The 54,822-nt window shown below is 64.3% G+C and carries 58 protein-coding genes and 1 tRNA gene (1 of these 59 running past the window's edge); 22 read left to right on the forward strand and 37 right to left on the reverse strand.

Annotation, left to right across the window (positions count from 1 at the left end; genetic code table 11):
* The first annotated feature begins 281 nt into the window (after positions 1–281).
* On the forward strand, positions 282–1,238 hold the full coding sequence (locus tag Q3C01_RS03900) for a helix-turn-helix domain-containing protein (protein WP_458144104.1): 957 nt from the start codon (positions 282–284) through the stop codon (positions 1,236–1,238).
* A gap of 8 nt (positions 1,239–1,246) precedes the next feature.
* Here Q3C01_RS03900 and Q3C01_RS03905 read toward each other — a convergent pair whose 3' ends face one another.
* The 7 genes from Q3C01_RS03905 to Q3C01_RS03935 all read right to left on the reverse strand — a co-directional run bounded on the left by Q3C01_RS03905 (position 1,247) and on the right by Q3C01_RS03935 (position 9,873).
* Positions 1,247–2,506, reverse strand: coding sequence for an MFS transporter (locus Q3C01_RS03905; protein ID WP_458143984.1), 1,260 nt, complete (start codon positions 2,504–2,506; stop codon positions 1,247–1,249).
* Positions 2,507–2,571: 65 nt separating this feature from the next.
* Positions 2,572–3,540: an ABC transporter ATP-binding protein gene (locus Q3C01_RS03910; protein ID WP_458143985.1), complete on the reverse strand. Its 969-nt coding sequence runs from the start codon at positions 3,538–3,540 to the stop codon at positions 2,572–2,574.
* Positions 3,537–4,517 carry an ABC transporter ATP-binding protein gene (locus Q3C01_RS03915; RefSeq protein ID WP_458143987.1) on the reverse strand — a complete coding sequence of 327 codons (981 nt, stop codon included), beginning with the start codon at positions 4,515–4,517 and terminating at the stop codon, positions 3,537–3,539. The genes Q3C01_RS03910 and Q3C01_RS03915 overlap by 4 nt, the downstream gene beginning before the upstream one ends.
* The gene (locus Q3C01_RS03920; protein WP_458143989.1) at positions 4,517–5,446 is read right to left on the reverse strand and encodes an ABC transporter permease; all 930 of its coding nucleotides are present in this window, start codon (positions 5,444–5,446) and stop codon (positions 4,517–4,519) included. Before Q3C01_RS03920 ends, Q3C01_RS03915 begins: the two co-directional genes overlap by 1 nt.
* Positions 5,412–6,371, reverse strand: a complete 960-nt coding sequence (locus Q3C01_RS03925) for an ABC transporter permease (RefSeq protein ID WP_458143991.1) — start codon at positions 6,369–6,371, stop codon at positions 5,412–5,414. Before Q3C01_RS03925 ends, Q3C01_RS03920 begins: the two co-directional genes overlap by 35 nt.
* Before the next feature lie 29 nt (positions 6,372–6,400).
* The gene (locus tag Q3C01_RS03930) at positions 6,401–8,194 is read right to left on the reverse strand and encodes a peptide ABC transporter substrate-binding protein (RefSeq protein WP_458143993.1); all 1,794 of its coding nucleotides are present in this window, start codon (positions 8,192–8,194) and stop codon (positions 6,401–6,403) included.
* Between the two features lie 260 nt (positions 8,195–8,454).
* Complete coding sequence (locus Q3C01_RS03935) at positions 8,455–9,873, reverse strand: M20 family metallopeptidase (protein WP_458143995.1); 1,419 nt, start codon at positions 9,871–9,873, stop codon at positions 8,455–8,457.
* A gap of 267 nt (positions 9,874–10,140) precedes the next feature.
* Between Q3C01_RS03935 and Q3C01_RS03940 the strand changes: the two genes are divergently transcribed.
* From Q3C01_RS03940 to Q3C01_RS03950, 3 genes are all read left to right on the forward strand, one after another.
* A complete protein-coding gene (locus Q3C01_RS03940) occupies positions 10,141–11,112 on the forward strand; it encodes a S1C family serine protease (protein WP_458143997.1) in 972 nt (323 codons plus the stop codon).
* 37 nt (positions 11,113–11,149) lie between these two features.
* On the forward strand, positions 11,150–12,220 hold the full coding sequence (locus tag Q3C01_RS03945) for a phospholipase (protein WP_458143999.1): 1,071 nt from the start codon (positions 11,150–11,152) through the stop codon (positions 12,218–12,220).
* Between the two features lie 82 nt (positions 12,221–12,302).
* Positions 12,303–12,503 carry a hypothetical protein gene (locus tag Q3C01_RS03950; protein WP_027522122.1) on the forward strand — a complete coding sequence of 67 codons (201 nt, stop codon included), beginning with the start codon at positions 12,303–12,305 and terminating at the stop codon, positions 12,501–12,503.
* A gap of 76 nt (positions 12,504–12,579) precedes the next feature.
* On the opposite strand, the gene Q3C01_RS03955 is transcribed toward Q3C01_RS03950, so the two are convergent.
* From Q3C01_RS03955 to Q3C01_RS03965, 3 genes are all read right to left on the reverse strand, one after another.
* Positions 12,580–13,242 (reverse strand): DsbA family protein, encoded by a 663-nt coding sequence (locus tag Q3C01_RS03955; protein ID WP_458144001.1) that lies wholly within the window; start codon positions 13,240–13,242, stop codon positions 12,580–12,582.
* Between the two features lie 134 nt (positions 13,243–13,376).
* Positions 13,377–13,856: a PaaI family thioesterase gene (locus Q3C01_RS03960; protein WP_458144003.1), complete on the reverse strand. Its 480-nt coding sequence runs from the start codon at positions 13,854–13,856 to the stop codon at positions 13,377–13,379.
* A gap of 4 nt (positions 13,857–13,860) precedes the next feature.
* Complete coding sequence (locus Q3C01_RS03965) at positions 13,861–14,286, reverse strand: acyl-CoA thioesterase (RefSeq protein WP_458144005.1); 426 nt, start codon at positions 14,284–14,286, stop codon at positions 13,861–13,863.
* A 97-nt stretch (positions 14,287–14,383) separates the two neighbouring features.
* Between Q3C01_RS03965 and Q3C01_RS03970 the strand changes: the two genes are divergently transcribed.
* Positions 14,384–14,938, forward strand: a complete 555-nt coding sequence (locus tag Q3C01_RS03970) for a TetR/AcrR family transcriptional regulator (protein WP_458144007.1) — start codon at positions 14,384–14,386, stop codon at positions 14,936–14,938.
* A gap of 42 nt (positions 14,939–14,980) precedes the next feature.
* Here the strand turns inward: Q3C01_RS03970 and Q3C01_RS03975 are convergent, their stop codons facing one another.
* Entirely contained in the window at positions 14,981–15,475 is a 495-nt protein-coding gene (locus Q3C01_RS03975; protein WP_458144008.1) for a hypothetical protein, read from the reverse strand.
* Between the two features lie 203 nt (positions 15,476–15,678).
* Here Q3C01_RS03975 and Q3C01_RS03980 point away from each other — a divergent pair, with 203 nt between their 5' ends.
* Both Q3C01_RS03980 and Q3C01_RS03985 read left to right on the forward strand, forming a co-directional pair.
* Positions 15,679–15,948, forward strand: a complete 270-nt coding sequence (locus Q3C01_RS03980; RefSeq protein WP_449379342.1) for a PsiF family protein — start codon at positions 15,679–15,681, stop codon at positions 15,946–15,948.
* Positions 15,949–16,036: 88 nt separating this feature from the next.
* Positions 16,037–17,122, forward strand: coding sequence for an AbrB family transcriptional regulator (locus Q3C01_RS03985; protein ID WP_458144009.1), 1,086 nt, complete (start codon positions 16,037–16,039; stop codon positions 17,120–17,122).
* Between the two features lie 121 nt (positions 17,123–17,243).
* Here the strand turns inward: Q3C01_RS03985 and Q3C01_RS03990 are convergent, their stop codons facing one another.
* Positions 17,244–17,783: a disulfide bond formation protein B gene (locus Q3C01_RS03990; RefSeq protein ID WP_458144011.1), complete on the reverse strand. Its 540-nt coding sequence runs from the start codon at positions 17,781–17,783 to the stop codon at positions 17,244–17,246.
* Positions 17,784–17,937: 154 nt separating this feature from the next.
* Between Q3C01_RS03990 and Q3C01_RS03995 the strand changes: the two genes are divergently transcribed.
* Together Q3C01_RS03995 and Q3C01_RS04000 are read left to right on the forward strand one after the other, a co-directional pair.
* Positions 17,938–18,022: transfer RNA gene (locus Q3C01_RS03995), tRNA-Leu, on the forward strand.
* Positions 18,023–18,207: 185 nt separating this feature from the next.
* Positions 18,208–18,441 (forward strand): hypothetical protein, encoded by a 234-nt coding sequence (locus Q3C01_RS04000; protein ID WP_458144013.1) that lies wholly within the window; start codon positions 18,208–18,210, stop codon positions 18,439–18,441.
* 34 nt (positions 18,442–18,475) lie between these two features.
* Here Q3C01_RS04000 and Q3C01_RS04005 read toward each other — a convergent pair whose 3' ends face one another.
* Positions 18,476–19,402, reverse strand: coding sequence for a helix-turn-helix transcriptional regulator (locus Q3C01_RS04005; RefSeq protein ID WP_458144014.1), 927 nt, complete (start codon positions 19,400–19,402; stop codon positions 18,476–18,478).
* Between the two features lie 345 nt (positions 19,403–19,747).
* Between Q3C01_RS04005 and Q3C01_RS04010 the strand changes: the two genes are divergently transcribed.
* Positions 19,748–19,990 (forward strand): hypothetical protein, encoded by a 243-nt coding sequence (locus Q3C01_RS04010; RefSeq protein WP_458144016.1) that lies wholly within the window; start codon positions 19,748–19,750, stop codon positions 19,988–19,990.
* A gap of 22 nt (positions 19,991–20,012) precedes the next feature.
* Entirely contained in the window at positions 20,013–20,264 is a 252-nt protein-coding gene (locus Q3C01_RS04015; protein WP_458144018.1) for a GCG_CRPN prefix-to-repeats domain-containing protein, read from the forward strand.
* Between the two features lie 118 nt (positions 20,265–20,382).
* Here the strand turns inward: Q3C01_RS04015 and Q3C01_RS04020 are convergent, their stop codons facing one another.
* From Q3C01_RS04020 to Q3C01_RS04065, 10 genes are all read right to left on the reverse strand, one after another.
* Positions 20,383–21,042, reverse strand: coding sequence for a hypothetical protein (locus Q3C01_RS04020; RefSeq protein WP_458144020.1), 660 nt, complete (start codon positions 21,040–21,042; stop codon positions 20,383–20,385).
* Positions 21,043–21,162: 120 nt separating this feature from the next.
* On the reverse strand, positions 21,163–21,840 hold the full coding sequence (locus Q3C01_RS04025) for a hypothetical protein (protein ID WP_458144022.1): 678 nt from the start codon (positions 21,838–21,840) through the stop codon (positions 21,163–21,165).
* A 129-nt stretch (positions 21,841–21,969) separates the two neighbouring features.
* On the reverse strand, positions 21,970–22,218 hold the full coding sequence (locus Q3C01_RS04030; protein ID WP_458144105.1) for a hypothetical protein: 249 nt from the start codon (positions 22,216–22,218) through the stop codon (positions 21,970–21,972).
* Between the two features lie 242 nt (positions 22,219–22,460).
* A complete protein-coding gene (locus Q3C01_RS04035; RefSeq protein WP_458144024.1) occupies positions 22,461–23,234 on the reverse strand; it encodes a thioesterase family protein in 774 nt (257 codons plus the stop codon).
* An 11-nt stretch (positions 23,235–23,245) separates the two neighbouring features.
* Positions 23,246–24,214, reverse strand: coding sequence for an NAD(P)H-dependent flavin oxidoreductase (locus Q3C01_RS04040; protein WP_458144026.1), 969 nt, complete (start codon positions 24,212–24,214; stop codon positions 23,246–23,248).
* A gap of 154 nt (positions 24,215–24,368) precedes the next feature.
* Positions 24,369–25,769 (reverse strand): aspartate ammonia-lyase, encoded by a 1,401-nt coding sequence (locus Q3C01_RS04045; RefSeq protein ID WP_458144028.1) that lies wholly within the window; start codon positions 25,767–25,769, stop codon positions 24,369–24,371.
* A gap of 39 nt (positions 25,770–25,808) precedes the next feature.
* Positions 25,809–26,354 (reverse strand): hypothetical protein, encoded by a 546-nt coding sequence (locus Q3C01_RS04050; RefSeq protein WP_458144030.1) that lies wholly within the window; start codon positions 26,352–26,354, stop codon positions 25,809–25,811.
* Positions 26,355–26,418: 64 nt separating this feature from the next.
* Positions 26,419–27,021, reverse strand: coding sequence for a YqaA family protein (locus Q3C01_RS04055; protein WP_458144032.1), 603 nt, complete (start codon positions 27,019–27,021; stop codon positions 26,419–26,421).
* 45 nt (positions 27,022–27,066) lie between these two features.
* Positions 27,067–27,471 (reverse strand): phosphoribosyl-ATP diphosphatase, encoded by a 405-nt coding sequence (gene hisE / locus Q3C01_RS04060; protein WP_458144033.1) that lies wholly within the window; start codon positions 27,469–27,471, stop codon positions 27,067–27,069.
* A 105-nt stretch (positions 27,472–27,576) separates the two neighbouring features.
* Positions 27,577–27,939, reverse strand: a complete 363-nt coding sequence (locus Q3C01_RS04065; protein ID WP_458144034.1) for a hypothetical protein — start codon at positions 27,937–27,939, stop codon at positions 27,577–27,579.
* Between the two features lie 228 nt (positions 27,940–28,167).
* Between Q3C01_RS04065 and Q3C01_RS04070 the strand changes: the two genes are divergently transcribed.
* The 6 genes from Q3C01_RS04070 to Q3C01_RS04095 all read left to right on the forward strand — a co-directional run bounded on the left by Q3C01_RS04070 (position 28,168) and on the right by Q3C01_RS04095 (position 35,791).
* Complete coding sequence (locus tag Q3C01_RS04070; RefSeq protein WP_458144035.1) at positions 28,168–29,220, forward strand: ABC transporter substrate-binding protein; 1,053 nt, start codon at positions 28,168–28,170, stop codon at positions 29,218–29,220.
* Between the two features lie 92 nt (positions 29,221–29,312).
* Positions 29,313–31,109, forward strand: a complete 1,797-nt coding sequence (locus Q3C01_RS04075) for a glucan ABC transporter ATP-binding protein/ permease (protein ID WP_458144036.1) — start codon at positions 29,313–29,315, stop codon at positions 31,107–31,109.
* A 180-nt stretch (positions 31,110–31,289) separates the two neighbouring features.
* A complete protein-coding gene (locus Q3C01_RS04080) occupies positions 31,290–32,750 on the forward strand; it encodes a D-alanyl-D-alanine carboxypeptidase family protein (protein ID WP_458144037.1) in 1,461 nt (486 codons plus the stop codon).
* A 190-nt stretch (positions 32,751–32,940) separates the two neighbouring features.
* Positions 32,941–34,626, forward strand: a complete 1,686-nt coding sequence (locus Q3C01_RS04085; RefSeq protein ID WP_458144038.1) for a long-chain fatty acid--CoA ligase — start codon at positions 32,941–32,943, stop codon at positions 34,624–34,626.
* Between the two features lie 16 nt (positions 34,627–34,642).
* Positions 34,643–35,197, forward strand: a complete 555-nt coding sequence (locus Q3C01_RS04090; protein ID WP_458144039.1) for a DUF924 family protein — start codon at positions 34,643–34,645, stop codon at positions 35,195–35,197.
* 108 nt (positions 35,198–35,305) lie between these two features.
* Positions 35,306–35,791, forward strand: a complete 486-nt coding sequence (locus Q3C01_RS04095) for a peroxiredoxin (RefSeq protein ID WP_458144040.1) — start codon at positions 35,306–35,308, stop codon at positions 35,789–35,791.
* Between the two features lie 170 nt (positions 35,792–35,961).
* Here Q3C01_RS04095 and rnhA read toward each other — a convergent pair whose 3' ends face one another.
* Genes rnhA through ispH form a run of 3 tightly spaced genes read right to left on the reverse strand, consistent with a single transcriptional unit; the run spans position 35,962 to position 38,381 of the window.
* A complete protein-coding gene (gene rnhA, locus Q3C01_RS04100) occupies positions 35,962–36,426 on the reverse strand; it encodes a ribonuclease HI (RefSeq protein ID WP_458144041.1) in 465 nt (154 codons plus the stop codon).
* On the reverse strand, positions 36,423–37,406 hold the full coding sequence (locus Q3C01_RS04105) for a homoserine kinase (RefSeq protein WP_458144042.1): 984 nt from the start codon (positions 37,404–37,406) through the stop codon (positions 36,423–36,425). The genes rnhA and Q3C01_RS04105 overlap by 4 nt, the downstream gene beginning before the upstream one ends.
* Before the next feature lie 6 nt (positions 37,407–37,412).
* A complete protein-coding gene (gene ispH, locus Q3C01_RS04110) occupies positions 37,413–38,381 on the reverse strand; it encodes a 4-hydroxy-3-methylbut-2-enyl diphosphate reductase (RefSeq protein ID WP_458144043.1) in 969 nt (322 codons plus the stop codon).
* Positions 38,382–38,625: 244 nt separating this feature from the next.
* Here ispH and Q3C01_RS04115 point away from each other — a divergent pair, with 244 nt between their 5' ends.
* Positions 38,626–39,318 carry a DUF1013 domain-containing protein gene (locus tag Q3C01_RS04115; protein WP_458144044.1) on the forward strand — a complete coding sequence of 231 codons (693 nt, stop codon included), beginning with the start codon at positions 38,626–38,628 and terminating at the stop codon, positions 39,316–39,318.
* Positions 39,319–39,557: 239 nt separating this feature from the next.
* Here the strand turns inward: Q3C01_RS04115 and Q3C01_RS04120 are convergent, their stop codons facing one another.
* Positions 39,558–40,886, reverse strand: a complete 1,329-nt coding sequence (locus Q3C01_RS04120; RefSeq protein WP_458144045.1) for a dicarboxylate/amino acid:cation symporter — start codon at positions 40,884–40,886, stop codon at positions 39,558–39,560.
* A 210-nt stretch (positions 40,887–41,096) separates the two neighbouring features.
* On the opposite strand from Q3C01_RS04120, the gene Q3C01_RS04125 reads away from it, so the two are divergent.
* The gene (locus Q3C01_RS04125; protein ID WP_458144046.1) at positions 41,097–42,008 is read left to right on the forward strand and encodes a LysR family transcriptional regulator; all 912 of its coding nucleotides are present in this window, start codon (positions 41,097–41,099) and stop codon (positions 42,006–42,008) included.
* Positions 42,009–42,069: 61 nt separating this feature from the next.
* A complete protein-coding gene (gene cuyB / locus Q3C01_RS04130) occupies positions 42,070–42,792 on the forward strand; it encodes a cysteate racemase (RefSeq protein ID WP_458144047.1) in 723 nt (240 codons plus the stop codon).
* Between the two features lie 25 nt (positions 42,793–42,817).
* Here cuyB and Q3C01_RS04135 read toward each other — a convergent pair whose 3' ends face one another.
* The 4 genes from Q3C01_RS04135 to Q3C01_RS04150 form a co-directional block, all read right to left on the reverse strand.
* Positions 42,818–43,024, reverse strand: a complete 207-nt coding sequence (locus Q3C01_RS04135) for a DUF6494 family protein (RefSeq protein WP_458144048.1) — start codon at positions 43,022–43,024, stop codon at positions 42,818–42,820.
* 25 nt (positions 43,025–43,049) lie between these two features.
* Complete coding sequence (locus Q3C01_RS04140) at positions 43,050–43,319, reverse strand: hypothetical protein (protein WP_458144049.1); 270 nt, start codon at positions 43,317–43,319, stop codon at positions 43,050–43,052.
* Between the two features lie 218 nt (positions 43,320–43,537).
* Positions 43,538–45,460: a propionyl-CoA synthetase gene (locus Q3C01_RS04145; RefSeq protein WP_458144050.1), complete on the reverse strand. Its 1,923-nt coding sequence runs from the start codon at positions 45,458–45,460 to the stop codon at positions 43,538–43,540.
* 332 nt (positions 45,461–45,792) lie between these two features.
* Positions 45,793–46,521: a hypothetical protein gene (locus Q3C01_RS04150; protein ID WP_458144107.1), complete on the reverse strand. Its 729-nt coding sequence runs from the start codon at positions 46,519–46,521 to the stop codon at positions 45,793–45,795.
* Between the two features lie 247 nt (positions 46,522–46,768).
* Between Q3C01_RS04150 and Q3C01_RS04155 the strand changes: the two genes are divergently transcribed.
* Positions 46,769–48,313, forward strand: coding sequence for a cation:proton antiporter (locus Q3C01_RS04155; protein ID WP_458144051.1), 1,545 nt, complete (start codon positions 46,769–46,771; stop codon positions 48,311–48,313).
* 190 nt (positions 48,314–48,503) lie between these two features.
* Here the strand turns inward: Q3C01_RS04155 and Q3C01_RS04160 are convergent, their stop codons facing one another.
* The 5 genes from Q3C01_RS04160 to Q3C01_RS04180 form a co-directional block, all read right to left on the reverse strand.
* Positions 48,504–49,310, reverse strand: a complete 807-nt coding sequence (locus Q3C01_RS04160; protein WP_458144052.1) for an SDR family NAD(P)-dependent oxidoreductase — start codon at positions 49,308–49,310, stop codon at positions 48,504–48,506.
* Between the two features lie 88 nt (positions 49,311–49,398).
* Entirely contained in the window at positions 49,399–49,812 is a 414-nt protein-coding gene (locus Q3C01_RS04165; RefSeq protein WP_458144053.1) for a DUF1850 domain-containing protein, read from the reverse strand.
* Positions 49,773–51,884 carry a TRAP transporter permease gene (locus Q3C01_RS04170; RefSeq protein WP_458144054.1) on the reverse strand — a complete coding sequence of 704 codons (2,112 nt, stop codon included), beginning with the start codon at positions 51,882–51,884 and terminating at the stop codon, positions 49,773–49,775. The genes Q3C01_RS04165 and Q3C01_RS04170 overlap by 40 nt, the downstream gene beginning before the upstream one ends.
* 156 nt (positions 51,885–52,040) lie before the next feature.
* Positions 52,041–52,988: a TAXI family TRAP transporter solute-binding subunit gene (locus Q3C01_RS04175; RefSeq protein WP_458144055.1), complete on the reverse strand. Its 948-nt coding sequence runs from the start codon at positions 52,986–52,988 to the stop codon at positions 52,041–52,043.
* A gap of 223 nt (positions 52,989–53,211) precedes the next feature.
* Positions 53,212–53,688 (reverse strand): hypothetical protein, encoded by a 477-nt coding sequence (locus tag Q3C01_RS04180; RefSeq protein WP_458144056.1) that lies wholly within the window; start codon positions 53,686–53,688, stop codon positions 53,212–53,214.
* A gap of 256 nt (positions 53,689–53,944) precedes the next feature.
* On the opposite strand from Q3C01_RS04180, the gene Q3C01_RS04185 reads away from it, so the two are divergent.
* Positions 53,945–54,223, forward strand: a complete 279-nt coding sequence (locus Q3C01_RS04185; RefSeq protein WP_458144057.1) for a hypothetical protein — start codon at positions 53,945–53,947, stop codon at positions 54,221–54,223.
* 164 nt (positions 54,224–54,387) lie between these two features.
* On the opposite strand, the gene Q3C01_RS04190 is transcribed toward Q3C01_RS04185, so the two are convergent.
* Positions 54,388–54,822: the end of a hypothetical protein gene (locus Q3C01_RS04190; RefSeq protein WP_458144058.1), read on the reverse strand. Its footprint extends 756 nt past the window's final position; 435 of the gene's 1,191 nt are visible here — the last part of the coding sequence; its start codon lies beyond the right edge, outside the window; it ends in the stop codon at positions 54,388–54,390.

A 54,822-nucleotide genomic window follows, 5' to 3' on the forward strand; every position in this document is an offset into this window, starting at 1 on the left:
GCCGATGTGCCCAGAGTCTCAGCCGCCAATTCCCACCGGTACTGATGCAATCGCATCACAACTTCCGCGCACGCCTTGCCAATTCCACACGATTGCTCGAAGCTGGCCGGGTCATTTAGATACGGCGTTTGGATGTCTGTGCTCCGGATGGTCTTCGTCCGTGCGGCTTGGCTTGGTCGGGGGACGGGATGGACGGAGCGTCAGCGAACGCGGGCACGCGATCGAGCGACGGCACACATGAGGGCTTACGCGGCCCGGAGGCGGTGAAACAGCTTCGCGTCATGCTCGCAGATCTCTGCGACCTGATCCCGCTCACCGCCGAAGCAGATTTCCATTTCACCTCGCGGACAAAAATGATCGGCAATGCCCTGCTGGTGGAGTCGCTGGTCAGCGATCTGGAATATGACCGGACGCCGGCACACATCGCCCGGGGAGGGCTCGATCACTATAACATCGCCCTGTGCGTCGAAGGTGAGATGTGGTTCGGCTCCGGCCGGCGCGAAGTGACGTTGAGGCCCGGCGACATCTGCCTGCTCGACATGGGCCAGCCGAACCGCACGGTGCAACGCGGCGGCGGCGGTCGAACCCGGATCATCGCGATCATTCTGCAACGCGCGATGCTGGTCCCACGCCTTGCGCATCCTGACTCGGCGACGGCGATCTTGCTGCCGTCGGACCACCCCCATGCACGTCTGCTCGGGAAACACTTCGCGGCGCTGATGCTGGCTCCGGCCCCCGAGGCCGGCAGCGCCGAGGCCACGATCGAGGCGATCGCGGAGATCGTCGCGGCGGTTGCCGGCGGCGCGGCCGACATTGCCGAGGGCGTTGAGCGGGCCGAGCGGCATCTTTATCTCACGATGATCAAGCGCCACATCGCCGGCCATCTCACCGACACGCTCACTGCCGGCGAGCTCTGCCGCCAATTCCAGATTTCGCGCGCGAGCCTCTACCGGCTGTTCGAAGCCGACGGGGGCCTGGCGCATTACATCAGGGAGCAGCGGCTCAACCACGCCCTGCGACTCCTGATATCTCCGGCCGCGCAGGACACACGCCTGATCGATCTCGCCGTTGAATTGCACTTCAGCAGCGACTCCACTTTCATCCGGGCCTTCCGCCGAAAGTTCGGCCTGACGCCGGGCGAACTCAGGGAGATGTACGATACGTGGCTGCGCGAGACCGGCGCGGTGCCGGCCGTCGACACGGTGCTGCATCAACTGGCCCGTCGGCGCGCGCCGTAGACGTCTGATCAGGCGAGCTCCACGCCGCGGCGCTCGGGGATCAGCGCGAGCAGCGCCACGATGTCGAGGATGTAGAGCAGCGCGAGCCCGGCGATCGCGGTCGGGAAGCCATAGGCCGCGCTGACGATGCCGACCACCAGTGGACCGAAACCGGCGACCGCGCGACCGACATTGAAGAACACGTTCTGCGCGGTGGCGCGCGCCGCGGTCGGATAGAGCTCGCTCATCAGCGCGCCGTAACCGCCGAGCATACCGTTGACGAAGAAGCCCATCACGGCGCCGCCGACCAGCAGCGCCGTCGCGGCTGTCAGCTGCGAATAGACCACCACCATGATGGCCGCGCCCAGCATGTAGGTCAGGAATGCAGGACGGCGGCCTAAGCGATCGGCAGCGTGGCCGAACAGGAAGATGCCGAGCGCCATGCCGGCGATGGTGACCGATGTCCAGACCGCCGATTGCGTCAGACCATAGCCGAACCGCGTGGAGAGATAGTTAGGCAACCAGATCATGATGCCGTAGTAGCCGAAATTCTGCACCGAGCAGAGGATGATCAGCCCGAGGCTGATTTTGGTCGTCTCTCTATCGGCCACGAGCGCGCGAAGCGAAGAGGCCGCATCCGTCGCTTTCGCCTTGTGCGCCATGAAGACATCGGGCTCGTGAAGTTTCCGCCGGATCACATAGGCGACCAGCGCCGGAAACACGCCGAGTGCGAACATCCCGCGCCAGCCGATGAGGGGCAGCAGGATCGGCGTCACCAGCGCCGCGATGAGCACGCCGAACTGCCAGCCGAGACCGACATAGGATGTGGCCCGCGCGCGTTTCTCAGCGGGCCAGGCCTCCGCCACCAGCGCCATGCCGATGCCGAACTCGCCACCGAGACCAATGCCGGCGATGGCCCGGTAGGTCAGGAGATCCCAGTACCCCTGCGCGAATGCGCAGAGGCCAGTGAAGATCGCAAACAGCACGATGCTCCAGGTCAGGACTCGGACCCGGCCAAGCCGGTCCGACAGCATGCCGAAGACGAAGCCACCGAGCACTGCGCCGACCAGCGTCCCCGTCACCAGCGAGGCAGCCTGGGGTTGCGTGAGATGGAGGTCCTTCGAAATCGCGCTCAGCATGAAGCCGAGGATGAGAAGGTCGAACCCATCCATGGCGTAGCCCAGCGCCGAGCCCCACAGCGCCCGGCGTGCCAGGGCGTCGACATCCCCTGCACGGGATGCGAGCGGTGCTTCGGCTCCAGTGAGACTAACGCCCGGCATCTGGCTCATTGCTCCCCCGCTCCCAGACCGACACCGGCGAGATCGCGTCCCCCATTACGGCCGCACCCTACACCTCAGACCAGATGACACGCCACGGCGTGACCGCTCGCCCCCTCCTTCAGCTCCGGCGCGCTCTCCGAGCAGCGCGGCTGGGCAATCGGGCAGCGGGTGTGGAAGTGGCATCCCTTTGGCGGATTCATCGGGCTCGGCACGTCGCCCTTCAGGCGGATGCGGTTGCGCTTGAGCTTGGGGTCGGGCACCGGCACCGCGGAGAGCAGCGCCTGCGTATAGGGATGCTGCGGATGGCGGTAGAGATCGCTCGCTTTCGCCAGCTCGACGATGCGGCCGAGATACATCACGGCGACGCGGTCGGAGATGTGCTCGACCACCGAGAGGTCGTGCGCGACGAAGAGATAGGTGAGGTTCAGCTCGGCCTGGAGGTCCTCCAAGAGATTGATCACCTGCGCCTGGATCGAGACGTCAAGCGCGGAGACCGGCTCGTCGCAGACGATCAGCTTCGGCTCGACCGCGAGCGCGCGCGCGATGACGATGCGCTGGCGCTGGCCGCCGGAGAATTCATGCGGGTAGCGGCGCATGTGCTCAGCCTTCAGCCCGACCTTCACCAGGAGGCCCGCGACGCGCTCCTCGCGTTCCTTGGCCGATGAGGCAAGGTTATGGATGGTGAAGGCTTCGCCGAGGATCGCGCCGACCGTCATGCGCGGATTGAGCGAGGCGAACGGATCCTGGAACACGAGCTGCATGTTCCGCCGCATCGCGCGCAGATCATTGCCACTGAGCTTGCGCACGTCCTGGCCGTCGAAGGTGACCTCGCCTTCGGTCGGCTCGATCAGGCGCAGCACGCAGCGGCCCGTCGTGGACTTGCCGCAGCCGGATTCACCGACGAGACCGAGTGTCTCGCCGCGATTGAGCGAGAACGACACGCCGTCGACCGCATAGACGCTGGCGACCTGACGCGACAACAGGCCGCCGAGCACGGGAAAATGCTTCTTGAGCCCGGAGACGCGCAGCAAGGGTTCGCTCATGACGCGTCTCCCAGATGACAGGCCATGCGGTGGCCGGGCGCGATTTCGCGCAAGCGCGGCTCCTTCTCGGTGCAGATGCTCATGGCGTGGCGGCAGCGCGGCGCAAAGCGGCAGCCGACCGGTGGGTTGATCAGGATCGGCACCGAACCGCCAATCGCCTCGAGGCGCGTCTTGTGCTCGCTGGCGAGATCGATGCGCGGGATCGAGCGGATCAAGCCTTGCGTATAGGGATGACGGGGATCGCCGAACAGGTCGTCGACGAGCGCCTCCTCGACCACCTTTCCGGCATACATCACGACGACGCGCTGCGCAGTCTCGGCGACGACGCCCATGGCATGGGTGATCAACATCACCGCCATGCCGAAGCGCTCCTTCATGTCCTGGAGCAGGTCGAGGATCTGCGCCTGGATGGTGACGTCGAGCGCTGTGGTGGGCTCATCCGCGATGACGAGCTTGGGCTTGCAGGCGAGCGCCATCGCGATCATCACGCGCTGGCGCATGCCGCCGGAGAACTGATGCGGATAGTGATGCACGCGGCCTTCGGCATTCGGGATCTGCACCAGCTTGAGCATCTCGATGGTGCGCTCGAGCGCCTGCTTCCTGGTCACCGCCTCATGGCGGCGCAGGCTCTCGGCGATCTGCTCGCCGACGGTCAGAACCGGATTGAGCGAGGTCATCGGCTCCTGGAAGATGAAGCCAATCTGCTTGGCTCTGATATCATCGAGCTGCTGGCTCGTCAGCGGCACGAGATCGCGGCCCTCAAAGATGATCTCGCCGGCCGCGATGCGGCCGGGCGGCATCGCGATCAGCTTCAGGATCGACATCGCGGTCACGGTCTTGCCGCAGCCGGATTCGCCGACGACGCAGAGCGTCTCGCCCTTGTTGATCGAGATGTCGACGCCGTCGACGGCCTGCAAAATGCCGTCGTCTGTCGAAAAGTGGGTCTTGAGACCTTTGATTTCGAGCAGCGGCGCCATCAGATCACCCGTCGCGCATCGAGCGCGTCGCGCAGGCCGTCGCCAATGAAGTTGATGGCCACCACGGCGATGAAGATCGCGCCGCCCGGAAACAGCGCCCAGTGCGGGCCGATGTCGAGAAAATCCTTGGCATCATAGAGCAGCCGTCCCCAGGTCGGGGTATCCGGCGGAAAGCCGAGGCCGAGGAAGGACAGCGTCGATTCCGCGATGATCGCGGCCGCAACATCGATGGTGCCGGCGATGATCACGGGACCCACGGCATTGGGCAGGATGTGCCGCACCACCTGCCGCACCGGGCTTGCCCCGAGCGCGCGCGCCGCTTCGACGAACTCCTTCTCGCGGATCGACAGGAACTGCGCGCGCACCAGACGCGCGACAGGCATCCAGCGCAGGCCGCCGATGACAAGCACGATCAGAATGAAGATGCCGCCTTCGGGACCGAACATCGCCTTCAGCCCATCGCGGAAGAGATAGATGAGCAGCAGCAAGAGCGGCAATTGCGGCAGCGACAGGAAGAGGTCGGTGAGCCACATCAAGCCATGTCCGAGCGCACCGCGCGACATGCCCGCGAGCGCGCCGATCAGCGTGCCGACGAACACCGAGACCAGCATCGCGGCAAGGCCCACCGCAAGCGAGATGCGGCCGCCATAGATCATGCGCGCCAGGAGATCCTGGCCGAGATCATCGGTGCCGAAGGGATGGGCGAGCGACGGTCCCTGCATGCCCGCCACGATGTCGATGTCGTTGATCTTGACGTGCCAGAGGAACGGACCGATCAGCACGGCGAGGATCAGCACCAGCAGCAGGAACGTGCTGATCACGGCCATCCGGTGGCGGCGAAAACGCCGCCACGTCTCGCGCCAGGGCGAATAGACGGCCCGCTCGGGAGCCTTCTCAGCGGAGGGAGATGCGAGGGTCAAGCCAGCCATACAGGACGTCCGCGATGAGATTGAAGAGCACAACGAGACACGCGAAGACGAAGGTGACGGCCATCACCACGGGCGTGTCGTTGGCGAGAATGGAGGAGATCAGCAGCGAGCCTATGCCGGGGATACGGAAAATCTGCTCGGTGACGATGGCGCCGCCGAACACGGCCGGCATCTGCAACGCGATGAGCGTCACGACCGGGATCATCGCATTGCGCATCACGTGCTTGACGATCACCTTCGCCTGGCCAAGTCCCTTGGCGCGCGCGGTCGTGACATAGTCAAGCCGGATCACGTCGAGCATGGCCGAGCGCACGAAACGAGTCATGGACGCCGCCTGGAACAGGCCAAGCACGGCTACCGGCATGATCGCCTGCCGGATCATCTCCAGCACCCAGCGGATGCCGGTCGCGTTAATGTCGGTGGAATAGACCAGCGGCAGCCAGTCCAACGTGACCGAGAAGATCAGGATGAACAGAATGCCGGTGAAGAAGGTCGGCAGCGAGAAGCCGACGAAAGCGAGCGTGTTGGCGATCTGGTCGAACAGCGAGTAGGGCTTCGTCGCCGCGTAGACGCCGACGGGGATCGCAACCAGCAACGCGAGGATCTGCGCCGAGCCGATCACATAGAGCGTGGCCGGCAGGCGCTGGAGGATGAGCTGGTCGACGTTCATTCGGCTGACGAAGGAGAAGCCCCAGTCGCCATGCGCCATGGCGGAGAGCCAGTGCAGGTAGCGAAGATAGATCGGATCATCGAGGCCGAACTTCGCCCGAAGTGCGGCAGCGACTTCGGGCGGCACGTTCGGATTGGTCGCCAGCTCCGAGAACGGATCCCCCGGGGCAAGCGCCAGAACCACGAACAGCACCAGCGAGATGCCGAGCAGGCTCGGAATGGCAATCAGCAAGCGACGCAGGACATACTGACTCATAGGAAAAGATCCCGTCTATGCCCTCGCGATCATACCTCCCGGTACCAGTCGAACAGGTTGTCGGTCTCGTTGGCCCAGCCGCTGATGATGCACACCAAATTGTTGGCGGCGGCTTCCACCTTGAGGCGATGCTGCACGGGGATGAAGACGACCTCCTTGATCAGGAGATCATTGGCCTTGATGTAGAGCTCCGCGCGCTTGAGCGGATCCATCTCGGCTTCCGCGGCCGCGATGATCGCGTCGTAGTCCTTGTTGGCCCAGCGCGAGAAATTCGGGCCCTGCCACTTGTTCTCCTTGGTCGCAACGTTGTCCGACGTATAGCGGCGCATGTGCTGCGCCGGATCCGGCTGGCTCATGGGGATCTGAAACATCTCCATGTCGGCATAGAACTTCGGATAGGTGTCGGGATTGCCGACGTCGGAGGAGAAGAACACGGAGGCGACGACCGATTTCAGCTCGACGTCGATGCCGGCCTTCTGGCAGGCTTGCTTGACGATGGCCTGGGTTTTCTGGCGCGGGCCGTTGATCGAGGTCTGGTAGAGGAGCTTCAGCTTCTTGCCGTCCTTCTCGCGGATGCCGTCCGCGCCGGGTTTCCAGCCGGCGTCATCCAGCATCTTCGACGCCTTCTCGATGCTGAACTCCCAGGTGTTGTTCTTGGAGACGAACTTTTCTGGACCGTTGAGGAAGTTGGCCGTGGTGCGGCCGGCGCGGCCGTAGATTGCCTTCTTGACCGCTTCGCGATCGACCAGCAGCGATAGCGCCTTGCGCACCGCGGGATCGGAGAACAGCGGATGCTTGGTCTTCATCGAGGAGCGCTCGCCGTCCACCTCGGTGTTGGGATCGGTCGAGTTCAGCACGATGAACTCGGTGTCGCCACCGACAGCGTAGACCGCCTTGCCCTTGCCGCCCTTCTCGAGCCGCAGCAGCACGTCGTCTTCGACCTGAATGTTGTAGCCAAAATCATATTCGCCGGTCTGGATCACCGCGCGCGCCGCCGAGACGGCATCGCCGCCGCCCTTCATCTCGAGCGTGTCGAAATAGGGACGGTTCGGCATGTGATAGTCGGGATTGAGCTCACCGCGAACGAGATCGCCCGGCTTGAACTCGATGAATTTGTACGGGCCGGTACCGACGGGCGAGAGGTTGTTCGGCGCTTCACGGGATTTGGCGCCCTTGTAGGCTTCAAACAAATGCTTGGGGATGATCGGTCCGACCGCAGCGCCGACGAAGGCGTCGGCCCAGAACGGGGTCGGCTTGGGAAACAGAATACGGACCGTGAGATCGTCGACCTTCTCGACCTTGATGTCGCGATAGACTGCGATGCTCGTTGCTGCCGTGGCAGGATCGCTGGCATATTCCCAGTTGAACACGACGTCGTCGGCAGTGAACGGCTTGCCGTCATGCCATTTGACGCCGGGCTTGAGCTTCCACGTCACCGACTTGCCGTCGGCGGCAAGTCCGCCGTTCTGGATCGATGGGATCTCGGCGGCAAGAACGAGCTTCATATTGCCGTCGGGATCCCAGCAGCCCAGCGGCTCATAAAAAAGGCGCGAGCCATCCTGATCCTTGGTGCCGGTGGCGAAATGCGGGTTGAGCAGGGTCGGGCCCTGCCACCACAGCAGCTTCAGCGCGCCGCCGCCACCACGCTTGGTGGGTTTGTAGGTCGAGGGTGCCTCGGCCATAGCGACGCCGCCGAGCGCGAGAATCTGGTTGGCCAAAGGCGCGGTCAGGCCGACAGCGGCCATGCGCTTGATGAAGGCGCGGCGATCCATCCGGCCGTCCGCCACCTTGTCGATCATTGCACGCAGTTTCTTGTCCAGCATGGTTGTCCCCCGTCTGGTTCCGGTATGGATGCAGGCGGCCGCAAGGGCGGCCGCCCGGTTAGCTGGCGGTAGATGGCACACCGAATGGGGCGCGCGTCAACTGCGACCGTGTGTATGCAAACGGTCTTCTGGCTGTCGCTTGGGCAAAACTCTGTTCCGCCGCTCAACCGTTCGGCAATTCGGCGGCAAAACGCCCGCTAATCAACGCTGCACTGCGAAAAATATGTTCGGCAGATCAGACGAAGTAACGAGACAGAATTCTACACCACGGACATATCCAGCGGTGGCGCAACATGGTCCGGCAGCGGACAGACATAAGGTGTCTTGGCCGTGCGCTTCTTCAGGTCTGCTTTCGCAGCCTTGATCAGCTCCGGCTCCGTGAGCGCCTTGATGCCGAGACCGGCCATCGCCTTGGCGGCCTGAACCATCGCCTTGTGGGCGTGCGGGCTCTTGCCCTGCGCCACCACCTGCCAGGTGTGGAACGGCGTGCCGATTGCAACCGTCGGTGCGTGGACCTGCACCGTCGGCACAACCCAGCTCACGTCACCGACGTCGGTCGAGCCGACCAGCGGATTACGCTTGGCATCGAGCGGCACGAGGAAGTCGGCGAGCGGCCGCTCCGTTTGCTCCATGCCGATCGCGTAATAGACCGAGGAGATGTCCTTGTCGCTCAGCGTGGCGCGAATCTGGCCGGCGAAATTCTTGTCGGCATCGTCGAAATGCGGCGGCCCGAGCTCTTCCATGACCCGGTGCAGCGCCTGCTCCAGCGGCGCATTGGGCAGGATGTTGGAGACTGCGGAAATGATCTTCATCTCTACCTTGGTCTCGGTCATCAGGGCCGCGCCCTGCGCGATCTTGCTCACGCGCTCGACCAGCTCGTTCATGCCGGGCAGATCCCGAGCACGAATGGAGTAGCGCACGCGGGCATGGGCCTGCACCACGTTCGGCGCGATACCGCCGGTATCGAGCAGCGCGTAGTGCACGCGCGCGTCGCTCGGCATGTGCTCGCGCATGTAGTTGACGCCGACATTCATCAATTCGACCGCGTCGAGTGCGGAGCGACCGAGATGGGGCGAAGCCGCCGCATGCGAGGTGCGGCCGGTGAAGATGAAGTCGGCGCGCGTGTTGGCGAGCGACGGCGTCACCGCCACTTCCCAGAAGCTGTGGGGATGCCAGGTGATGGCGATGTCGGCGTCCTCGAAGGCACCGGAGCGCACCATGAAGGCCTTGGCCGCGCCGCCTTCTTCGGCCGGACAGCCATAATAGCGCACGCGGCCAGGCACCTTGTGCTCGGCGAGCCAGTCCTTCACCGCGGTCGCCGCGAGCAGCGCGGCAGAGCCGAGCAGATTGTGACCACAGCCATGGCCATGACCGCCGGTCTCGACCGGACGATGCTCGGCAACACCCGCCTCCTGGCTGAGGCCCGGAAGCGCGTCATATTCACCGAGGAAGGCGATGACCGGGCCGCCCTCGCCCCACTCGCCCATCAGCGCGGTCGGAATGCCTGCGACATTCTCGGTGATGCTGAAACCCTGATGATGCAGCTCGGCCAAGTGCTCGGCGGCGGAGCGCGCCTCGGTGTAGCACACCTCCGGCGTTCCCCAGACCCTGTCGCTCAAGTCGATGAAACGCGCCTTGATCGTGTCAATGCCACGCCAGATATCGCTGCGGTTGTCCATGCTTCGGTCCGTAATCCCTTGGTCAAAACGAGAAGCGGCAATGGTTAGCAGCTTCGCTTCAGCGCGCCTAGCACCAGCCGGGACACCTGCCATGCGACCGAAGCGGCTCGTGAGTTGTGACACCAATTTCATCAATTCGCGTTGGCCGTCTGTTCCAACGGTCTTTCAAGACCGCCCTACGAGGCATACATTAACGGTGCTTCACGCCTTGCTCGTTGCCGCAAATGCTGGAACGCCAGGCCAAGAGACTCTCAAGGAGAGAACTCCATGCCCGCTTTGACCGAATGGAGGGTGCCGCCGGCACATCAACCGCATGCTGGCGACTACGGGTTCGATCTCGACCGCGCGCTCTCCTCCGTCGTCGGCCTGCATTCCATCATTCCGGCGGACGCATTCAGCGCCGAGACGCTCGGCACGGAGCGCGCTGGCAATGGTATCGTGATCGATGACGGCTTGGTGCTGACCATCGGCTACCTCATTACCGAGGCGGAAGCGGTGTGGCTGCATCTTGGCGACGGGCGCGTGATGCAAGGCCATGTGCTGGGTTTCGACCAGGTCACCGGCTTCGGCCTGGTGCAGGCGCTCGGCAAGGTCGACCTCGCACCTGTTCCGCTCGGCTCATCGGCCAAGACCAGGATCGGCGACCGCGTCGTGGTCGGCGGCGCCGGCGGGCGCACGCGGTCGGTCGCGAGCCAGATCGTGGCCAAGCAGGAATTCGCCGGCTACTGGGAATATCTTCTGGACGAAGCGATCTTCACCTATCCCGCCCATCCGAACTGGGGCGGCACGGGGCTGTTCAACGATCGCGGCGAGCTGATTGGGATCGGCTCGCTGCAGCTCGAGCGCGAGCGCGATGGCAAGGCCGAGCACGTCAACATGGTCGTGCCGATCGACCTGCTCACGCCGATCCTGGACGATCTGCGTAAATTCGGCCGTGTCAACAAGCCGGCGCGGCCCTGGCTCGGGCTGTTTTCGACCGAGATCGATCGCCGCGTGGTGATCATCGGCATCTCCTCGAACGGACCTGCGGCACGGGCCGAGCTCAAGACCGGCGACGTCATCCTGGCCGTCGATGGCGAGAAGGTGACGAGCCAGACGGGCTTCTATCGCAAGCTGTGGTCGCTCGGCACGGCGGGCGTCGACGTGCCCCTGACGGTACACCACGAAGGCGTCACCTTCGACGTGACGGTGACCTCGACCGACCGCATGAAGCTGTTGAAGGCACCGAGGCTGCACTGATCGAGGCTGCGCCAAGGCAGGACAGGAACGCGAGCCGATGAGCGAGGCCGTGGTCGACGACATCGTGGCCGTGCTACCGCCATTGCTCGATGCGCTGGACGCGCTCGGCTTCGTCGCGCGGCACCTGCACCCGCCGAACTTCGACTCCGTCATGACCGCGATCGGAACGCCGGATGAGACCTTGCAGGCCGCGCGCTCTGCGCTTGGCGAATGGCCACAGGCCTTTGCCGACATGCGGGAGCTGCTGGATCGAGCCTGCGACGAAGCACTCGCGGCGTTTGCCGGCTTGCGGACGGTTCAAGCCGGCAATGGCGATATCGTCGCCGTCTTCCGCGCGCTGCGACACGCGCCGCGCGCGCTGGAAGCGCTCTATCCGCTCGCCCGAAAGTTTCCGCCGGTGAGCAGCTTCTTTCTCAACGCCGAGATGCGCGCGGACGAAAGTCTCTTGGGCCGGCTGGCCGCGCCCGCCACCGGGCAGACGGGCATCTTCCATCGTAACAACGAGCCTGGCAGCCGCGGTGGCTACTCGCTCTACGTGCCGGAATATTACACGCCCGAGCGGTCATGGCCGCTGGTGATGGCGCTGCATGGCGGTAGCGGCAATGGCCGGGGCTTCCTGTGGAGCTGGCTGCGCGACGCGCGCAGCGCAGGCGCGATTCTGGTGGCGCCGACCGCGACGGGGCCGACCTGGGCGCTCATGGGCGAGGACACCGACACGCCGAATCTTGCGCGCATCCTCGAAACGGTCCGCGGCCTCTGGAATCTCGACCCGTCGCGAATGCTGCTGACCGGCATGAGTGACGGCGGCACGTTCTGCTATGTCAGCGGGCTCGATCAGGCATCACCGTTTACGCATCTTGCGCCGGTGTCGGCAACATTCCATCCGCTGATGGCGGAGATGGCAGACGGCGCTCGCCTGCAAGGCTTGCCGGTCTTCATCACCCACGGCCGGCTCGACTGGATGTTTCCCGTGCAGGTCGCGCGGCAAACGCAGTCAGCCCTGTTTGCCGCTGGCGCAGACGTCACTTATCGCGAGATCGACGATCTCAGCCATTGCTATCCGCGCGAGATCAATGCGGAGCTGTTGCAGTGGCTGAATGACGGGTGAACAGGTCGTCCTTATCCTCGCCGCACTGACCGGGAACTCTTGTCCTGCACTGAACGTTATTGCCGGTCACCGGAGGTTCACTATGAGAGTTTTGTTCGGAATGATCCTGGGCGCGCTGCTGCTTGGCATCGGCGTCTACATTCACGACTCGATGCAGACGTCTGCCAACAGCGAGGTCGCTGCAACCAGTCGCACCATCGTCAACTGGGACGTCGCGAAGGCCGATTGGGACGCGCTGGTGGACCGCGCGCACAAGGACTGGGTGAGAATTTCGTCGAAGTAACGGCTTGCGCTCAGCAAGCCATCGACAAGGCGCCGTCGCGATTCGCGACGGCGCCTTTGTCTTGCTGCGCGGTAACTCAGTTGCTCTTCCCTGCCTTCGCCTTGCGTGCGTCCGCGATCACCTGCTCGAACTCGGCCATGGTGAGCACGCCGGGCACGCGGAATTTGCCGACGATGAAGGACGGCGTGCCGCGAAAGCCGAAGGCCTCGGCCTGATCGCTGTTACGTTTCAGGATCGCGTCGATGTCCTTGGCGCGGCCGGCCAGATCGCGCTTCAGGCGATCCATGTCGACGCCGGCGCCCGCCAGCAGTTCGTTGATGCGCGGCTCGGTCAGGCGCGAATTCACGCCCATCATCGCGTCATGCGCCTGGTCGTACTTGTCCTGGTATTTGGCCGCGAGCGCCGTCCGAGCCGCGGTCACCGAAACCGGTCCAAGGATCGGCCAGTCCTTCAGCACCAGCCGGACCTTGCCGTCGTCCTGGACGATCTGGCGCAGCTCCGGCTCGACGCGGCGGCAATAGGGACATTGATAGTCGGACCATTCGACGATGGTGATGTCGCCGTCGCGGTTGCCGATCACGGGCACGTCGGGATCGCGCAGCACGGCCGCTTCAGTCAGGATCGTATCGTCATCGGCCGTCGCGGCGCAGCCGGGGCGGAGGCCGCCCGCGAGTACCGCAGCGGCTCCAACCAGCGCAAGCGCCTCGCGACGCGTCCGTTTGTCTTCAAGCCCGATCATAAACCCGTTCCAATTCGACCGTTTGGCGCTTCTACGGCCTGAGGCGCAGAAACGTTACGCTACCCAGCATATAGAGTGCCCCGCCGGTATTAACAGCCGAAAAATCCGTATGCGGGCCATCCCGCCCGCTCGGCTCAGGCGGCAGGGCCGGCCTGCACCTGTACGGGCGCCGCGCCGCGGCGGACCAGCGCCATCAGCGTGGCGGTCATGGTCGCAACCAGCGTCGTCGCACCGTCCTGCCGCGCGAAGGCCTTGGCCTCGCAGAAAGTGAGCGTGCGGCCCGGCTTGACCACCTCGGCCCTGAAGACGAAGCCCTCGCCGCGCGCCGGCGCGACCAGGTTCGTCTTGAACTCGACGGTGAGGATGTCGGCCTCGCGCGGCATCAGGGTGAAGGCGGCAACGCCGCAGGCATTGTCAAGGCCAGCGGTGACGATGCCGGCATGCACGAAGCCGTTCTGCTGGGTGAAGCCGGCCGCATAACCCATCGCCAGCTCCGCCTCGCCCGGCGCAAGGCGCACGAGCGAGATGCCGAGCGTGCGCATCGCCGGCTGGCCGTCGAACAGACGGGCTGCGGCCGCGCGAAAATCAGGATTCTTAGGCTCGAAGCTGGCCATCTCGTCACGCCATGACCGGCTCGGAGAGATGTCGCATCGCGGTCTCGCGGATCGCAATTTCGAACGGCGTCGACTTGCGCGCCTCCCGGTTCATGTGCACGGCGGTGATCTCGCAAGTTGCTGATATCTCGCCCGTCTCGACGTTGCTCATCTCGTGCCGGAAGCGGATCGATTTCTCGCGGACCTCGAGGAGGATGCTGCGGATCTCGACGATGTCGCCGGCGAGCAGCTCGCGCTTGTAGGTGATGTTCTGCTGCACCGCAGCCATGCCGCGGCCGGAGGTGCGCAGATAGCTCGGCGTCAGCCCGAGGCGCGCGAACAGATTCCAGTTGGCCTCGTCGAACTTGCCGACATACCACATGATGTTCATGTGGCCGACATGGTCGCATTGCCACGGATAGACCGTACCGCGATAAGTCGCCTCCTGCATCGCCGTTTCTCGCCTTTGATTTTGATACGGTAGCGTATCAGGCCCGTGACGGGTTAGCAATACGGTACCGTATCAAACCTCGATGAGAGATGCATTCATGAGTGATGCCAAAGGCGATGTCTGGGTCGAGGCCGCCTTCGCGGAGCTTGCCCGCACTGGGATCGAAGGCGTGCGGGTCGAGGTAATCGCGAAAAATCTGGGTGTCACCAAGGGCGGCTTTTACCGCCGCTTCGCCGACCGCGCCGCACTGCTTGGCGCGATGCTGGAACGCTGGCGCGAGGGGCGTACGGAAGCGATCGCGCAGCAGACGAGTCTCGACGGACAAAGCGCGCGCGAGCGGCTGAAGGCGGTGATCCAGCTTTATTCCGAACGCGTGAACCCGGCCGCCATGGCGATCGAGCTTGCGATCCGGCAATGGGCGAGATCCGACGAGACCGCGGCGTCAGCGGTGGCAAGCGTCGACGCGGCGCGCCTCAAACATGTCGCGGAGCTCTATCGCGCAACGGGCCTCGGCGCCGATGAGGCCGATGCGCAGGCTTTCCTGTTCTACTGCTTCGTGTTCGGCCAAAGCCTGCTCTTCGTCGAGCGTGGCCCGCGCAAGCGGGCGCAGATGATTGCAAAGTCGGCCGAGAAGCTGCTCGCGACCGACTGAGCGGCCGGAGTGTCGCCCCGGCCGCTCAGATTACTTCAAAGCTTAGGCTGCACCCTTCAGGCGCTTGGTGCATTCGCTGTAATAGCCGCCGCCCTTCTGGATCCACTTCAGTCCGCCATTGGCGTTGGTCGCCTTGTTGGCGTTGTACTGGTCGACGCACGTGTGCATGCGTGCCTTGCCGGCGGTCTCCTTGCTGTATTTCGGATCGACCGCGTTCGGGAAGGTCGCGGGGCCGGTAGCAGCAGGCGCTAGGGCGGGAGTCGCGGGCGGAGCGGCTTCTTTCTTCGCCTGCTTGGGCTCGGCCGGAGCTGCCGGGGCCGCCGGCGCGGCAGCAGCGGGAGCTGCGGCTGCGTCGGCGCCGCACTGCGCCTTCCGGAAATCATTCCATTTCATGCCGCCCAGCGTGCCGTCCTTTTTGGCCGCCTGGTACTTGGCGCTGCATTCCTGTGTGGTCAGCGCCTTCGCCGGCGCGGTCGCGAGCAACGCTGCGACGCTGGAAGCCGCAATTGCGCAGAACAATTTTGCCTGAATGGTCATCCTTCGTCTCCTCCTTAGATCTGCCCCGGGGGAAGCAAATTGGGATCACTATCCTAGCGTGTCGGCAGCGGCCGACAAGGAAGTGATGACTTTCGCAGCCAAAATTTAGTGATCGCGATGCGCCGTCCATTCATGTGGCGTTCAGCAATGCGGGCCGACGTTCTCCGCCCTTGTTCAATTTCGCAAACACAAGAGTGCAACACATGACCCTCGCCTCGCGCATCGCCGTCGTCGCCCTCGCCTCCCTGTTCGCCACCGGCACTGCCTTCGCGCAGACCGCGGCGCCGGCCGCCAAGAGCGATACTGCAGCCACCACGACCGACAAGAAGGCGCCGAAGCAGCACTCGGCCGAATCGCTCGAATGCTCCAAGCAGGCGGATGCCAAGGGTCTGCACGGCAAGGAGCGCAAGAAATTCCGCTCCGAGTGCATGAAGGAAGCAAAGGCCGGCACCGCCGCCCCCGCCGCGAAGTAATTCCGTCACATTCGCCCCTAGAGGCGCGCGCAATGCGGCATGACATGACCGCAATTGTGCGCGCCTTTCCGATTTGCCATAAGGCGGTGTGAAGCAGATCACCGCCTCCCCGCCCTTTGAGCTGCCGTCCCGCGCCAAGATCTTGAGCGCCGTCGAGACGCTCGTCATCGGCGCAGTCGGCGGACTGGTTTTCCTGTTCGCCAATCTGCCGGGCGGACTGATCTCCGGCGCCATGATCGCGGTCGGAATCGCCGCGATCGCCGGCCGCCCGCTCGCGGTACCGCCGATCCTGACGCAGACCGTGCTGGTGCTGCTCGGCATCTCCCTCGGGTCCGTCGTTTCGCGTCACCTGATCCAGCAGGTCAGCGCCTACCCGTTGACGATCGGACTGCTGGCGCTCGCGACGTTCTGCTCGACCTTCGGCTCGAGCTATTACCTGCAACGCATCCATGGCTGGGACCGTACCTCGGCTTTTCTCGCCGGAAGCCCAGGCGCGCTGTCGCAGATCACGATCCTGGCGGTCGAACGCGGCGCCGACCTGCCGGGGATCGCGGTGGTGCAGACCATGCGCGTGATCATCCTCACTGCGGCGCTGCCGATGGTGCTGGCGATCGGAGGCGTCGCGCCTTCGGCGGCACCGTCGTTGACGACCGCGATCGCCTCGCCGTTCGAGCTCCTGATCCTCGTCGTCGCCTCACTCGCGCTATCGCTCCTGCTGCGGCTCGCCAAATTCCCCGCGAGCTGGATGTTCGGTGCGATGATCGCCTCCAGCGTGCTGCACGGAGCGGGATGGGTCGAAGGCGGCCTGCCGAACTGGGTACGCGGCGTGGCGCTGGTCGGCATCGGCGCGCTGATCGGCAGCCGTTTTGCGCGGATGAAGGTTAAGACCCTCGCCGGCCACATCAACGCGGCGCTCGGCTCGTTCGCGATCGCGATTGCGATTTCCGGCATCTTCGTCGCGATCGTCGTGCTGACGACCCATGTGAAATTTTCCGACATCATCGTCGCATTCGCGCCGGGCGCGATGGACGCGATGCTTGCCCTGGCGCTGACGCTACACATCGACCCGATCTTCGTCGGCGCACATCATCTGTCGCGTTTCGTGTTCGTGACCATCGCAACGCCCGGCATCGTGCACCTGTTCGGACGCACGCAGGATGACGTGGATGATTAGGTGTCAATCCTCATCCTGAGGAGCGCGCCCGTGGCGCGCGTCTCGAAGGATGCAGGCCCGGATGCGGCAACGGGGCCTTCATGGTTCGAGACGCTGCGCGAAGGCGCAGCTCCATGTGGGGCTAGCTTCTTGCGGTTTTGACAAATCCCCAGGCAGCGATCGCCGCCATCGCGAGCGAGATCAGCACATTGTAGCCAGCAAGCGAGAGGCCGAGGAAGCGCCACTGCACCTCGTCGCAGCGGACCACCTTCACCGTATCGAGCCGCGACAACAGATCCTTGGCGCTACCGAGATTAACAACAGGGCCGGAGCAATCGGTCGGCCCCTTCCAAAAACCCCACTCGACACCGGCGTGATAGGTGCCGAGGCCGGCATTGGCCAGCGTCGCCAGCGCGAGCACAGCGAGTCCGGCAAGCAGCAGCGGTCGCGGCGCGCCGGCTTTCGCGGCAAGCGCCGTCAGCGCGGCGAGCGGGATCGCCAGGTAATAGGCGTAGCGCTGCTCGAGGCACAGCGGACACGGCAGGATCTCGAGCACCAGCTGGAAGAACCAGGCACCCGCGATCGTCGCCGCCGCAATCAGGGTGACGGCCGCCGAAGCCGTCAGCGCGGGACTGGCGGCAGCCGGGCTGAACGCTGGTATTGCAGCACTTTTCGACGTCACGGCAGCCTCTGAGCGTGTAGGATCGGCCTAGCCTCTAGCCTCCGTCGAAGCCCCTGTCGAGAACGCGCGGGATCACTTTGGCGCGGGTTGACCCCGCCCTTTCCATGGCTATAGTCCGCCGGCTTCGCGACGCCCAGCCACGGGCCGACCGAGGGCCCCTGTGGCGGAACTGGTAGACGCGCTCGACTCAAAATCGAGTTCCGCAAGGAGTGCTGGTTCGATTCCGGCCAGGGGCACCACGCTTCGCCCTTTCGGGCTTCGTGTGGCGCAGCCATGCGAGGCCGAAAGTTCGAAGCGTGTCCGGCGAAGCCTCTTGGCGAAGACGGACCGGCTCGCCGCTCTTCTCGTAGCGAAGCGACTCCCTAGCAATCATCTAGTCCGCCTATATTCTCCTCCCGTGGGTCTCCTCGCAGCGAGCAGTGTGATGGCCAGACGACGCGCGACCGAAGCAGAGCCCGGCGACATCCCCCGCTATTTCGTCTGGGTGCGCGGGCTCGAAGGGCCCGAGCCGCAGAAATGGATGGCGATGGATTTCGGCGTCGATGGCTGGAAGCGGGCGCAGGTGCTCGCCTATCTCGAGCTGCCGGAAGAGGAGCGGCATCTGTCGCTGTCTATGCTCGCAAGGCGCTATCCGCCACCGCGGGGGGACGCATCGTAGGGTGGCAGCTAACCCACCTTACCAGAGCGAACACTCACCTCCCCCTCGCCGCCGTCGGCGTCAGGCCGAAGCGCCGCCGGAAGGAGCGGTTAAAGTAGGAGAGATCGTTGAAGCCGCAAGCGAACGCAACGTCGCTGATGCGCCCCTCGCTACGGGCAAGGAGATCGGCGGCCTTGCGCAGCCGCAGCTCGTTCAGGCGCGCGGTGAAGCTGGCGCCGGCCTCAAAGAGCAGCTCGTTGACATAGCGCTCGGAAAGGCCCGCGGCCGCGGCGAGCTTCTGCGCGGAAAAATCCGGTTCGTGGAAACGCGTTTTCAGGACCGCCAGCGCGGCCTGGAGCCGCACGGCGCGCAGGCCCCGCCGCCTGGCGGCGGACGCGATGTCGGTGCGTGCGCCCAATCCGAGCGCCGCGAGATCCAGCAGATGCCCCGCAATCGCCATGCCGGCCTCGTCAACGGCGGCGGGATGGCGCAGGAGGAGGTCGCTGTAGTCCATCGCGAGCGACAGCGCCCCGCCCGGCGCGAGTTCCTGCCCGACCAATTCATCGACGTCAGCGACCATCGTGCGCAGCGTCGCGACCGGCAGATGCACGTTGATGAAACGCTTGTGGTTCGTGCCGTCGGCGGCGAAAAACGGCTCGTCCAGCTTGAGCAGCACCATCGATCCCGGCCGCAGGGTGATCTCGCGGCCGCGGTGATGCACAGAGGAGGCGGGGTCACCGGTGTTGCGTACGAGGCAGAAGCGGTCGTCCCCAGTCTCGATCACCTGCCGCTTCTCGCGCCGCACGGTGACGAAGCTGCCGTCGCAGCGACCGAGCATCGTGGTGCCGATGTGGATCGAGTTCATGGCGGCGCGAAACGGCACGTCGGATGCCGGGTCGAGCTCACCGGTATTGGAAAAATGCTCGAACAACTCAGCAAAGCGGATGAAGCGCTGCCGCTCGGACAGGCCCTGCGGCAGCATATCGGTCGACAACGCTTTCCGGACGACGGGCATCGGGGAAGGTTTTTGGGGAAAGGATTTTTGAAGAGAGACTTGTGAAGACTGGCTGGCAAGAAACGGAGCGAACTAAAGGGCGCGAACCTGCCGGACGCGGACTGAACGGCCGGTGAATGCGCCCCGTGAGGCTATCAGCACGACGACGTGATTTGAACAGCGCCGATCAGTCCAAACCCGAAATCGTTCGACGCCGGACAGTCCAAGACGGCTTGCTGGCAAGGACCTTATTCAGGCCTCGGATGCGCCGGGCCCGGCGCCTCCCGGCATCCGGGTGGCCGCAGCCTGACGCCCGCTGGAGGAGACAACGACATGCGAACTTCTCTACCCCGCAGCCTCGCGCTCGGCGCGGCGATCGCCGCAAGCCTCGGCATCGGCTACGCAATCGGCGCCCAGCCGCACATGGACGAGAGCGTCACGATCCTGCAACAGGCCCGCGTCGAGCTCGCCAAGGCCGAACCGAACAAAGGCGGCCATCGCGAGAAGGCGCTCGGCCTGATCGACCAGGCGATCGCCGAAGTGCGCGCCGGCATCGCCTTTGCCGCCACGCATTGAGCCGCCGCACGGAGGACAGCACATGTTACGACACACCTTGGCGGCCGCGTTCGCGCTCGCCGCGATCACCAGCTCCGCCCAGGCCGTTCCCCTTGCCCCGGTCGGTGCGCCCACGACGAGCGACATCGTCGCGGTGGCCGGCGGCTGCGGCGCGGGCTGGCATCGCGGCCCGTATGGGGGCTGCCTGAGGAACTATGCCAACCCCGCCGCCCACGCCTGCCCGCGCGGTTATCACATCGGCCCGAATGGCGGTTGCCGCGGGAACGGGAGGTAGGGCGTCTCGGCTCTCCCCGCGCGATCCGCGGGGAGAGCATTATCGCCGTTGAATGTCGCGCTGCCGGCCAGCCCAGGGAGATGAGCCGAGCGGGCGGCTCGTTCGCACGTCGTATGCGCTAATCGTCATCGTCACCGCCGAACGGCCTGATCTGCGGGAAGCCGCGATTCTGCAGATAGCCACGGCGCGGCCCTGAGTCGAATTGTTGGACATCGGCATCTTCGCGAACGCTGCGTGCGACGTCGTCCCAGTCAGTCCGATCGCGCATATCCCGCCCTTCGTAGCGGCGGCGCTCGGCCCAGCGCTGCCGTCGCTCGGCGCGATGCCGCTCCGATGCCGCGCGCTTCACGTCGGCGTCCTTTGCTTTCGCATAGGCATTGTCCGGCGAGACAGGCTGCTCGGTCGAGGCTTGCTGCTCCGCAGGGTTTGCAGGCGTAGCTTGTGTGTTCCCCGGCCGGGATTCATGGCTTGCAGCACGTTGTGTCGACGGCGGCGCGGACGGCTCGGCATTGGCCGTGGCGGTCGGCGCCTCGGCCTGAACGGAGGACGCGACCACGGCGCCGAAGATCTGCGATCCCGTGAGGTATTGCACGCGCTCGGACGGCGCATTGGTCGTTGCCATCGCCCCTTCATGACGCTCCAGCTTGGCCGTGTCGGAGTCGTGCTTGGGCGCGATCGGGTTCATGATGTTGCCGGCGACGATGCCGCCGCCAAGACCGACGGCGATGGCCGCGACGATGGTTCCTCCACCGGCGAAATAGGCTGTCAAAGCGCGCATCGGTCCACTCCCTCTTTCGAGCGAGCAACGCATCGCGCAATTTGATGTTCCGGGAACGAAGCGGCGTTCGGGAAAAACGCTACGGTTCCGCCGCCAAGCGCGGAACTTACGAGCTACGCATTAGATCTGCTCGGCGACCTTCTCGAGCCCGATGATGCGGGCGAGCTTGCGCACTTCCTCTTTCTGGTCATCGCGCAACTGGAATAGCAGCGGCATCGCGGCCGACTTCAACTGCTGGACCTCATCGCAGTTCGGATCGATGGGCACGCCTTGCACCTGCGGATTTGAAAGCTTGTTCGCCTGGATCTTGCGCGCGACGTTGCGCAGCGCGGTCTCGACGGAGGGCCAGTAATATTCCTGCGACGACGACAGCTTCAGCCGGTCCTTGATGCCCGCGATCTGCACGTCGGAAAGCAGCGAATAGGATTTCTGCGGCTGCGGCTTCGCGACCACCTTCGGCTTGGCAGGGGCGTCGATCGCTGCGGCCGGTGCCTCGGACGCACTCGCCTTCGGCGCCGGAGGGAAATCGGATGGCGTGGCGGCAGCAAAGGCCTGGCGCAGCGCCTCGGTGACAAGAGGCCTGTCGACCGGCTCGACGGCGGCGGAGGCCAGAGCGAGTGTCGGAACGTTCAGCCGATCGGCCTTGCTGGTGCGGTTGGCGGCGACCGGCGCGGGGGCGACCTGCGAGACCATGTCGCCACCCGCGGCAGGCACGCTGTCACGGCCGAAAATGGCGACGGCAGCGGCGCCGAGAACCAGGAAGCAAGTCAGGACGACGATGGTGATGGCTTTAGACAAACGTCTCTCCGCGCCCCGCTCTCGACGACTCGATGCCCCGAAACTGGGCGGGAATTAAGGCCTAACCTTGCTATTGCAGCGGAAAAACGCTGGGACGACCGCGACATCGCATTCGAAAATTCAACGAAATCAGGCAGCTAACGCCAGGTCGTAGGCGTCCTGGATGTCGGCGACGATCTCGGAGGCTTCCCAAACCGCACGCGGCTCGACCGCCTGGAGCGTCACCGTCCAGTTGCCGCCGCGCCGGGTGCGGGGCACGCTGAGGATGTCGAAGCGCACGTTGCGGCAGAGCGGATGACGGGCGAGCGCATGCGCCACGCGGACGCGGATTTCATCCAGCGTCGCCGACGTCTTTGCGTTGAGAAAATCGTAGTCCATCGCCTGTCCCCTCTTCGTGCCCATTGGCGGCTTCGAGGGGGATTCTGGGAGCGCGATGGTTAATGCTGCGTTAAGTGGGCAAGCCGACAGGATTGCGTGGATAGCGAATACGGCTGTCGACATTTTGCAGAGGTCTGGGATCGCGTCGCGTCCATCGTTGCGCCGACACCGCAGGTGTCATCGCCCGGCTCGACCGGGCGATCCAGTACGCCGAGGTTGAGGCACGTGCGTCGCGCAGCCACTCACCGCTTCTCGATCACCAGGCTCTGCACTGCACGGCCGAAATAGCCTTGCCGGTCGGCGAGCCGTGACATCGCAAGGCCCGTGCCCTCGGCGCCGATCCAGGATTCACCGTCGAGCAAAATCCAGTCGCCAACCGGCTGCCGTGCAAAGCCCACGGTGAGGTCGGCGTTGATATAGGTCCAGGCGCGAAAATCGAGTGTCGAGGCGGTGCCGTTGGAGAAATCGGCGGCGACGACCGCGCGCATGGCCTGCGAGACGGCTTGTCCCTCGATCAGCGGCTTGTCGACGCGAAACCAGATCGCACCGGCACCGGCTTGGCCAAAGCGGCCACGCGCCGCGCGCATCGAGACCGAACGCACGAACGGGCTGGTGGCAGCGTGCCCGTCCTCGACCAGCGACCGCTCCGGCGGCGGCAGGGTCACCGGCAGCTCCTTGACATCATCGGGCAGCGTCAGCGCCTGCCGCCTGATCTTCAGCACAGTCGCGCCGACCACGACCACGCCGTCTGCCAGGAGCTTGATGCCGCACAGCTGGATCTTGCGGCCTTCGCGCAAAATTTCGGTCGCGATCGTGAGGGGCGCCACCGGAACCGGACGCATTAAATCAATAGTGACACGCGCAATGTCCATCGGCACTGAGGTCGCCATCCGCTCGGCCGCCCACACCACGAGCGAGGCCGGCGCCGAGCCATGCTGCATGCGCGGGTCCCATGGACCCGCAGCATCAGGACTGGTGACAACGCTGTTGCCGTCGACGCGGTAGATGGCGTCCATTGCCAGCGCCATCACAGCGGCGGATCGGTCGCTTCGTCGTATTCCTTCTTGAAGCGCGCGATCAGCTCGGCGGCGGGCACGATTCCCTCGACGCTGCCGATGCCCTGGCCCGAGCCCCAGATCTCCTTCCATGCCTTCGGCTTGGCGCGCTCGCCGGACGCATCGGTGCCGAAATTCATCTTGGAGGGATCCGATGTCGGCAGGTTCTCCGGGTCCATGCCGGCGGCGAGGATCGACGGCTTCAGGTAGTTGCCATGCACGCCGGTGAACAGGTTGGAGTAGACGATGTCATCCGCCGTGGAGCCCGCGATCATCTCCTTGTACTTCTCGACCGCATTGGCCTCCTTGGTGGCGATGAAGGCCGAACCGATATAGGCGAAGTCGGCGCCGAGGATGCGCGCGGCGCGAATCGCCTTGCCGTTGCCGATCGCGCCCGACAGCGCGATCGGGCCGTCGAACCACTTTCGCGTCTCGGCAACGAAGGCGAGCGGCGAGATCGTGCCGGCGTGGCCGCCGGCGCCGGCCGCGACCAGGATCAGGCCGTCGGCGCCCTTCTCGATCGCCTTGTGCGCGAACTTCTGGTTGATCACGTCGTGGAAGACGATGCCGCCCCAGCCATGCACGGCCTGATTGAGCTCCTCGCGCGCGCCGAGCGAGGAGATGATCATCGGCACCTTGTACTTGGCGCAAAGCGCCATGTCGTGATCGAGCCGGTTGTTCGACTTGTGCACGATCTGGTTCACCGCGAACGGTGCGGAAGGACGCTCGGGATGCGCGCGGTCATAGGCCGCGAGCTCTTCAGTGATCCGTGCCAGCCATTCGTCGAGCAGCTCCGGCGGTCGCGCATTCAGCGCCGGGAACGAGCCGACCACACCCGCCTTGCACTGCGCGATCACGAGATCGGGCACCGAGATGATGAAGAGCGGGGAGCCGATCACCGGGATCGACAGGCGCCCTTTGAACAAGGCAGGCATGGACATTGCGAAACGATCCTCTATTGGCGGACGAATTGAAGGTTGGGCGCCATACCAACAAGGCAATCTTTCCACTGTCAAGTATTGCGTTCACGCCGTCCGGCGGACGCCATTACCGCAATTCCAAGGCGCGGAATTCGCCACCCGGATGCGAACGCGCTCACTCCGTCAAATCAGGATTGATCAGCCGCTCGAACGAGAACATCTCGTCCCATTTTTCCTGTGTCAGCAGCTTGCGCTCGACCACCACGATCTGGTGCAGTGACTTGCCGCTCTTGTAGCCCTCACGGGCGATCTCGGCGCACTGCTTGTAGCCGAGCAGCGGCTTCAGCACCGTGACGATGCCGAGCGAGTTGAGCACCATGTTGCGGGTGTGCTCTTCGTTGGCGGTGATGCCGACGATGCAGTTCTCGCGCAGGCTGTTGACCGCGCGCTCCATGGTGCGAATCGAGAAGAACAGCGCGAACGAGATCACCGGCTCCATCACGTTGAGCTGGAGCTGGCCCGCGGAGGCCGCCAGCGTCACCGTGGTGTCGAGGCCGATGACGAGGAAGCTGGTCTGGTTGACGACCTCGGGGATCACCGGATTGACCTTGCCGGGCATGATCGACGAGCCCGGCTGAAGCTGCGGCAGGTTGATCTCGTTGAAGCCGGCGCGCGGACCGGAGGCCAGCAGGCGAATGTCGTTGCAGATCTTGGTGAGCTTGCTCGCGGTGCGCTTCAAGACGCCGGAAAGCTGCACATAGGCACCGGTGTCCGACGTCGCCTCGACGAGATCGCCCGCGAGCACGAAGTCGACGCCGGTCAGCGCGCTCAGGTGTCTGACGGCGAGTTTGGGATAGCCGACCGCGGCCGTGACCGACGTGCCGATCGCGGTGGCGCCGAGATTGATCTCGCGCAGCAGTGCGCGAGCCTCCGAGATGCGATCGACCTCCTCGCCGATCGTCGTGCCCCAGCCGCGGAATTCGGCGCCGAGCGACATCGGCACGGCGTCCTGGAGATGCGTGCGGCCCATCTTCAGCACGCGATCGAACTCGCGCCCCTTGGCGAAGAACGCCTCCTGCAACTGCCGCAGCGCCGTCATGTAGCTTTCGAGCCGCAGGATCAGTGCCAGGCGGAAGGCGGTCGGATAGGTGTCGTTGGTCGACTGGCCGTAATTGACGTGATCGTTCGGGCTGACATGCTGGTAGTCGCCCTTGCCGAAGCCGAGCGACTCCAGCGCGAGGTTGGCGATCACCTCGTTGGCGTTCATGTTGGTCGAGGTGCCGGCGCCGCCCTGGATGAAGTCGGTGACGAACTGATCCATCATGTCGCCGGCGATGACGCGGTCGCAGCCGAGGATGATCGCGTCGGCGACCCTCGCGTCGATCGCGTCAAGGTCCCGATTAGCCATCGCGGCGGCCTTCTTCACGTAGCCAAGCGCCTTCACGAAGTAAGGCTCCTGGTTCATCGGAATGCCGGTGATGTGGAAGTTCTCCTTCCCGCGGATGGTCTGGACGCCGTAGTAGATGTCGTCGGCGATCTCACGCTGTCCGAGGAAGTCCTGCTCCGTACGGCTCATAGGCGCTCCTTATGGTTTGCTTGCGCGCAGGTCATCGCCTCAGTTCTGGCACAGCGCGCTGGTGACGAACGTATCGGTACGGCAGTCATCCGGCTTGCGGGTCCTGCCGGGAATCAGGACTTTTGCCGAGCAGCTTTGCGCGGAGTCCGCGTTCAACCTCTTGCCTTCCTTATGGCCTTTGCCTTGGCAGAGCCTGTCGGCAGCCTGCTTGCAGTCGGGCGCGCCGTTTGACGAGGCCGGGCAGGCCACGCGCCCCGACACCACGGCCGATGGCTTTGCCATGCGCGACAGATCGTCGATGGTCTCGCTCGGACTTTTGATCGGCGGCAGGATCGAGGGCAGCTTGTCGAACAGCTTGCCCATTTCGTTGATCAGACCGGGATTCTCCTCACGCGCCGGTAGCGCTGGTGCAGCGGGAGTTGATTGGGGCGGCGGCGCCTGCGACCCGGCCTCTTGAAAGCCGAGCGGCGAAGCGGGGGCCGTTGACTGTGCCCATCCGGGCCCGGAAGCGCCAGGCAGAAGGAATAGCGCCGCTGTCACAATTATCCGGAGTCGCGTGACCGGGTTGCCGGATCGAACCATCATGGCCCAACCGTAGCCGAAGGCGGCGCGCCGGCAAAGCGCCTGACGCGCCGTCAGACAAGCTTGATCAGATCAGCTTGATCGCAACCACGAAGCCGAGCACCAGCACCGCGGCGCCGATCGCCACCCACAATGCGAGATGCCTCTCGATCCTGACCCGGATCCAGTCGCCGTACCGATTGAGCAGCACAGCGGCGACGAAGAAGCGCCCGCCACGCGCGACGATCGAGCACAGAATGAACAGCCCGATATTGTAGCCGGCGAAGCCCGACGTGATGGTGACGAGCTTGTAGGGGATGGGTGTGAGACCCTTGACCAGGATGATCACCGCACCCCATTGCGCATAGGAGGAACGGAACGCGTCGACCTTGTCGCCAAGGCCGTAGACCTGGATCAGCCAGTGGCCGACCGAGTCATAGAGCAACGCACCGATGGCATAGCCCAAAATGCCGCCCAGCACCGAGGTCGCGGTGCAGACGGCGGCGTAGACCCAGGCGCGCTGCGGGCGCGCCAGCGACATCGGGATCAGCATCACGTCCGGAGGAACGGGAAAGAACGAGCTTTCTGCGAAAGCCACGGCCCCCATGATCCAGAGCGCGTAGGGCTTGTGGGCGGCGTCGATGCACCAATCGTAGATACGTTTCAGCATGGCGCCGCGATGAAGCACCATGGGATGGATTTGTCCATCGCAAGATGGGGCCGATTTGTAGCGCTTCTAGTGGCGCTTGCGCGCCGCGCGGCCCTCGAGCGCGACAATTGGCCGCCGGGCGGCGACGCCGGGTGAGGCGACCTTGGGCAGCTTCATCGGCGATTTCGGCAGCTTCTCGGCGATGCCGAGCATGTCCTCCCGCCGCGCCATCTCTCGCCAGACGTCATCGGGCCGCACGCCGGCCGAGGCCCAGAGCACGGTGAGATTGTAGAGCAGGTCGGCGCTTTCCCGGATCACGGCTTCGCTATCGCCATGAACGGCGTCGATAACCACCTCTATGGCTTCCTCAGCCAGTTTTTTCGCCATTTTGGCCGGGCCGCGCTGAAACAGCCGGGCGGTACGCGATGTTGCCGGATCAAGATCCCTGGCCGCGAGCACAGCCAGATATAGCCGCTCAAGCGAATCACTCATGCACTCAAAACTACTCTAAACCAATGGTAGACGTGTTAACGTCTGACAATAAAAGCAAAATTTAAGCCGGCGCGGCAAGCGCGCCGGCTTTTCGTGGTCAACAGCTTACCAACAGCCGGCGCCGCTTCGGCTGCAATTGGCAAAGGGGTCGCGTCCGATCACCCCGTGATAGGGATAGTCGTTTCGGTGGTAGTAGCCATCGCCATAATAGGCCGGGCCGCCATAATAGGCGGGACCGCCGTAGTAGGCAGGGCCGTAGTCATAGGCGTAGGCATCGCGGGCGGCGGCGATCGCCAGGCCAGTGCCGACGATGCCGGCAAAGGCCGCGGCAGCGGCGGCTCCGCCGCCACCATGCCAATGGCGGCCTCCGGCGAAGGACGTCGAGGGTGCGGCGGTGGTCAGCGCCAGTACAGCGACAGTGGCGAGTAAGGCCTTGCGGCCAATGGTCGTGGAAATTCGGTCAAACATATCGGCCTCCATGGGTGCCTGCGGACGGGCTTATCCCTCTAAAACCCGCGCATCCCATATTGGGTTCCCCAACCCGAACGGCAGCTGAACAGCGACAAATTCGCGCGGAGATTGCGAAATCGTGACGCATTCCGCTCATCAACCGTTCAGGTTTGATCGGCCATGATGAGGACCGCCGGCGCTTTGCAAGCGTCACAAAAAGCAACAACGACAGTCCGGCGTGAATTCATGCGCGCATGCCCGACACTCCTCTCCCGCTATCTGTTGGCGCTCTGGATCGGGCTCACGGTGCTGGCATGTTCGCGCGCGGCGATCGCCGCCGACGACGCGGCGTGGCATGTCGCGATCCGGTTCACCTTCGATCGCCCGATTGAATCGAGCATGGCGCCGTTCTTCATGGCGGCGAAGGACGGGTTGTTCGGCGCCGAGCACCTCACCGTGTCGTTCAGCAGCGCCGCAGGCTCGCCGGAGGCACTTGCACGCATCGCCAGAGGCGACAGCGATCTCGCCCTCGTCGACATCAACGAATTGATCCGCTTTCGCGACAGGGCGGATGCCCCGCCGATCAAGGCCGTGTTCGTGCTGTTCAACCGGGCGCCCTATGCGTTCGTCGCGCGCAGGAGCCGCGGCATCCATACGCTGTCCGATCTCGAGGGCAGGACGGTTGGCGTGTCCGACAGCGATCTGTCGATCCGGCTGTGGCCGGCGCTCGCACATCGGAACGGGGTCAACACGGCGCACGTGAAATTCTACAAGATGAGTGCCGCAGTGCGCGAACCGATCCTGTCCGCCGGACAGGTCGATGCCGTCGCCGGCTTCAGCTATCTGTCGGCCGTGAATTTGCGCGACCGCGGCGTGCCGGCCGACGATCTCGCGGTGCTGCGCTATGCCGATTATGGCTGCGAGGCTTATGGCTTCGCGGTGGTCGTGAACCCGTCCTTTGCCGCATCGAAGCCGGACGCCGTGAAAGGCTTCGTGCGCGCGCTGATCGGTGGGCTCAATGCAACGGTCAAGGAGCCGGAGAGCGCGGTCGACGAGGTCGTCAGCCGGATGGACGACGGCATGCGCGACCTCGAGCGCGCGCGGCTATCCACCGTGCTTGCCGACAACATCCTGACCGACGAGGTCCGCCGCAACGGCCTCGGCGGCGTCGATCCCGCCCGCTTCGATCGCGCGATCGACCAGATCGCGCAGGATTTCAAGTTCCGCAAGCGCCCCGCCCCAAGCGATGTTTTCGACGAACAGTTCCTGCCGCCGGTGGCAGGTCGACTGATCAATTGAGTAAAAACTGGCGGCTTCGGCTGTATCTTGCGGCCCATCCCTGATTAGAATGCGACCTCGTTCGATCCTGCCCGTGCGAGTGCCTGCCTTTCATGTCGATCCTTCGTCTCTACACCCGCGTTCTCGAGCTGCTCGGCAAGGAGGCGCGGCTGGGCTGGCTGCTGGCGATCGCCAATCTGCTGCTGGCGGCGGCGCAGTTCGCCGAGCCCGTGCTGTTCGGCAAGATCGTCGACGTGCTCTCCGGCAAGACCGTCGCAGGTTCGAACTCCGCATGGCCGTTCCTGTTCGCCTGGGTCGCATTCGGTCTGTTCACGATCGGCTGTAGCGCGCTGGTGGCGCTGCATGCCGACCGGCTCGCCCATCGCCAGCGCCAGGCCGTGCTGACGAGCTATTTCGAGCACATTTTGCAGCTGCCGCTGACCTTCCACTCCGGCACCCATTCCGGGCGGCTGATGAAAGTGATGCTCAACGGCACGGACGCGCTGTGGCGGCTGTGGCTCGGCTTCTTCCGCGAGCATTTTGCCGCGATCCTGTCGGTATTCGTGCTGCTGCCGCTGTCGCTCTATCTGAACTGGCGGCTCGCCATCCTGCTGTTCGCGCTCTGCATCGTGTTCACGGCGCTGACGACCTTCGTCGTGCGCAAGACCTACGGCATGCAGATGACGGTCGAGGAGCACTACAGCGATCTGTCGGCGCGCGCCTCCGACGCGCTCGGCAACGTGGCGCTGGTGCAGAGCTTCGTCCGCGTCGAAGCCGAGGTGCAGGGACTACGCTTCGTTGCCGATCAGTTGCTCGCCGCGCAAATGCCGGTGCTGTCCTGGTGGGCGCTGGTCACGGTCATCACGCGCGCCTCTACCACCATCACGGTGCTCGCGATCTTCACGCTCGGCATCGCGCTGCACGACCAGGGACTGACGACGGTCGGCGAGATCGTGATGTTCGTGAGCTTTGCAACGCTTTTGATCCAGAAGCTCGAGCAGGTCGTGAGCTTCGTCAACAACGTCTTCATGGAGGCGCCGCGCTTACGCGAATTCTTCAACGTGCTCGATGCCGTGCCCGCCGTGCACGACCGGCCCGATGCGATCGACGTCGGGCGCTTGTCGGGCCTCGTCGAGTTCCACGACGTCACCTTCTCCTATGACGGCAAGCGGCCGGCGGTCGAGGACCTCTCCTTCACCGCGCTGCCCGGACAGACGATCGCGCTGGTCGGCCCGACCGGCGCCGGCAAGTCGACCGCGATCGCGCTTCTGCATCGTGCGTTCGACCCTCAGTCAGGCTTCATCAAGATCGACGGCATGGACGTGCGCGGCATCACGCTGACATCGCTGCGGCGGAACATCGGCGTGGTGTTCCAGGAGGCGCTGTTGTTCAACCGCTCGATCGCGGAGAATTTGCGCGTTGGCAAGCCGGACGCAACCGATGCGGACATGCGGCTTGCGGCCGAGCGGGCGCAGGCGCTCGAATTCATCGAGCGCAGCGGTGGCTTCGAGACCAATGCGGGCGAGCGCGGGCGCATGCTGTCCGGCGGCGAGCGGCAGCGGCTGTCGATCGCGCGCGCACTGCTGAAGGACCCGCCCATCCTGATCCTGGACGAGGCCACCAGCGCACTCGATGCCGTCACCGAGATGAAGGTCAACGCAGCTCTCGATGAAGTGATGCGGGGCCGCACCACCTTCGTGATCGCCCATCGCCTGTCCACCATCCGCAACGCCACGAAGATCCTGGTGTTCGAAAATGGCTGCGTGATCGAAAGTGGAACTTTCGATGAACTCGTGGCCAAAGGCGGCCATTTCGCCGCGCTCGCCAAGGCCCAGTTCATGGTGCACGAGAATGTGCGGGCGAGCGTGACGGCGGCGGAGGCCGCGGCCTCGGCTGTGAAGTCCCAGTAATACCGCCGAAATTCGGCCTATTTCATCGCTGAATACCCGGCCTGGCCCCTGTTCTCGGTGAACGAGCCGGTATAGGTTTGCACCCGCCGCAAGCGGCGGCGCTGACATACGCTTCAAAACCGAACTTCAGATCATGAGAATCGCATTATCGGGCGGTTCTCCAAGGACCGGAATCGGATAGTGCACTTCATTCGCCCGCTGCTTCGCCTTGCCCCGTTGAACCTGGCCGTCGTGGCCATCGCGCTGATGTTGCTTGCGCCGCGTGATGCGCGCGCCGAGGCGCTGCTTCTGATCGAGGCCGAGAGCGGTAAGGTTTTACAAGCCGACAACGCGACCATCCCCTGGTATCCGGCTTCGGTCACCAAGATCATGACCGCCTATGTGACGTTGAAGGCGGTGAAGGACGGCAAGCTCACGCTCGACACGCTGCTGACGGTCTCACCGATGGCGGCTTCGCAATCGCCCTCGAAGATGGGCTTTCGTCCCGGGACGCAGGTCACCGTCGACAACGCGCTGAAGATGATGATGGTCAAGTCGGCCAACGACATGGCCGTGGTGCTCGCCGAGGGCGTTGGCGGTTCGATCGACGGCTTCTCCGCGATGATGAACCAGACCGCGCAAAAGCTCGGCATGACGCAGACGAGCTACGTCAATCCGAACGGCCTGCCCGCCGACGGCCAGATCACCTCGGCGCGCGATCTCGGAATCCTGGCGCGCTCGTTCCTGCGTGACCTGCCGGAATACGAGTATTTCGTGCACATCCCGGCGATCCGCTTCGGCAAGCGTATCACGCCGAACTTCAACAAGCTGATCGGCCGCTATCCCGGCGCCGACGGTTTCAAGACCGGCTTCATCTGCGCCTCCGGCTACAACCTCGTGGCATCGGCGTCCCGCAACGGACGGCGGCTGATCGCGGTGGTGCTCGGCGCCAATTCGGGCACCGCGCGTGCGATCAAGGCGGCGCAGCTTCTTGAGCGCGGCTTCTCGCAGGACACGCTGTCGTGGCTGCGTCCCGCACTCGGCACGGTCGACAGCCTCGCGCCGGTCGATGCCTCGCCACCGAACCTGCGCGACGAGATGTGCGGCGGCCACCGCAAGCGCCCGGCGAGCGACGAGGACGATGCGCTGATCGCAACCAATGGCGGCACGGGCGGATCGACGTCCCAGACCGGCGGCGAAGCCCAGGTGACGTTCTTCACCGCCGGCCTGCAACCGCCCATGATGAAGGCGTCCGACCTGCTCGCCTCCGCCGCAGCGCCCGCCGAGCCGGTGCCGGTCTATACCGGCCCAACCCGGACCGGTGCCGCCCTGATTGCGGCGGTCGCGGCCGATGCCGACCAGCAGGCGACTCCAAAGGCGCGAGGCAAGAAGTCGCGCGTTGCGGCGAAGAAGCCCGAGGCGTCCGACAAGCCGAAAGATGCGGGCAAGGACGCCAAGTCGAGCGCCAAGCTCGATGCCAAGCCGGACGCGAAGGGCGACACCAAACCCGCAGCCAAGCCGATCAAGCACGCCAATGCCAAGCCCGACGCGGCTGCGAAGGGCGCGGAAAAACCGGCGGCGAGCGGCGATTCCGCAGCCAAGCCTGCCAAGCCGAAGGCGACCACAAAGCCCGCGGCCAAGCCTGCGCCAAATAACAGTTAACGGCGTGCTGGCCGACGGCTGCACCCGCGCTTCGCAACTGCGACAGCGTCGTTTGCGACGATTCCAGTAGCCACTTCCGGGCCGTTGTCCTAAGCCTCAACCGCTTGCCACCGGTTGCGGCAGGCTCGATACTGCGTGCAACGAGGCAAGCCTGAGACACATCGGGCTCTGGTTCAGGAGGGGAGTACCTATGGAGCGCATCTGGCTCAAACAATATCCGCCCGGCGTGCCAGCCGATATCGAGCCGACGCAATACGCATCGCTGGTCGACCTCCTGGAGGAGAGCTTTGCGAAGTTCGCCGATCGCAAGGCCTTCATCTGCATGGACAAGGCGATCAGCTACCGCGACCTCGACCAGATGTCGCTGGCGCTTGCCTCCTATTTGCAGAGCCGCGGCCTGCAACGCGGCGCGCGCGTCGCGATCATGATGCCAAACGTGCTGCAATATCCGGTCGCAACCGCGGCCGTGCTGCGCGCGGGCTTCGCGGTCGTCAACGTCAACCCGCTCTATACGCCGCGCGAGCTCGAGCACCAGCTCAAGGACTCCGGCGCCGAAGCCATCATCGTGCTGGAGAATTTTGCGCACACCGTCGAGCAGGTGATCGCCAAGACGTCCGTCAAGCACGTCGTCATGGCGAGCATGGGCGACCTGCTCGGCTTCAAGGGCGTCATCGTCAACCTCGTCGTTCGCCGCGTGAAGAAGATGGTGCCGGCCTATTCGCTGCCGGGCGCGATCGCCTTCAACGACGCACTGGCGGCGGGCCGCAGCGCGACCTTCAACAAGCCAAAACTGTCGCCCGGCGACGTCGCCTTCCTGCAATATACCGGCGGCACGACCGGCGTCTCCAAAGGCGCGACGCTGCTTCATCGCAACATCGTCGCCAACGTGCTGCAGAACGACGCCTGGCTCCAACCGGCGATGGCCGCACCTCCGCAGGTCGACCAGCTCATGATCGTCTGCGCGCTCCCGCTCTATCACATCTTCGCGCTGACGGCCTGCTACCTGCTCGCGGTGCGCGCCGGCGGCTGCAATCTGTTGATCCCCAACCCGCGCGACATCCCCGGCTTCATCAAGGAGCTGGCGAAGTACCAGGTCAACAGCTTCCCGGCGGTCAATACGCTCTACAACGGCCTGATGCACCATCCCGACTTCAGGAAGCTCGACTTCTCCAAGCTGAAGATCTCCAACGGCGGCGGCATGGCCGTGCAGCGCCCGGTCGCCGAGCAGTGGAAGGCGGTGACCGGCTGCTTCATCGCTGAAGGCTACGGCCTGTCGGAGACCGCGCCGACCCTCACGTGCAATCCGGCGACCACGAACGAGTTCTCCGGATCGATCGGCATTCCCGTGCCCTCGACCTGGATCTCGATTCGTGACGACGACGGCAACGAGGTGGCGCTGGGACAGCCCGGGGAAATCTGCGCCAAGGGCCCGCAGGTGATGTCGGGCTACTGGAACAGGCCCGAGGAGACCGCCAAGGTCATGACCGCGGACGGCTATTTCCGCACCGGCGACATCGGCGTGATGGACGAGAAGGGCTACATCAAGATCGTCGATCGCAAGAAGGACATGATCCTGGTCTCGGGCTTCAACGTCTATCCGAACGAGATCGAGGAAGTGATCGCGAGCCATCCGGGCGTGCTCGAATGCGCCGTGATCGGCATTCCCGATGCGAAGTCGGGCGAGGCGGTGAAAGCCTTCGTGGTGAAGAAGGACCCGGCCCTGACAGCCGAGGACGTGATCAGGTTCTGTCACGAGCAGCTCACGGGCTACAAGGTGCCCAAGCACATCGAGTTCCGGACCGAATTGCCGAAGACCAATGTCGGCAAGATTTTGCGCCGGCAGCTCCGCGACGAGAAGAAGGCCGAGGCAGCATAGCCACGATCTTTCCGCGATGACCGACGTCAACGACATCGCGCCAGCCGGCGTTCTCGCCTTCTGGCGCGAGGCCGGCAGCGAGCGCTGGTACAAGCGCGACGATGTTTTCGATGCGGAAATTCGCAACCGCTTTCTGAAGCTGTGGCGGCGCGGGGCGAATGGGGACTTGTCGTCGTGGGAAGCCAGCGATGACGGCGCGCTGGCGCTCGTCATCGTGCTCGACCAGTTTCCCCGCAACATGTTCCGCGGCGACGCCATGACCTATGCGAGCGATGCGGTGGCCCGCGAGGTGGCCCGCCGCGCGCTCGCCCGCGGCGCCGACGGGCGGGTCGATCCAGCCTTGCGCGAATTCTTCTACCTGCCGTTCGTGCATTCGGAGCATTTGCCCGACCAACTGCACTGCGTCGCATTATTCCGGAAGATCGACGACAGCGAAAGCCTGAAATACGCCGAGGAGCACGCACACATCATCCGCCGCTTCGGCCGCTTCCCTCACCGCAATCGCATCCTCCGCCGCAGCTCCACGCCAGACGAGCAGGCGTTCCTGGATGACGGTGGCTTTTCCGGCTGATGACATCACGGTGAAAGCCAGCAACCTTCTCCGCTTGGTGCATTGGAAATATTGTGCAGGCCGACCGCACGGTCTACAAAGCGGAACCGATTTTCAGGGAGACTGACGATGGCGATCCAGATTGGCGACAAGCTGCCAGAGGCTAAATTCCGCGTGATGACGGCGGAGGGTCCGCAGGTCAAATCGACCGACGACATCTTCAAGGGCAAGAAAGTGGCGCTGTTCGCGGTACCGGGCGCCTACACCGGCACATGCCACAAGATGCATCTGCCGAGCATCTTCCTCAACGCCTATGCCATCAAGGACAAGGGCGTCGACACCATCGCGATCGTCTCGGTCAACGACGCCTTCGTCATGAACGCCTGGAAGCGCGACACCGACCAGCGCGACGAGGCGACCTTCCTCGCCGACGGCAATGCCGACTTCACCAAGGCGATCGGCATGGAGCTCGACGCCTCCGCCAACGGTCTCGGCATCCGCTCCAAGCGCTACTCGATGCTGCTCGAGGACGGTGTGGTGAAGAAGCTGAACCTCGAGGCGATGCCCGGCAAGGTCGAGGTTTCCGGCGGCGATACGCTGCTCGGGCAGCTGTAAGGCGAGGCGGATCGCGCCACATCCACAACTGTCATCGCCCGCGAAAGCGGGCGATCCAGTATTCCAGAGGCTTCGAGATTCACATCGACCGCCGCGGCGTACTGGATCGCCCGGTCAAGCCGGGCGATGACGGCGGCGAGTGCGTCGACGTCTGTGACGACGTCGAAAAACTACTCCCTCACCCGCGTCTGCATCCTTGCCATCGCAATCCCGTCGCGTGCGAGTTGATCGGCGCGCTCGTTCTCGGGGTGGCCGGCGTGGCCCTTGACCCAGTGCCAGCGCACCTCGTGCGCTTTCAGCGCGGCATCGAGGCGCTGCCAGAGTTCGACGTTTTTCACCGGTTTCTTGTCGGCGGTGCGCCAGCCGTTGCGCTTCCAGCCATGGATCCAGCCGGTGATGCCCTGCCGCACATATTGGCTATCGGTGTAGAGATCGACAGTGCAGGGCTTCTTCAGCGCTTCCAACGCCGAGATCGCCGCCATCAGCTCCATCTGGTTGTTGGTGGTGTGGCGCTCGCCGCCGTTCAGCTCCTTCTCCTTGTCGCCGAACCTGAGGATCGCGCCCCAGCCGCCGGGCCCGGGATTTCCCGAGCACGCGCCATCCGTGAAGATGGTAACATTGGGCAGCTCGCTCACGCGACCAGTCCTGACGGCAAGAGGCCATAGTCGCGCACGCTCGAAACGCTCTGGTGGAAGCGCAGCTTGCGGACGTATTCCAGCGGGTCCTTTGGGCGCACCAGCGCACCCGGCGGCACGTTGAGCCAGTCGACCAGCCGCGTCAGCAGAAAGCGGATCGCCGCACCCCGCGCCAGCAGCGGCAGCGCAGCTTCCTCCGCCTCGGTCAGCTTGCGGACGCGCCCATAGGCATTGAGGAAGGCGCGCGCCTTGGTGACGTTGAAGGAATGATCCGGCTCGAAGCACCAGGCATTGAGACAGATCGCGACGTCATAGGCGAACATGTCGTTGCAGGCGAAGGTGAAGTCGATGATCCCGGATAGCTTGTCGCCGAGGAAGAAGACGTTGTCGTTGAACAGGTCGGCGTGGATCACGCCCTCGGGCAGGTTGTTCGGCCAGACACCGCTCGAGAGATGGTCGAGTTCGCCTTCGAGGAACGCGCGCAGACCCGGCTGCACCTCATCGGCACGGGCCGCGCCCTGATCGAACAGCGGCCGCCAGCCGGACACCGAGAGCGCGTTGGTGCGCCGAATCGCGAAATTGGCGCCGGCCAGATGCATCTTCGCCAGCGCCTCGCCGACGCCGGCGCAATGCGCAGCGTTCGGCTTGCGCGGCCAGATGCCCTCGAGAAAGGTGATGATCGCCGCAGGCCGTCCCGCAAGCTCGTGCAGCGCCTCGCCGTCCTTCGCCTTCACCGGCAAGGGACAGTTGATGCCGTGCTCGGCGAGGTGCGTCATCAGCGCGAGGAAGAACGGCAGGTCGTTCTTCGCCACGCGCTTCTCGTAGAGCGTAAGGATGAACGAGCCCTTGCTGGTGTGCAGCAGGAAGTTGGAGTTCTCGACGCCCTCGGCGATACCCTTGTAGGACAGGAGTTCGCCGAGATCGTATTGGCTTAAGTATTCCGCAAGCTCGTCGGCGGCGACGTCGGTGTAGACCGCCATCTAGAACTACTCGGCAGCGGCTTCGGGGCGCAGCGAGCGCGGCAGCGGGAAGAACTCGTTCTCTTCCGCGGCCGACACCGTCTCCACATGCAGCGAGTAGCGCGTGGCAAAGGCGTCCATGATCTCCTCGACGATCACTTCCGGCGCCGAGGCGCCCGCGGTGATGCCGAGGCTCTTGATGTCGCCGAAACGATCCCAGTCGATGTCGGCGGCACGCTGCGCCAGCACCGCGATCTTGCAGCCCTCGCGCTCGGCGACCTCGCGCAGGCGCTGCGAGTTCGACGAGTTCGGCGCGCCGACCACGATCAACGCATCGACCACAGGTGCCACCTTCTTCACCGCAAGCTGGCGGTTGGTGGTGGCGTAGCAGATGTCTTCCTTGTGCGGCCCGTTGATGTTCGGGAAGCGCTCCTTCAGGAGCGCCACGATCTCCGCGGTGTCGTCGATCGACAGCGTGGTCTGGGTCACGAAGGCGAGGTTGTCCGGATTCTTCGGGGCGATGGTCTTGGCGTCCTCGGCGGTTTCGATCAGGGTCACGGCTCCGACCGGAAGCTGGCCAAGAGTGCCGACCACCTCGGGATGATGGGAATGCCCGATCAGGAAGATCTCGCGGCCACGCTTGAAATGGATCGCTGCCTCGCGGTGCACCTTGGTCACCAGCGGGCAGGTCGCATCCAGCGAGAACAGGTTGCGGGATTGCGCATCGGCCGGAACGGACTTCGGCACGCCATGGGCCGAAAACACCACGGGAGCCGTGGTATTTTCCGGAATTTCAGCCAGTTCCTCGACGAAGATCGCGCCCTTCTTCTTCAATCCATCCACGACATATTTGTTGTGCACAATCTCATGGCGAACATAGACCGGGGCACCGTACATGGTGAGCGCCCGCTCCACCGTGTCGATGGCCCGCACCACTCCCGCGCAGAAGCCGCGGGGAGAACAAAGCACGATCTTGAGGTCTGGTTTGGCTGACATGAAGCGATCTCGGGACCGAATCACCCTCGGCCATTGGGCCGGGACCGGTCGATTGATGAAATAGGGCTTGGCACGGACTGTTAGGGACTTGGGCCCCCTTTCGGGCGCTGTCAAGGCACTATCTATAGCAGAACCATTGCGTGAATGGCCCCTCACGGCTTATATAGGGGTTAATTCCCGTCATCGCTGATGACCCCCGGTTTCGCCTCCAAAGAGGTGGGCGAAGCACAAAGGAGATTTGCCCATGAGCAACGCACCTCTGATGCCCAAGGCGACCGCCGTCTGGCTGCTCGACAACACGGCGCTGACCTTCGATCAGGTCGCCGATTTCACCAAGATGCACCCCCTGGAGGTGCGCGCGATCGCCGACGGCGACGCCGCGCAGGGCATCAAGGGCATGGATCCTCTCTCCAATGGCCAGTTGACCCGCGAGGAGATCGAGAAGGGCGAGAGGAATCCCGACTACCGGCTCCGTCTCCAGGAGAGCAAGGTGGTGCTGCCGCCCCAGCCCAAGCGCAAGGGGCCGCGCTACACCCCGGTCTCGCGCCGCCACGAGCGCCCGAGCGCGATCCTCTGGCTGCTGCGTAACCACGCCGAGCTGAAGGACGCCCAGATCATGCGCCTGGTCGGCACGACCAAGAGCACGATCGCGAGCGTGCGTGACCGCACCCACTGGAACACCGCCGGGCTGACGCCGATCGACCCCGTCACCCTCGGCCTCTGCTCGCAGATCGAGCTCGATTTCGAGGTGGCGCGTGCAGCCAAGGAAAAGCCGGTCGATGCAGCCTATGGCGGCGCCACGCTGCTGCCGGCCTCCGAGACCACGAAGAAGGACGAATACGAACCGGCGGAGAAGAGCAGCGACGACCTCAACGTCGACGCCGTGTTCGCCAAGCTGAAGACGCTCGGCGGCAAGAAGCAGGAGGAAGAGGAGTAGGCTTCGCTCCTCGGCTGATCGTCGAAGATCGATTCAACGCGGCGGGCCAACCCGCCGCGTTTTTGTTTGGACGCCATTCGCGCGAGCCAGCGTGGACGGGAAACTCCGTAGGGTGGATTAGCGAAGCGTAACCCACCACTAAAGCGCGATGAGATTTGGATGAATCGTCATCGCGCTTTGGGTTGTTGTTTACGCATGATCTTTTCGGAGAACCGCTTCGCACTTTTCCGGATCATGCTTTAGCTCGCAGCCGAACCTGACACGACAAGTGCCGTCGGCGCGGCCTGGGCTGGGGACGTTCGTGCGACTGCGGTCAGCTCGCCCTCCCATTTGGCGACTGCGGCGGTCGCGATGCCGTTGCCGATGACGTTGGTCATGGTGCGGCCCATGTCGAGGAATTGATCGATGCCCATGATGAGAAGCATGCCGCCGGCCGGCAGGTCGAACATGGGTATGGTCGCCGCCACGACCACGAGCGAGGCGCGCGGCACGCCGGCGATGCCCTTGCTGGTGACCATCATGACAAGGAGGAGCGTCGCCTGTTGCAGGACGCTCATCTCGATACCGTAGGCCTGGGCGATGAACAGGGCGGCGAACGCCTGGTACATCATCGAGCCATCCAGGTTGAACGAATAGCCGAGTGGCAGCACGAAGCCGGCGATGCGCTCCCGCACACCGAACTTCGTCAATTGCTCGATCATCTTCGGATAGGCAGCCTCGCTGCTGGCGGTCGAAAAGGCGAGCAGCATCGGCTGACGCAGCAGCCTGATCAGGTCCCAGGCGGGACGACCCAAGGCGGCCACACCTGCGGCGACGAGCACGGCCCAGAGCACCACGAGGCTGAGATAGAAGGTGGCGATGAACTTGCCATAGGTCAGGAGGACGGCGAGCCCTTGCGTGGTGATCACGGCGGCAATCGCGGCGAACACGCCGAGCGGCGCAAATCGCATCACGACATCGGTGATGCGCAGCATGACCTGCACGAGCTCGTCGACCGCAACGGTGATGATCCCCGCATGCGTAGTCTTCAACCTGCTCAGCGCGAAGCCGAAGAACACCGAGAACACCAGGATCTGGAGCACCTCGTTGGTGGCCATCGCCTGCACGGCGCTGGTCGGGAAGACGTGGGTGATGAAATCCTTCAGATTGAGCCCGGCTGTCGGGAGATTGGTGGAGACGCCCGCGTTCGGCAGCGGCAGCGCAAGGCCGTGGCCAGGCGCGAACAGGTTAGCGAACAGCATGCCGAGGCCGAGCGAGACGATGGAGGCCGAGATGAACCACCCCATGGATCGGGCCGCGATGCGTCCCAGGGCCGCGCCGTCCGTACCGAGACTCGCGATGCCGGACACGATCGTGGCGAAGACCAGGGGCGCGATGATCATCTTGATCATGCGCAGGAAGATATCCGTGACGATGGAGAAGTAGCCGGCAATGGTCTTGGCCGCCTCGGGCGTGGGAGACAGGACATGGCAGACGTAGCCGGCCACGACGCCGAGCAGCAAGCTGAGCAGGATGGTCCTGGTAAGCCGGTTCGGCCGCGCAGACGAATTGCCGACGTTGATCGCCATTTCCTCATTCCCTCCCTTGGTGTGGACGCACCTCGGACGGGTGCGCTGATCTAATCATCCGCGCTCGATCGGACGCTGGCGACTTTCCTTGCATGACCGGGGCGCGGTCCAATGCTAGTTGGGAACGCGTTATTCCGACTTTGCATAGATTTCGGAGGGACAAGGGGGCATGCTTGCTGCCGACCCGGCTCGGACGGAAAGGCTGACATCATGGAGCTGAAATGGCTGGAAGACTTTCTGAGCCTTGCCCGGACGCGCAGCTTCTCGCGCTCCGCCGAGGAGCGGCACGTCACCCAGTCTGCCTTCAGCCGACGGATCCAGGCTTTGGAGCTATGGCTGGGCGTGTCCTTGATCGATCGCAGCAGCTACCCAACAGCGCTGACCGCGGAAGGCCGTCAATTCCTCGAGACGGCGGAAGAGACGGTGCGCATGCTGCATGCGAGCCGTCTCAACCTTCAGGCCAGCACACGGCCAAGCACGCAAATGGTCTCGGTCGCGGCCCTGCATACCTTGTCCCTCCGGTTCTTTCCGCGCTGGTTTCGCAGGATCGAGCAGCAGGTGGGAGAGATCGGCAGCCGCCTCTTGCCGGACGATTTCCATAGTTGCCTGCAGGCCATCGTCGAAGGGAGCTACGATTTCCTACTCACCTTCCACCACCCCAACGTGCCCGTACCGCTCGAGCCGGAGCTCTATCCCCATATCGTCGTTGGCGAGGACAGCTTTGTTGCCGTTCGCAGCGCGACGCTGGATCGGGGTGCGGACGACGCCGTCCCGCTGCCGCTGCTCAGCTACACCTCGAACTCGTTTCTCGGGCGGGTTGCGACCTTCGCCCAGGCCCAGGCCGGAGCGCCACCAGTCCATGTCGCCCACACCAACGAGAATGCCATGGCCGATGCCCTCAAGTTCATGGCATTGGAGGGGCACGGTCTGGCCTGGCTGCCACGCAGCCTCGTTGCCTCCGAATTGGAGGAGGCCTTGCTCGTCACCGTCGGCCCCGAGATTCCCCTCGAGGTCAGGCTCTATCGCAGCGCGCGACGAACCCGTCCGATCGTCGACAAGGTCTGGAACGGCGCGCGATCGCTTGCGTCGGAAACTATGCAGAATTCGAATATGTCTGTCTGACTCGGCATTGGATTTGGCCGGACCATGCCCGCATCATCGCGCCCTGAACGAGGAGATCGCGATGCTTGGCGTGCTGGGTGGCATGGGTCCGATGGCCACCGTGGATTTCATGGGCAAGGTGATCAAGAACACGCCGGCAACCTGCGACCAGGATCATATCGAGATGGTCGTCTGCTCGGCCACCAGCGTCCCGGACCGAACGGCCGCGATCGTCGGCCAGGCCAGCGATCCCTTCCCGGCCATGCTGGATGCATTGCGCCGCCTTGAGCGATCCGGCGCAAGCTGCATCGCCATCCCCTGCAACACTGCACATTACTGGCACGACGCGCTCCAGCAGGAGACGTCGGTGCCCATCCTGCACATCGTGAATGCCGTAGCCGACACGCTCGCGCGTAAGGGAATTATCGGCACGACGATCGGCGTGCTCGCGACCGACGGCACCGTGCATGCCGAGGTCTACCAGAAGCAACTCGCTGCGCGCGGTTACGTCTGCCTGATACCGCAGCCAAGGGCGCAGGCCGAGATCATGCAGGCGATTCGCCTGGTCAAGGCGGGACGCATCGACGAAGCTGCCGCGATCCTGCGCCGGCAAGCCGAAACTCTGATCGAACGCGGCGCGGCGCTGGTGGCGATGGCCTGCACGGAAATTCCGCTGGCCCTTGCCGAGGTCGAGGATAAACTGCGGGCCCGATTGCTCGATCCAACGGACGCGCTGGCTCAAGCTTGTGTCGAGGCCTGCCTGGGATCGCCAAGAACCGCAGCCTTCGCGGGCGATGACCGCTGAGAAGAGGAAGTGCTCAGGCGACAGATCAGCCCAGCTCGATTGCGTCGTCGACCTCGTGGACGAGCCCGACGCTGTCGATGGTCAGAACCATCTTCGCCTTCAGCTTCTCGTGGCCTTTGATCTTGCCCGCCGCGATCGCATCGCGCACGGCCTTCTCGATCTCGCGCTGCGAGGTGACGCCGACTTGCTTGAGGAATTTGCGCAAGGACGTATTGAACTGGTCCTCGTTCATGACGGCCTCCGTTGACCGGAACGGCTTACGGCCGCTCCGGATGGTTGAGCATGTACTCACCGAGATCGCGCTGGCGGCGATCGGCACGAGCCGTCGCGGCGCTGCGCTGGACATCACGGTCCTTGCGGCAGGCGACGTATTCGGGCGAGCCCTGCGCATAGCCTCGGCTCTGGCAGACGGCGTCGTCATCGTCGTTACCCATCGCCACCGGCGCCTGGTTGCGCGCGGCGCACGCGGACAGGGCCAGCGCAAGCAAAGCAGCAGCGAGAAGGCGCGACGCGGTCGTGATGGGCATAAGGTATCCTCGATTTGCCGGCACTCTGTAGCGCGGAATGAGGAAATTGTAAGTCCCGTAACGTGCTTTCGTCATGCCCTCGCGAAGGCGGGGCATCCAGTATTCCATAGACCCCGAGAGATACGGAGAGGGCGCGGCGTACTGGATTCCCCGCTTTCGCGGGGAATGACAGCGGAGCAGCTACGACGTCCCGCCACGCGCGCAGAGTACCTTCGGCCTCACACCCTCCCCTTCAACGCGTCCTCGATTTCGTCCAGCACCTTGGGATCCTCGATGGTGGCCGGCATGGTCCAGGGCTCGCCGTCGGCGATCTTCTTGATGGTGCCGCGCAGGATTTTTCCGGAGCGGGTCTTGGGCAGTCGGCCGACGGTGATGGCGAGCTTGAAGGCGGCGACCGGGCCGAGCTTGTCGCGCACCAGCGTGATGATCTCCTTCTCGATTTCGGCGGGCGCGCGCTTGACGCCCGCCTTCAGCACCAGGAAGCCGCAAGGCACCTCGCCCTTGATCGCATCCTTGATGCCAAGCACGGCGCATTCGGCAACATCGGGATGCGAGGCGAGAATCTCCTCCATGCCGCCGGTGGAAAGCCTGTGGCCAGCGACGTTGATGATGTCGTCGGTGCGGCCCATGACCCAGACATAGCCGTCATCGTCCTTGTAGCCGGCGTCGGAAGTCTTGTAGTAGCCGGGGAATTCGGTGAGATAGGCTTCCTTGAAGCGCGCGTCCTGATTCCACAGCGTCGGCAGGCAGCCCGGCGGCATCGGCAGCTTGATGACGATCGAGCCCATGGTGTTGGCGGCAACGGGCTTGGCTGCCTCATCGACGACGTCGACCTGATAGCCCGGCATCGGCACCGTCGGTGAGCCATGTTTCACCGGCAACTGACCGAGGCCTACCGGGTTGCCGGCGATGCACCAGCCGGTCTCGGTCTGCCACCAGTGATCGATGACAGGCACCTTCAATTGCTCTTCCGCCCACTCCACCGTCGGTGGATCGGCGCGCTCGCCGGCGAGGAACAGGGTGCGGAATTTCGACAGATCGTATTGCCGGATGAATTTTCCATCCGGATCCTCTTTCCGGATCGCGCGGAAGGCGGTCGGCGCGGTGAACAGCGCCACCGCCTTGTGCTCCGATATCACGCGCCAAAATGCGCCCGCGTCGGGCGTGCCGACCGGCTTGCCTTCATACATGACCGTGGTCGCGCCATGGATCAGCGGGCCATAGACGATGTAGCTGTGGCCGACCACCCAGCCGATGTCGGAGCCGCACCACCAGACCTCACCCGGCCTGACGCCGTAGAGATTGAACATCGACCATTTCACTGCGACCAGATGCCCGCCATTGTCGCGCACCACGCCCTTGGGAATGCCGGTCGTCCCCGACGTGTAGAGGATGTAGAGCGGATCGGTGGCCGCGACCGGTACGCAAGGCGCGCGCTTGCCGTCGTTCAGCGCCTTGCGACGCAGGCTCGCCCAGTCATAGTCGCGGCTTGGTGTGAGTTCGCAGACATGTTGCGGACATTGCAGGATGATGCAGGCTTTTGGCTTCGCCGCCGCGAGCTTGATCGCCTCGTCGAGCAACGGCTTGTACTGCACGATGCGGCCCGGCTCGATGCCAGAGCTTGCGGAGAGGATCAGCTTCGGCTGTGCATCGTCGATGCGGGTCGCGAGCTCCTTGGCGGCAAAGCCACCGAACACCACCGAATGCACCGCGCCGATGCGCGCGCAGGCGAGCATGGCGACCACGGCCTCCGGCACCATCGGCATGTAGAGGAGAACGCGATCGCCCTTCGCGACACCGAAATCCTGCATGATGGCGCCGAGTGCCTGCACCTCCTTCAGGAGTTCGGCATAGGTCAATTTGGTGACGCTGCCCGTGAGCGGGGAATCGTGGATCAGCGCGACTTGTTCGGCGCGGCCGCGTTCGACGTGGCGATCGAGCGCGTTGTAGCAGGTGTTGACGACGGCGCCTGCGAACCAGCGGCCGTAGGTGCCCTGGGTGGGATCAAAAACCTTCTTCGCAGGTTCGATCCAGTCGATTTCCTGCGCAGCCTCCGCCCAGAAGCTTTCGGGGTCGGCCAGCGAGCGTGCATGGATCTCGTGATATCGGCTCTCCCCTTCGAGGCTTCCCTGGACGTTCATATCCGGCTCCCGTTTTCTCTTGTTCGCTGGCTTTGACCTGACGGCGAAAACGCCGTTCCGCCATGATCAGGGTCAATTGCCGGCGATGTTTGGCGAGTATTTTCCCGGGAACGGGCTGCGGTTCAAGCTGAAAAGGATGGGTCTTTCGCCGAACATTCCGCCTGGGGCGGGATGAGTTGAGGCAGACCGCGCCCGCGGGGGTGCTGCACTCCCTCTTGGGGTGAGGGGCTGCCTCCGCAAAACGGTGACAGTCGGACTCGTTGAAGCTCCCCCTCGCCGCCGCGCTTTGGCGCGTCGGCCTCTCCCCGCAGGCGGGGAGAGGCGAAGTTGCGTCAGTACCCATCCACGCCGTTCAGCCGCTGCAAGCGGTCCTTCATCGTCTTCTTCAGATCATACCCCGCCCGGCCGAATTCGGCGTTGCGGCGGGCGATGAAATCGTCCTGCTCGCGCTGGAAGGTCTTGGCTTCCGCGGGGCTATGGGCTTCGCGCATGACGCGCGCGTTGGCGGCAAAGATCTCGCGGTCGAGATCGGCAAGCTCGGGACTGCCGCAGATCGCCTTCTCCACGGCGCGGCGGGCTCGCGCGCAGTTGAAGCTCGGCTTGCCGGCGACCGCCATCTGCGCGCCGAGGCGCTCGAGTTCCTGTGCCATCGCCTTGTGGTTGGCCCTGGCCTTCTCGTGATTCGGATTGATCCGCAATGCCGCGCCAAAATCCTGCACCGCCTTGGGTCGGTCGCCCTTCTTCAGCCAGAGTTCGCCGCGCGCATTGAAGCTGTCGGCGAGCGAGGGATCGAGCAGAAGCGCGCGGCTGTAATCGGCGATGGCGCGATCGATCTGGTCGTGCCGTGCAAGCAGCGCACCGCGCGCGACCAGCGCCTTGACCAGATCGGGCTTGGCGGTCTTCTCGTTGTCGATCACTTCGGCGCAGGCCGAGGTTGCCTTCTCGACATCATCCGCCGCCGTCGCGGCGAGGCACGGCGCGATGTCGATCTGCGTGACTGTGGCCGGCTCACCGCCGGTCGCGGCCCGGCCTTGATGGGCCGGCAGCGCGCACAGGATCATGGCGGTGCAGAGGCTCGGAATCAGAATGGATCGGCGCATCGTCGTTGCAGTCGGAAATTCTCGCGTCGTGGAGACGCTCTCCACTATACAGCCGGATTGATGCTAGAGCATGATCCGGAAAAGTGTGAAGCGGTTTTCCGAAAGATCATGCTCAAACAAAAACCTGAAGCGCGATGACGATTCATCCTAGTCTCATCGCGCCCTAGCCTATCGCATCGTGCCGCCGACGGCTTCTTAAGGATATCTCGTGTCGACCTTCGAATGGATCATCGCACTTCTGCTCGGCGCCGTTGCCTTATCGGCGCTGGCGCGGCGGATCAAGGTCCCCTACCCGACCTTTCTCGCCATCGGCGGCGCGCTGCTCGCCTTCGTGCCCGAGAGCCCATCCTGGGCGCTCCAGCCCGATCTCGCCTTGGCGCTTTTTGTCGCACCGGTACTGCTGGATGCCGCCTATGACACCTCGCTGCGCGATCTCCGCAACAACTGGGTTCCGGTCTCGACGCTCGTGGTCGCCGCGGTCGGCTTGACCACGGCCGGTGTCGCGCTGGTGGCGCATCGGCTGGTCCCCGATATGCCCTGGGCCGCCGCGGTCGCGCTCGGCGCGATCGTCGCGCCGCCGGATGCGGCTGCTGCGGTCGCCATCCTGCGTCAGGTCCGCCTGCCCTATCGCATGGTCAAGGTGCTCGAAGGCGAGAGCCTGCTGAATGATGCGAGTGCGCTGCTGATCTATCGCATCGCGGTCGGCGCAGTGGTGATGGAACATCTGAAATGGAGCGAGATCGCGCCGACGGTCGCGCTCGCGCTCGGCGGCAGCATCGTCGCCGGCTATCTCGCTGCGCGCATCATGCCGCTGTTCATCACACGCATCACGGAAGCGCCGAGCGCGATCATCGTGCAGTTCGCCACGACCTTCATGATCTGGATCGGCGCCGAGCACCTCGGCCTCTCCGGCATCCTGACCATCGTCGTCTACGCCATGACTGTCGCGCGCGCCGCGCCGGCACGCATGCCGGCGCGGCTGCGGGTGCCGTCCTACGCGGTGTGGGAGACGACCGTGTTCGTGCTCAACGTGCTCGCCTTCATCCTGATCGGGTTGCAGGTGCAGCCGATCTGGTCGCGCCTCGCAGAGGACGTGCGCTGGGAGTATTTCGTGGCGGCGGCGTGGATCCTGCTCACGGTGATCCTGGTGCGGCTCGCCTGGGTGATGACCTACCGCACGATCCTGCGCATACTCGTCGCGTACGGCATCTATTGCCCGAAGGACCCGGAAGCCGTAACCTCGCCCAAGGGCGGCATCATCGTGGCCTGGTGCGGCATGCGCGGCCTCGTCACGCTCGCCACCGCCTTTGCGCTGCCGGAGAATTTCCCCTATCGCGATTTCATCCTGTTCATCGCCTTCGCCGTCGTGCTGGGATCACTGGTGATCCAGGGCCTGACGCTGCGGCCGCTGATCCTGGCGTTCGACCTCAAGGACGATGATCCCGTCTCCAGCGAGGTCGCGCGCGGACGCGCGCTCGCCTATCAGGCCGCGCTCGCCGAGATCGACGCCGATCCGTCGGAAGAGGCGGAGATCCTGCGGCTGGAATATCGCGCGGTGCTGATGCGGGCCGAGAACGATCCCAATGGCGGCGTCGCCAGCGGCGAATTGCCCGCCGATCCTCTGCGCCGCCGCGCCATCGGCGCGGCCCGCAAGACCATCTTCGACCTGCGTGCCACCGAGGTGATCGGCGACGACGCGTTTCACACGCTCGAGGAGGAGCTGGATCGGGCGGAGCTAAGCGCGGGAGGATGATGCGCGCGGTGCTGCCACAAGCGCGATGTCGTCCCGGCGAAGGCCGGGACCCATAACCCCAGGGAGGAGTTGTGGTGCGAGTTGGCAACCACGAATCTTCGCCAAACCACTCCCTGGGGTTATGGGTCCCGGATCTGCGCTCCGCTTCGCTGCGCTTGTCCGGGACGACAGCGGAGGGTGTATCTGGCAATCACGCCCCCGACTTGCACGTGATGCCGCCGTCGACGATGAGCTCGATGCCGGTCACGTATTTCGACTCGTCGGATGCCAGGAACAGTGCGGCGTTGGCGACGTCCCAGGCGTCGCCCATGTGGCCCATCGGCACCTGGGCGTCGCGGGCGCGCCACATCGCCTCCACATCGCCCTTGGCGTAGCTTGCCGCGAGCCCCGCAGAATGCTCGACCATCGGCGTCTTCATCAGGCCGGGCAGGATCGCATTGACGCGGATATGCTGGCGCGCGAACTCGACCGCGGTGGTGCGCGTCATCATGTTCATCGCGGCCTTCGAGGTGCCGTAGCTGACGTAGGAGAGGCCCATGTGGCGGATCGAGGCGATCGAGGAGATGTTGATGATCGAGCCGCCGCCTTGCTTTGCCATCACCGGGATCACCTGCTTCATGGCGAGGTAGGCGCTCTTGAGGTTGACGGTGAAGACGCGGTCCCAGCTCTCCTCGGTCACCTCGACCACGCTGCCCATCTCGGCGATGCCGACATTGTTGTCGAGCACGTCGATGCGGCCATAGACCTTCAGGCACGCCGCGACCATGACCTCGATGTCGCTCGCGCGCGACACGTCGGCGGTGAAGGCGGCCGCCTTGCCACCCTCGCTCGTGATGATCTTCGCGGTCTCCTCGGCGGCCGCGCCGCTGCGATCGACGCAAAATACCGACGCGCCCTCGCGCGCAAAGGTCACCGCGGTCGCCTTGCCGTTGCCCCAGCCCGGTCCGATCGAGCCGGCGCCGACCACCATCGCAACCTTGCCCTTGAGCCGATCCATCGCGTTTCTCCCTGGTGTTCTTTGTAGCCCGGATGAGCGAAGCGATATCCGGGGCCGCCGTTCCCGGATATCGCTGCGCTCATCCGGGCTACGGATCGTCGCAGACTTTCATCTTGGTGACGTTAGCACCGATCGGATGGCCGACAATCTCCGAAAGAGTCCTGCACTTCCCGTCATGACACAACCGCCATTCCCCGGCCGCGCCGGAATTACCGAGCACGACCTCATGTATCGGTGCCCGCTTCGGCTGCCATTGAAACCAGCCGCCGGTGAGCCGCGCGTCGGGCGGCGGCTCCATGCCGGCGCCGGAGCCTTTGACGCGCGCCTGCACGAGCTCGAGGCCCCCAGGTGTCACGCGCCAGTCTTCCTGCCAGTCGACCTTCTCGATCGAATGCGTCCAGACGAGCGTAAAGGCTGTGAGCGCCAGCGCCTTCACGCTTCCCGCAGATAGCAGGCAGAGGCTCACACCGCCTCGATCGCAGCCGGCGGGCGCTGCCGCCATTGCCAGAGCACGATCACCGCCGTCAGCACGAAGCCTGCGGCATCGCTGAAGGCAAAATCCCCGAGCAGGCAGAGTGCCGCGCCGAGCGCAAGCGCACGCTCGAGCAGCGACAGCCGCGTGAACAGAAAACCGATCGCGACCATGCCGAACAGGCCGATCGCCACCAGCGCCTTGAAGGTCGCGAGCACAACTGCGCCGTAGAAGCCGAGCTCGGCGGCCATGGGATCGCCGGCCTGGAGCATCAACGCCGGTGAATAGACGAAGATGAAGGGGATGACGTAGCCGGCAAGCGCGATGCGCATCGCTTCCCAGCCGATCTTGTCCGGATTCTCCTTCGCGATCGGGGCCGCGGCGAGCGCGGCGAGCGCGACCGGCGGCGAGAGGTCGGCCATGATGCCGTAGTAGAACGCGAACATGTGGCTCGCGATCAGGGGCACCCCCAACTTTGCCAGCGCGGGCGCGGCGAGCGCAGCGGTGATGATGTAGGTCGGGATCGTCGGAATGCCGGTGCCGAGCAGGATCGACAGCAGCATGGTCATGATCAGCGCCAGGAACAGGCTCTTCTCACCAAGCCCGATCACCCAGCCACCAAAAATTGTGCCGACGCCGGTCTGCGACATCATGCCGATGATGACGCCAACGATGGCGCAAGCCATGCCGACGGTGATGGCGGATTTCGCGCTTTCGGCCAGCGCATCGCGACAGGCGCGCAAGGAGGCGAGGCCGCCGCGGACGAAGGCCGTGATCACGATCAGCCCGGCGACGACACCTGAAACCGGCACAATCTGGAGGCCGTCACGCGACAGCGCGGCGACGACGAGCGCGAGCCCGATCCAGAAGATGTAGCGGATCACCATTGCCGATGCCCCCGCCGTGATGCTGGCCCCCAGGATCAGCGTCACCGTCAGTGCGAGGCCCATGCTGCCGGCATAGAGCGGCGTAAAGCCTTCGAACAGCATGTAGACGAGCGCTGCGAGCGGCAGCACGAGATACCAGCGTGTCACCAGCGCCTTCCAGGCGCTCGGGATCTCCGCGCGCTTCATGCCGGTGAGCCCGTGCTTGCCGGCTTCCAGATGCACCATCCAGAACGCGGAGGCGAAGTAGAGCATCGCCGGGATCGCTGCCGCTTTGACGATTTCCGAGTACTGGACCCCTAACGTCTCGGCCATGATGAAGGCGACCGCGCCCATCACCGGTGGCATGATCTGCCCGCCCATCGAGGCAGTCGCTTCGACGCCGGCAGCAAAGGCGCGGCGATAGCCGAACCTGATCATCAGGGGAATCGTGAACTGGCCGACGGTCACGACATTGGCGACGCCCGAGCCGGAGATCGTGCCCATCATGCCCGAGGCGAACACCGCGACCTTGGCGGGGCCGCCGCGGGTGCGGCCGAACAGGCCGAGCGAGACGTCGGTGAAGAGCTGGATCATGCCGGCGCGTTCAAGGAACGAGCCGAACAGGATGAACAGGAAGATGTAGGTCGCCGAGACGTAGATCGGCACGCCGTAGAAACCTTCGGTGCCGAAGGACAGATGCGTGACGATCTGGTCGAAGTCATAACCGCGATGGTTGAGCGGCGACGGCAGATACTGGCCGAAGAACCAATAGACGAGACACGCGCCGCACATCAGCGGCAGCGCCGCACCCATCAGGCGCCGCGTGCCCTCGAAGATGAGGATCGCGAGCAGCGTGCCGACAGCGAGATCGACCCGCGTCGGATCGCCGTCGCGCGCGATCAGATCGGCATAGAAGATCCATTGATAGAGGCCACAGAGAAAGCCGGCGCCGCCGATCAGCCAGCCGAGCGCGCGGCCGACATCGTTTCTGGCGGTGAAGTTGCCGATCAGGCCGAAGGTGAGCAGCAGGAGGAAGCCGACATGGACACCGCGCACCACCTGGCTCGGCAGATAGTTGAAGGCGGCGACGTAGAGCTGGAAGGCCGCAAACGCGATGCCGATCCAGTAGGCGAGTTGGCCCCACCAGCCCGGCCCGAACCCTTCCGGAAAGCCATGCTCGAAATTGTCGAATTCGACCTTGATGGGCGCATCCGCGCCCTCCACCTTCTCTAGCATTCAAATCGCCCCCGCCCGGACCAACGTTTACAACATCGTCGTCGCTCTCACCACACCGTCATGGCCGGGCTTGTCCCGGCCATCCACGTCTTACGGTGCCTCGATGAACGTGGATGCCCGGGACAAGCCCGGGCATGACGATACGGATAAAGCCGCTTACTTGATCAGCCCTTTTTCCCTGTAATAGCGGATCGCGCCGGGGTGCAGCGGGACCGGGCTGCCGGTGGCGGCCGTCTCGATCTTGATCTCCTTGCCTGCGACATGCGCGTTGGCGAGCTCGGGCAGCGACTCGTAGATCAACTTGGTCATCTGATAGGCGAGATCGTCAGAGACCGCAGAGCTCGTCACGAGATAATTCACCACCGCCGCCGTGGGCACGTCCTTGTCCTGCCCGGCATAGGTGTTCGCGGGAATCACGGCCGAGATGAAGGGCGGTCCAATCTTGTCGACGGTTTCCTTCGGCACCGCAACCACGGTGATCGGGCTCGAGGTCGAGAGGTCCTTCAGCGAGGCAACGCCGAGGCCGGCCGATTGCAGCGTCGCGTTGAGCTGGCGGTTCTTCATGAGGTCGACGGATTCGGCAAACGGCAGATATTCCACCTTGCCGAGATCCTTGTAGCTCATGCCGGCGGCAGCCAGGATGGCGCGCGAGTTGAGCTCGGTGCCGGATTTCGGCGCGCCGACCGAGAGGCTCTTGCCCTTGAGGTCGGCGAGGGTCTTGATGCCGCTCTCGGCGGTCGCGACGATCTGGATGTAGTTCGGATAGATCGCGCCGATGGTGCGGAGCTTGTCGAGCTTGGTCTTGAAGCCCGCCTCCTCCTCGCCGTCCCAGGCAGCCTTGAGGGAATCGCCGAGTGTGAACGCGAGTTCGCCGCGGCCCTGCTGCAAGAGGATGAGATTTTCGACCGACGCCTTGGTGGCCTGCACCTGCGTCTTCACGTTCGGAATCTTGTCGCCGTAGATCTTTCCGATCGCGACCCCGAGCGGATAGTAGACGCCGGAGGTGCCGCCGGTCAGCACGTTGATGAACGATTGTGCCTGCGCACACGACACCGACGCCGCCAGAGCAAGAGCCGAGGCAGCGCCGATCAACTTCAATTTCATGATTTTCTTCTCCCCAAACCGGCGGCGAAATTGGCCGGGCGAGGGGAGCGGGTCAACCCATCCAAAAGGCAAAACAGGGCTGCGCGAAACAGCCGTTTCGACGAGAATTTAAGGAAACTTTGGAAGGTGCGGCGACATGGCGCAGGCAGCGTTTGAACGCGGCTCGCTCGAACGCATCGAGCGAGCGTGCCTCATCCTCACTGGCAAGCCTTACTGGCAAGCCTCACTGGAACGTCATGTCCAGGCACTTGGAGATGTCGGAGCCGAGGCCGGAGGAGATGGTGATGCAGCCGCGGACCTTCTGCGTGGTCATGTCGGCGGCCCAGACCGAATAGCCGCCGGGGCCGAAGAACGAGTTGGTATTCGGGGGCTCGGTCTCGGTCGCATCGAAATCGTAATGGCCGTCCGTCTCGAAGATGCGCGGCCTCTTGGTGCAGCCGCCGTCGGTCTGCACGTTGATGACTTCCTTGTTGTCGCGGGTCAGCGCCAGCGAGACCTGGCAACGGAAATATTCCGATGTCTTGGTGTTGAAGAGATAGGTGTAGGACCTGCAGGTTGCGGTGTTCAGCTTGCCCGGGGCAAGGCCGCGGCTGCAGGAAATCCGCTGGTTGTGACTGAGCTGGTAGTCATCGGCATGGGCGACGGGCGCGAGTGTCACCAGAAATGCGGCGGACAAGCAAATTTTTATGACATGGTTCATTCGAATCATCCCTACCCAATCTCTTTGTCGAATTGCGTTCTAGACGGAAAGCGGACCATAGTCGCGAGGGGACCAAGGGAAAATCACAAACTGCTGGCCAGGATGTGATTGGGCACGACAACCCGTTGAACGGGACGTGGTGCGTTGCGATCGACGCGCGTATTTGACCGGCGAAGACCGTTCGTGATTTGTTCGGAACGACAATCAGGTGCTTATGGGGAGGATGAGGATGACTGGATTTCCAACGAGGGCCTTAATGGCCGCGGCGATGTTCGGGGCACTCGCCGCACCGGCTGTCGCGCAGACCGCCGCGACGCCGTGGGAGCTGAAGCCCGACATGGGCTATGCCTATGACAAGGAAGGCAAGACCTTCTCCTACAAGATGGGCACCAGCAATGCCGGCGAGCTCCTGAAGGGCGCCAAGAAGGTGCCGCGGGGCACGCTGTTCTTCATCGGCCAGAACGGCCAGCTCTACATGCGTACCGGCCCGTACCTCGAGGGCGACGGTCGATTCAAGTTCGGCCCGGATCAGTAAACCCACATTCGGTGTCGTCCCGGGGCGCGCGAAGCGCGAGCCCGGGACCCATAACCCCAGGGAGTAGTTGCGGCGCGAGGCTGGCAACCAGGAGTCTTCGCCAAACCACATCCTGTGGTCATGGATCCCGGATCTGCGCTCCGCTTGTCCGGGACGACGGTGTGCTAAAACACCCCCGCGAGCTCCCTCGCCCCAGCATTGTTACTGTTCGAGTCCATCCGCGCGTCCGTGACTGCCAGCAGCTTCGCCACCGTGTTGTGGCGGATCGCGACCGGGTTGCGCTCGTAGCCGCCGCGCTGGAAGAAGTTCGAGGTTGGCACTTGCTCGCGCATCGCCTGCGGCATCGTCACCATGTCCAGCCCGGTGCCGTCGCCGGTGAGATTCATCATCTCGAGCTCGGCGGCGGTGAGCGGGCGGTTATAACCTTTGGCGCGCGCGAACAGCACGGAAGTGAGCAGCTTGTGGGTCTGAAGCATTGGCCCGACGTCGATATCGAGCACCATCGCGTGCATGGCCCAGCCCTGCGCGGTGTCGCCGATCTTCTCATGCTCCGACCAGGTGTCTGGCACCGACTTCGCCTGCGCCACCATCTTCTTCAA

The sequence above is a fragment of the Bradyrhizobium sp. UFLA05-109 genome, from assembly GCF_054185165.1.

Bases quoted from the DNA above. Each gene is read 5' to 3' on its own strand.
- Q3C01_RS04090 (WP_458144039.1), top strand. From the start codon at position 34,643: ATGACCGACGTCAACGACATCGCGCCAGCCGGCGTTCTCGCCTTCTGG.
- Q3C01_RS03910 (WP_458143985.1), bottom strand. From the start codon at position 3,540: ATGAGCGAACCCTTGCTGCGCGTCTCCGGGCTCAAGAAGCATTTTCCC.
- Q3C01_RS04115 (WP_458144044.1), top strand. From the start codon at position 38,626: ATGAGCAACGCACCTCTGATGCCCAAGGCGACCGCCGTCTGGCTGCTC.
- Q3C01_RS03970 (WP_458144007.1), top strand. From the start codon at position 14,384: ATGAGTGATGCCAAAGGCGATGTCTGGGTCGAGGCCGCCTTCGCGGAG.
- Q3C01_RS03935 (WP_458143995.1), bottom strand. From the start codon at position 9,873: ATGGACAACCGCAGCGATATCTGGCGTGGCATTGACACGATCAAGGCG.
- Q3C01_RS04055 (WP_458144032.1), bottom strand. From the start codon at position 27,021: ATGGTGCTTCATCGCGGCGCCATGCTGAAACGTATCTACGATTGGTGC.
- Q3C01_RS03980 (WP_449379342.1), top strand. From the start codon at position 15,679: ATGACCCTCGCCTCGCGCATCGCCGTCGTCGCCCTCGCCTCCCTGTTC.
- Q3C01_RS04085 (WP_458144038.1), top strand. From the start codon at position 32,941: ATGGAGCGCATCTGGCTCAAACAATATCCGCCCGGCGTGCCAGCCGAT.
- ispH (WP_458144043.1), bottom strand. From the start codon at position 38,381: ATGTCAGCCAAACCAGACCTCAAGATCGTGCTTTGTTCTCCCCGCGGC.
- Q3C01_RS04135 (WP_458144048.1), bottom strand. From the start codon at position 43,024: ATGAACGAGGACCAGTTCAATACGTCCTTGCGCAAATTCCTCAAGCAA.
- cuyB (WP_458144047.1), top strand. From the start codon at position 42,070: ATGCTTGGCGTGCTGGGTGGCATGGGTCCGATGGCCACCGTGGATTTC.
- Q3C01_RS04000 (WP_458144013.1), top strand. From the start codon at position 18,208: ATGGCCAGACGACGCGCGACCGAAGCAGAGCCCGGCGACATCCCCCGC.
- Q3C01_RS03965 (WP_458144005.1), bottom strand. From the start codon at position 14,286: ATGCAGGAGGCGACTTATCGCGGTACGGTCTATCCGTGGCAATGCGAC.
- Q3C01_RS04185 (WP_458144057.1), top strand. From the start codon at position 53,945: ATGGCCGCGGCGATGTTCGGGGCACTCGCCGCACCGGCTGTCGCGCAG.
- Q3C01_RS04160 (WP_458144052.1), bottom strand. From the start codon at position 49,310: ATGGATCGGCTCAAGGGCAAGGTTGCGATGGTGGTCGGCGCCGGCTCG.
- Q3C01_RS04170 (WP_458144054.1), bottom strand. From the start codon at position 51,884: ATGCTAGAGAAGGTGGAGGGCGCGGATGCGCCCATCAAGGTCGAATTC.
- Q3C01_RS04030 (WP_458144105.1), bottom strand. From the start codon at position 22,218: ATGGACTACGATTTTCTCAACGCAAAGACGTCGGCGACGCTGGATGAA.
- Q3C01_RS04040 (WP_458144026.1), bottom strand. From the start codon at position 24,214: ATGTCCATGCCTGCCTTGTTCAAAGGGCGCCTGTCGATCCCGGTGATC.
- Q3C01_RS04175 (WP_458144055.1), bottom strand. From the start codon at position 52,988: ATGAAATTGAAGTTGATCGGCGCTGCCTCGGCTCTTGCTCTGGCGGCG.
- Q3C01_RS04005 (WP_458144014.1), bottom strand. From the start codon at position 19,402: ATGCTGCCGCAGGGCCTGTCCGAGCGGCAGCGCTTCATCCGCTTTGCT.
- Q3C01_RS03940 (WP_458143997.1), top strand. From the start codon at position 10,141: ATGCCCGCTTTGACCGAATGGAGGGTGCCGCCGGCACATCAACCGCAT.
- Q3C01_RS03905 (WP_458143984.1), bottom strand. From the start codon at position 2,506: ATGAGCCAGATGCCGGGCGTTAGTCTCACTGGAGCCGAAGCACCGCTC.
- Q3C01_RS04145 (WP_458144050.1), bottom strand. From the start codon at position 45,460: ATGAACGTCCAGGGAAGCCTCGAAGGGGAGAGCCGATATCACGAGATC.
- Q3C01_RS04070 (WP_458144035.1), top strand. From the start codon at position 28,168: ATGCGCGCATGCCCGACACTCCTCTCCCGCTATCTGTTGGCGCTCTGG.
- Q3C01_RS04180 (WP_458144056.1), bottom strand. From the start codon at position 53,688: ATGAACCATGTCATAAAAATTTGCTTGTCCGCCGCATTTCTGGTGACA.
- Q3C01_RS04150 (WP_458144107.1), bottom strand. From the start codon at position 46,521: ATGATCCTGTGCGCGCTGCCGGCCCATCAAGGCCGGGCCGCGACCGGC.
- Q3C01_RS03945 (WP_458143999.1), top strand. From the start codon at position 11,150: ATGAGCGAGGCCGTGGTCGACGACATCGTGGCCGTGCTACCGCCATTG.
- Q3C01_RS04010 (WP_458144016.1), top strand. From the start codon at position 19,748: ATGCGAACTTCTCTACCCCGCAGCCTCGCGCTCGGCGCGGCGATCGCC.
- Q3C01_RS04125 (WP_458144046.1), top strand. From the start codon at position 41,097: ATGGAGCTGAAATGGCTGGAAGACTTTCTGAGCCTTGCCCGGACGCGC.
- Q3C01_RS03920 (WP_458143989.1), bottom strand. From the start codon at position 5,446: ATGGCTGGCTTGACCCTCGCATCTCCCTCCGCTGAGAAGGCTCCCGAG.
- Q3C01_RS04065 (WP_458144034.1), bottom strand. From the start codon at position 27,939: ATGTTTGACCGAATTTCCACGACCATTGGCCGCAAGGCCTTACTCGCC.
- Q3C01_RS04140 (WP_458144049.1), bottom strand. From the start codon at position 43,319: ATGCCCATCACGACCGCGTCGCGCCTTCTCGCTGCTGCTTTGCTTGCG.
- Q3C01_RS04075 (WP_458144036.1), top strand. From the start codon at position 29,313: ATGTCGATCCTTCGTCTCTACACCCGCGTTCTCGAGCTGCTCGGCAAG.
- Q3C01_RS04105 (WP_458144042.1), bottom strand. From the start codon at position 37,406: ATGGCGGTCTACACCGACGTCGCCGCCGACGAGCTTGCGGAATACTTA.
- Q3C01_RS03955 (WP_458144001.1), bottom strand. From the start codon at position 13,242: ATGATCGGGCTTGAAGACAAACGGACGCGTCGCGAGGCGCTTGCGCTG.
- Q3C01_RS04035 (WP_458144024.1), bottom strand. From the start codon at position 23,234: ATGGACGCCATCTACCGCGTCGACGGCAACAGCGTTGTCACCAGTCCT.
- Q3C01_RS04015 (WP_458144018.1), top strand. From the start codon at position 20,013: ATGTTACGACACACCTTGGCGGCCGCGTTCGCGCTCGCCGCGATCACC.
- Q3C01_RS04095 (WP_458144040.1), top strand. From the start codon at position 35,306: ATGGCGATCCAGATTGGCGACAAGCTGCCAGAGGCTAAATTCCGCGTG.
- Q3C01_RS03930 (WP_458143993.1), bottom strand. From the start codon at position 8,194: ATGCTGGACAAGAAACTGCGTGCAATGATCGACAAGGTGGCGGACGGC.
- Q3C01_RS03960 (WP_458144003.1), bottom strand. From the start codon at position 13,856: ATGGCCAGCTTCGAGCCTAAGAATCCTGATTTTCGCGCGGCCGCAGCC.
- Q3C01_RS04120 (WP_458144045.1), bottom strand. From the start codon at position 40,886: ATGGCGATCAACGTCGGCAATTCGTCTGCGCGGCCGAACCGGCTTACC.
- Q3C01_RS04020 (WP_458144020.1), bottom strand. From the start codon at position 21,042: ATGCGCGCTTTGACAGCCTATTTCGCCGGTGGAGGAACCATCGTCGCG.
- Q3C01_RS03900 (WP_458144104.1), top strand. From the start codon at position 282: ATGCTCGCAGATCTCTGCGACCTGATCCCGCTCACCGCCGAAGCAGAT.
- hisE (WP_458144033.1), bottom strand. From the start codon at position 27,471: ATGAGTGATTCGCTTGAGCGGCTATATCTGGCTGTGCTCGCGGCCAGG.
- Q3C01_RS03925 (WP_458143991.1), bottom strand. From the start codon at position 6,371: ATGAGTCAGTATGTCCTGCGTCGCTTGCTGATTGCCATTCCGAGCCTG.
- Q3C01_RS03915 (WP_458143987.1), bottom strand. From the start codon at position 4,517: ATGGCGCCGCTGCTCGAAATCAAAGGTCTCAAGACCCACTTTTCGACA.
- Q3C01_RS04050 (WP_458144030.1), bottom strand. From the start codon at position 26,354: ATGATGGTTCGATCCGGCAACCCGGTCACGCGACTCCGGATAATTGTG.
- Q3C01_RS03950 (WP_027522122.1), top strand. From the start codon at position 12,303: ATGAGAGTTTTGTTCGGAATGATCCTGGGCGCGCTGCTGCTTGGCATC.
- Q3C01_RS03975 (WP_458144008.1), bottom strand. From the start codon at position 15,475: ATGACCATTCAGGCAAAATTGTTCTGCGCAATTGCGGCTTCCAGCGTC.
- Q3C01_RS04045 (WP_458144028.1), bottom strand. From the start codon at position 25,769: ATGAGCCGTACGGAGCAGGACTTCCTCGGACAGCGTGAGATCGCCGAC.
- Q3C01_RS04165 (WP_458144053.1), bottom strand. From the start codon at position 49,812: ATGGCGGCAGCGCCCGCCGGCTGCGATCGAGGCGGTGTGAGCCTCTGC.